The organism is Streptomyces sp. NPDC058619 (assembly GCF_042717785.1).
Taxonomy (GTDB): domain Bacteria; phylum Actinomycetota; class Actinomycetes; order Streptomycetales; family Streptomycetaceae; genus Streptomyces.
On sequence record NZ_JBHXQN010000017.1, the window covers coordinates 1 to 55,316 of the forward strand.

At 72.4% G+C, this 55,316-nt stretch carries 52 protein-coding genes and 4 pseudogenes (1 of these 56 running past the window's edge); 27 read left to right on the forward strand and 29 right to left on the reverse strand.

Annotated features, from left to right (window positions below; translation table 11 throughout):
• Positions 1 to 324: 324 nt before the first annotated feature.
• Positions 325 to 2,040: a methionine--tRNA ligase gene (metG, locus tag ACFWTC_RS18535; RefSeq protein WP_383918867.1), complete on the forward strand. Its 1,716-nt coding sequence runs from the start codon at positions 325 to 327 to the stop codon at positions 2,038 to 2,040.
• 105 nt (positions 2,041 to 2,145) lie between these two features.
• On the opposite strand, the gene ACFWTC_RS18540 is transcribed toward metG, so the two are convergent.
• Both ACFWTC_RS18540 and ACFWTC_RS18545 read right to left on the reverse strand, forming a co-directional pair.
• Positions 2,146 to 2,271, reverse strand: coding sequence for a hypothetical protein (locus ACFWTC_RS18540; RefSeq protein ID WP_383918865.1), 126 nt, complete (start codon positions 2,269 to 2,271; stop codon positions 2,146 to 2,148).
• 4 nt (positions 2,272 to 2,275) lie between these two features.
• Positions 2,276 to 3,664, reverse strand: coding sequence for a M20/M25/M40 family metallo-hydrolase (locus ACFWTC_RS18545; protein WP_383918863.1), 1,389 nt, complete (start codon positions 3,662 to 3,664; stop codon positions 2,276 to 2,278).
• A gap of 304 nt (positions 3,665 to 3,968) precedes the next feature.
• Between ACFWTC_RS18545 and ACFWTC_RS18550 the strand changes: the two genes are divergently transcribed.
• On the forward strand, positions 3,969 to 4,931 hold the full coding sequence (locus ACFWTC_RS18550) for a helix-turn-helix transcriptional regulator (RefSeq protein ID WP_383918860.1): 963 nt from the start codon (positions 3,969 to 3,971) through the stop codon (positions 4,929 to 4,931).
• Positions 4,932 to 4,977: 46 nt separating this feature from the next.
• On the opposite strand, the gene ACFWTC_RS18555 is transcribed toward ACFWTC_RS18550, so the two are convergent.
• The 3 genes from ACFWTC_RS18555 to ACFWTC_RS18565 all read right to left on the reverse strand — a co-directional run bounded on the left by ACFWTC_RS18555 (position 4,978) and on the right by ACFWTC_RS18565 (position 6,379).
• A complete protein-coding gene (locus ACFWTC_RS18555; RefSeq protein WP_383918857.1) occupies positions 4,978 to 5,400 on the reverse strand; it encodes a DUF6003 family protein in 423 nt (140 codons plus the stop codon).
• A 109-nt stretch (positions 5,401 to 5,509) separates the two neighbouring features.
• Positions 5,510 to 5,965: an ATP-binding protein gene (locus ACFWTC_RS18560; protein ID WP_384029830.1), complete on the reverse strand. Its 456-nt coding sequence runs from the start codon at positions 5,963 to 5,965 to the stop codon at positions 5,510 to 5,512.
• 66 nt (positions 5,966 to 6,031) lie between these two features.
• Complete coding sequence (locus ACFWTC_RS18565; protein ID WP_384029828.1) at positions 6,032 to 6,379, reverse strand: STAS domain-containing protein; 348 nt, start codon at positions 6,377 to 6,379, stop codon at positions 6,032 to 6,034.
• 438 nt (positions 6,380 to 6,817) lie between these two features.
• Between ACFWTC_RS18565 and ACFWTC_RS18570 the strand changes: the two genes are divergently transcribed.
• Positions 6,818 to 7,423: a hypothetical protein gene (locus ACFWTC_RS18570; RefSeq protein WP_383918848.1), complete on the forward strand. Its 606-nt coding sequence runs from the start codon at positions 6,818 to 6,820 to the stop codon at positions 7,421 to 7,423.
• Positions 7,424 to 7,552: 129 nt separating this feature from the next.
• Complete coding sequence (locus ACFWTC_RS18575; protein WP_383918845.1) at positions 7,553 to 8,329, forward strand: hypothetical protein; 777 nt, start codon at positions 7,553 to 7,555, stop codon at positions 8,327 to 8,329.
• Between the two features lie 80 nt (positions 8,330 to 8,409).
• Here ACFWTC_RS18575 and ACFWTC_RS18580 read toward each other — a convergent pair whose 3' ends face one another.
• The 3 genes from ACFWTC_RS18580 to ACFWTC_RS18590 all read right to left on the reverse strand — a co-directional run bounded on the left by ACFWTC_RS18580 (position 8,410) and on the right by ACFWTC_RS18590 (position 10,887).
• Complete coding sequence (locus ACFWTC_RS18580) at positions 8,410 to 9,600, reverse strand: MAB_1171c family putative transporter (RefSeq protein WP_384029826.1); 1,191 nt, start codon at positions 9,598 to 9,600, stop codon at positions 8,410 to 8,412.
• Complete coding sequence (locus ACFWTC_RS18585; RefSeq protein WP_383918839.1) at positions 9,597 to 10,154, reverse strand: toxin-antitoxin system, toxin component; 558 nt, start codon at positions 10,152 to 10,154, stop codon at positions 9,597 to 9,599. The genes ACFWTC_RS18580 and ACFWTC_RS18585 overlap by 4 nt, the downstream gene beginning before the upstream one ends.
• A gap of 64 nt (positions 10,155 to 10,218) precedes the next feature.
• Positions 10,219 to 10,887 carry a helix-turn-helix domain-containing protein gene (locus ACFWTC_RS18590; RefSeq protein WP_383918836.1) on the reverse strand — a complete coding sequence of 223 codons (669 nt, stop codon included), beginning with the start codon at positions 10,885 to 10,887 and terminating at the stop codon, positions 10,219 to 10,221.
• Positions 10,888 to 11,105: 218 nt separating this feature from the next.
• Between ACFWTC_RS18590 and ACFWTC_RS18595 the strand changes: the two genes are divergently transcribed.
• The 3 genes from ACFWTC_RS18595 (at position 11,106) to ACFWTC_RS18605 (ending at position 15,726) form a co-directional block, all read left to right on the forward strand.
• Positions 11,106 to 12,092: a helix-turn-helix domain-containing protein gene (locus ACFWTC_RS18595; RefSeq protein WP_383918833.1), complete on the forward strand. Its 987-nt coding sequence runs from the start codon at positions 11,106 to 11,108 to the stop codon at positions 12,090 to 12,092.
• A 120-nt stretch (positions 12,093 to 12,212) separates the two neighbouring features.
• The gene (locus ACFWTC_RS18600; protein ID WP_383918831.1) at positions 12,213 to 13,568 is read left to right on the forward strand and encodes a 6-phospho-beta-glucosidase; all 1,356 of its coding nucleotides are present in this window, start codon (positions 12,213 to 12,215) and stop codon (positions 13,566 to 13,568) included.
• A 175-nt stretch (positions 13,569 to 13,743) separates the two neighbouring features.
• Positions 13,744 to 15,726, forward strand: coding sequence for an MDR family MFS transporter (locus ACFWTC_RS18605; RefSeq protein WP_383918905.1), 1,983 nt, complete (start codon positions 13,744 to 13,746; stop codon positions 15,724 to 15,726).
• Positions 15,727 to 15,788: 62 nt separating this feature from the next.
• Here ACFWTC_RS18605 and ACFWTC_RS18610 read toward each other — a convergent pair whose 3' ends face one another.
• Positions 15,789 to 16,352 carry an NUDIX hydrolase gene (locus ACFWTC_RS18610; RefSeq protein ID WP_383918828.1) on the reverse strand — a complete coding sequence of 188 codons (564 nt, stop codon included), beginning with the start codon at positions 16,350 to 16,352 and terminating at the stop codon, positions 15,789 to 15,791.
• Positions 16,349 to 16,651, reverse strand: a pseudogene (locus tag ACFWTC_RS18615) (cupin domain-containing protein); the annotation flags it as partial. The pseudogene ACFWTC_RS18615 and the gene ACFWTC_RS18610, both read right to left, overlap by 4 nt.
• Positions 16,652 to 16,749: 98 nt before the next feature.
• Between ACFWTC_RS18615 and ACFWTC_RS18620 the strand changes: the two are divergent.
• Both ACFWTC_RS18620 and ACFWTC_RS18625 read left to right on the forward strand, forming a co-directional pair.
• The gene (locus tag ACFWTC_RS18620) at positions 16,750 to 17,835 is read left to right on the forward strand and encodes an NAD(P)/FAD-dependent oxidoreductase (protein ID WP_384029824.1); all 1,086 of its coding nucleotides are present in this window, start codon (positions 16,750 to 16,752) and stop codon (positions 17,833 to 17,835) included.
• Between the two features lie 134 nt (positions 17,836 to 17,969).
• On the forward strand, positions 17,970 to 19,397 hold the full coding sequence (locus ACFWTC_RS18625; RefSeq protein WP_384029822.1) for an NAD(P)-binding protein: 1,428 nt from the start codon (positions 17,970 to 17,972) through the stop codon (positions 19,395 to 19,397).
• A 40-nt stretch (positions 19,398 to 19,437) separates the two neighbouring features.
• On the opposite strand, the gene ACFWTC_RS18630 is transcribed toward ACFWTC_RS18625, so the two are convergent.
• Positions 19,438 to 20,517: an ATP-dependent DNA ligase gene (locus tag ACFWTC_RS18630; protein WP_383918903.1), complete on the reverse strand. Its 1,080-nt coding sequence runs from the start codon at positions 20,515 to 20,517 to the stop codon at positions 19,438 to 19,440.
• A 75-nt stretch (positions 20,518 to 20,592) separates the two neighbouring features.
• Between ACFWTC_RS18630 and ligD the strand changes: the two genes are divergently transcribed.
• Positions 20,593 to 21,612: a non-homologous end-joining DNA ligase gene (gene ligD, locus ACFWTC_RS18635; protein WP_383918900.1), complete on the forward strand. Its 1,020-nt coding sequence runs from the start codon at positions 20,593 to 20,595 to the stop codon at positions 21,610 to 21,612.
• 211 nt (positions 21,613 to 21,823) lie between these two features.
• Positions 21,824 to 21,988: pseudogene (locus tag ACFWTC_RS18640) on the forward strand (MFS transporter); the annotation flags it as partial.
• A gap of 32 nt (positions 21,989 to 22,020) precedes the next feature.
• Here the strand turns inward: ACFWTC_RS18640 and ACFWTC_RS18645 are convergent.
• A pseudogene (locus tag ACFWTC_RS18645) lies at positions 22,021 to 22,640 on the reverse strand (TetR/AcrR family transcriptional regulator); the annotation flags it as partial.
• A gap of 191 nt (positions 22,641 to 22,831) precedes the next feature.
• Here ACFWTC_RS18645 and ACFWTC_RS18650 point away from each other — a divergent pair.
• Complete coding sequence (locus tag ACFWTC_RS18650) at positions 22,832 to 23,092, forward strand: WhiB family transcriptional regulator (protein ID WP_383918822.1); 261 nt, start codon at positions 22,832 to 22,834, stop codon at positions 23,090 to 23,092.
• On the opposite strand, the gene ACFWTC_RS18655 is transcribed toward ACFWTC_RS18650, so the two are convergent.
• The 5 genes from ACFWTC_RS18655 to ACFWTC_RS18675 all read right to left on the reverse strand — a co-directional run bounded on the left by ACFWTC_RS18655 (position 23,093) and on the right by ACFWTC_RS18675 (position 26,769).
• Positions 23,093 to 23,569, reverse strand: coding sequence for a hypothetical protein (locus tag ACFWTC_RS18655; RefSeq protein WP_384029820.1), 477 nt, complete (start codon positions 23,567 to 23,569; stop codon positions 23,093 to 23,095).
• Positions 23,570 to 23,676: 107 nt separating this feature from the next.
• Complete coding sequence (locus ACFWTC_RS18660; protein WP_384029818.1) at positions 23,677 to 24,153, reverse strand: hypothetical protein; 477 nt, start codon at positions 24,151 to 24,153, stop codon at positions 23,677 to 23,679.
• Between the two features lie 140 nt (positions 24,154 to 24,293).
• A complete protein-coding gene (locus tag ACFWTC_RS18665; protein WP_384029816.1) occupies positions 24,294 to 25,427 on the reverse strand; it encodes a hypothetical protein in 1,134 nt (377 codons plus the stop codon).
• Positions 25,420 to 25,725, reverse strand: coding sequence for a hypothetical protein (locus tag ACFWTC_RS18670; protein ID WP_383918812.1), 306 nt, complete (start codon positions 25,723 to 25,725; stop codon positions 25,420 to 25,422). The genes ACFWTC_RS18665 and ACFWTC_RS18670 overlap by 8 nt, the downstream gene beginning before the upstream one ends.
• Before the next feature lie 72 nt (positions 25,726 to 25,797).
• On the reverse strand, positions 25,798 to 26,769 hold the full coding sequence (locus ACFWTC_RS18675; protein WP_383918809.1) for an acyl-ACP desaturase: 972 nt from the start codon (positions 26,767 to 26,769) through the stop codon (positions 25,798 to 25,800).
• Between the two features lie 504 nt (positions 26,770 to 27,273).
• On the opposite strand from ACFWTC_RS18675, the gene ACFWTC_RS18680 reads away from it, so the two are divergent.
• Complete coding sequence (locus ACFWTC_RS18680; protein WP_383918806.1) at positions 27,274 to 27,744, forward strand: ATP-binding protein; 471 nt, start codon at positions 27,274 to 27,276, stop codon at positions 27,742 to 27,744.
• A 114-nt stretch (positions 27,745 to 27,858) separates the two neighbouring features.
• On the opposite strand, the gene ACFWTC_RS18685 is transcribed toward ACFWTC_RS18680, so the two are convergent.
• Both ACFWTC_RS18685 and ACFWTC_RS18690 read right to left on the reverse strand, forming a co-directional pair.
• Positions 27,859 to 29,499 carry an ABC-F family ATP-binding cassette domain-containing protein gene (locus ACFWTC_RS18685; protein ID WP_383918803.1) on the reverse strand — a complete coding sequence of 547 codons (1,641 nt, stop codon included), beginning with the start codon at positions 29,497 to 29,499 and terminating at the stop codon, positions 27,859 to 27,861.
• A gap of 301 nt (positions 29,500 to 29,800) precedes the next feature.
• Positions 29,801 to 30,217: an SsgA family sporulation/cell division regulator gene (locus tag ACFWTC_RS18690; RefSeq protein WP_383918800.1), complete on the reverse strand. Its 417-nt coding sequence runs from the start codon at positions 30,215 to 30,217 to the stop codon at positions 29,801 to 29,803.
• Positions 30,218 to 30,554: 337 nt separating this feature from the next.
• On the opposite strand from ACFWTC_RS18690, the gene ACFWTC_RS18695 reads away from it, so the two are divergent.
• Positions 30,555 to 31,739, forward strand: coding sequence for a WD40/YVTN/BNR-like repeat-containing protein (locus ACFWTC_RS18695; RefSeq protein ID WP_383918797.1), 1,185 nt, complete (start codon positions 30,555 to 30,557; stop codon positions 31,737 to 31,739).
• A gap of 497 nt (positions 31,740 to 32,236) precedes the next feature.
• On the opposite strand, the gene ACFWTC_RS18700 is transcribed toward ACFWTC_RS18695, so the two are convergent.
• On the reverse strand, positions 32,237 to 32,779 hold the full coding sequence (locus ACFWTC_RS18700; protein WP_383918794.1) for an MOSC domain-containing protein: 543 nt from the start codon (positions 32,777 to 32,779) through the stop codon (positions 32,237 to 32,239).
• A gap of 503 nt (positions 32,780 to 33,282) precedes the next feature.
• Positions 33,283 to 33,582, reverse strand: a complete 300-nt coding sequence (locus ACFWTC_RS18705) for a YciI family protein (protein WP_383918791.1) — start codon at positions 33,580 to 33,582, stop codon at positions 33,283 to 33,285.
• 26 nt (positions 33,583 to 33,608) lie between these two features.
• Between ACFWTC_RS18705 and ACFWTC_RS18710 the strand changes: the two genes are divergently transcribed.
• The gene (locus tag ACFWTC_RS18710; RefSeq protein WP_383918788.1) at positions 33,609 to 34,286 is read left to right on the forward strand and encodes an endonuclease V; all 678 of its coding nucleotides are present in this window, start codon (positions 33,609 to 33,611) and stop codon (positions 34,284 to 34,286) included.
• A gap of 94 nt (positions 34,287 to 34,380) precedes the next feature.
• On the opposite strand, the gene ACFWTC_RS18715 is transcribed toward ACFWTC_RS18710, so the two are convergent.
• Both ACFWTC_RS18715 and ACFWTC_RS18720 read right to left on the reverse strand, forming a co-directional pair.
• Positions 34,381 to 35,559 carry a saccharopine dehydrogenase family protein gene (locus ACFWTC_RS18715; protein ID WP_383918785.1) on the reverse strand — a complete coding sequence of 393 codons (1,179 nt, stop codon included), beginning with the start codon at positions 35,557 to 35,559 and terminating at the stop codon, positions 34,381 to 34,383.
• A gap of 158 nt (positions 35,560 to 35,717) precedes the next feature.
• Positions 35,718 to 37,391, reverse strand: coding sequence for a hypothetical protein (locus ACFWTC_RS18720; RefSeq protein WP_383918782.1), 1,674 nt, complete (start codon positions 37,389 to 37,391; stop codon positions 35,718 to 35,720).
• 264 nt (positions 37,392 to 37,655) lie between these two features.
• Between ACFWTC_RS18720 and ACFWTC_RS18725 the strand changes: the two genes are divergently transcribed.
• The 5 genes and pseudogenes from ACFWTC_RS18725 (at position 37,656) to ACFWTC_RS18745 (ending at position 43,679) form a co-directional block, all read left to right on the forward strand.
• Positions 37,656 to 38,837 (forward strand): CaiB/BaiF CoA transferase family protein, encoded by a 1,182-nt coding sequence (locus ACFWTC_RS18725; protein WP_383918779.1) that lies wholly within the window; start codon positions 37,656 to 37,658, stop codon positions 38,835 to 38,837.
• A gap of 11 nt (positions 38,838 to 38,848) precedes the next feature.
• Positions 38,849 to 38,980, forward strand: a pseudogene (locus ACFWTC_RS18730) (LLM class F420-dependent oxidoreductase); the annotation flags it as partial.
• Between the two features lie 11 nt (positions 38,981 to 38,991).
• On the forward strand, positions 38,992 to 40,134 hold the full coding sequence (locus tag ACFWTC_RS18735; RefSeq protein ID WP_383918777.1) for an acyl-CoA dehydrogenase family protein: 1,143 nt from the start codon (positions 38,992 to 38,994) through the stop codon (positions 40,132 to 40,134).
• A gap of 54 nt (positions 40,135 to 40,188) precedes the next feature.
• A complete protein-coding gene (locus ACFWTC_RS18740) occupies positions 40,189 to 41,403 on the forward strand; it encodes an acetyl-CoA C-acetyltransferase (RefSeq protein WP_383918774.1) in 1,215 nt (404 codons plus the stop codon).
• Between the two features lie 104 nt (positions 41,404 to 41,507).
• Positions 41,508 to 43,679 carry a 3-hydroxyacyl-CoA dehydrogenase NAD-binding domain-containing protein gene (locus ACFWTC_RS18745; RefSeq protein WP_383918771.1) on the forward strand — a complete coding sequence of 724 codons (2,172 nt, stop codon included), beginning with the start codon at positions 41,508 to 41,510 and terminating at the stop codon, positions 43,677 to 43,679.
• A gap of 51 nt (positions 43,680 to 43,730) precedes the next feature.
• On the opposite strand, the gene ACFWTC_RS18750 is transcribed toward ACFWTC_RS18745, so the two are convergent.
• Positions 43,731 to 44,447, reverse strand: coding sequence for a 1,4-alpha-glucan branching protein (locus ACFWTC_RS18750; RefSeq protein WP_384028123.1), 717 nt, complete (start codon positions 44,445 to 44,447; stop codon positions 43,731 to 43,733).
• Positions 44,448 to 44,506: 59 nt separating this feature from the next.
• Positions 44,507 to 45,235 (reverse strand): MerR family transcriptional regulator, encoded by a 729-nt coding sequence (locus ACFWTC_RS18755; protein ID WP_383918766.1) that lies wholly within the window; start codon positions 45,233 to 45,235, stop codon positions 44,507 to 44,509.
• An 85-nt stretch (positions 45,236 to 45,320) separates the two neighbouring features.
• On the opposite strand from ACFWTC_RS18755, the gene ACFWTC_RS18760 reads away from it, so the two are divergent.
• The 3 genes from ACFWTC_RS18760 (at position 45,321) to ACFWTC_RS18770 (ending at position 47,925) form a co-directional block, all read left to right on the forward strand.
• The gene (locus ACFWTC_RS18760; RefSeq protein WP_384028122.1) at positions 45,321 to 47,162 is read left to right on the forward strand and encodes an AMP-dependent synthetase/ligase; all 1,842 of its coding nucleotides are present in this window, start codon (positions 45,321 to 45,323) and stop codon (positions 47,160 to 47,162) included.
• Between the two features lie 115 nt (positions 47,163 to 47,277).
• A complete protein-coding gene (locus tag ACFWTC_RS18765; protein WP_384074266.1) occupies positions 47,278 to 47,550 on the forward strand; it encodes a hypothetical protein in 273 nt (90 codons plus the stop codon).
• Complete coding sequence (locus ACFWTC_RS18770) at positions 47,551 to 47,925, forward strand: hypothetical protein (RefSeq protein ID WP_383918760.1); 375 nt, start codon at positions 47,551 to 47,553, stop codon at positions 47,923 to 47,925.
• 453 nt (positions 47,926 to 48,378) lie between these two features.
• Here the strand turns inward: ACFWTC_RS18770 and ACFWTC_RS18775 are convergent, their stop codons facing one another.
• Positions 48,379 to 48,618 (reverse strand): hypothetical protein, encoded by a 240-nt coding sequence (locus ACFWTC_RS18775; protein WP_384028121.1) that lies wholly within the window; start codon positions 48,616 to 48,618, stop codon positions 48,379 to 48,381.
• A 447-nt stretch (positions 48,619 to 49,065) separates the two neighbouring features.
• Here ACFWTC_RS18775 and ACFWTC_RS18780 point away from each other — a divergent pair, with 447 nt between their 5' ends.
• Positions 49,066 to 50,025, forward strand: coding sequence for a Twin-arginine translocation pathway signal (locus ACFWTC_RS18780; protein ID WP_384028120.1), 960 nt, complete (start codon positions 49,066 to 49,068; stop codon positions 50,023 to 50,025).
• Position 50,026: 1 nt separating this feature from the next.
• The gene (locus tag ACFWTC_RS18785) at positions 50,027 to 50,341 is read left to right on the forward strand and encodes a 4a-hydroxytetrahydrobiopterin dehydratase (protein WP_383918748.1); all 315 of its coding nucleotides are present in this window, start codon (positions 50,027 to 50,029) and stop codon (positions 50,339 to 50,341) included.
• A 96-nt stretch (positions 50,342 to 50,437) separates the two neighbouring features.
• Here the strand turns inward: ACFWTC_RS18785 and sph are convergent, their stop codons facing one another.
• Entirely contained in the window at positions 50,438 to 51,427 is a 990-nt protein-coding gene (gene sph, locus ACFWTC_RS18790) for a sphingomyelin phosphodiesterase (RefSeq protein ID WP_384028119.1), read from the reverse strand.
• Positions 51,428 to 51,483: 56 nt separating this feature from the next.
• Positions 51,484 to 51,801, reverse strand: a complete 318-nt coding sequence (locus ACFWTC_RS18795) for a hypothetical protein (RefSeq protein WP_383918743.1) — start codon at positions 51,799 to 51,801, stop codon at positions 51,484 to 51,486.
• 112 nt (positions 51,802 to 51,913) lie between these two features.
• Between ACFWTC_RS18795 and ACFWTC_RS18800 the strand changes: the two genes are divergently transcribed.
• The gene (locus ACFWTC_RS18800; protein ID WP_383918740.1) at positions 51,914 to 52,819 is read left to right on the forward strand and encodes an oxygenase MpaB family protein; all 906 of its coding nucleotides are present in this window, start codon (positions 51,914 to 51,916) and stop codon (positions 52,817 to 52,819) included.
• A gap of 6 nt (positions 52,820 to 52,825) precedes the next feature.
• Here the strand turns inward: ACFWTC_RS18800 and ACFWTC_RS18805 are convergent, their stop codons facing one another.
• The gene (locus ACFWTC_RS18805; RefSeq protein ID WP_383918737.1) at positions 52,826 to 54,355 is read right to left on the reverse strand and encodes a M1 family metallopeptidase; all 1,530 of its coding nucleotides are present in this window, start codon (positions 54,353 to 54,355) and stop codon (positions 52,826 to 52,828) included.
• A 417-nt stretch (positions 54,356 to 54,772) separates the two neighbouring features.
• Here ACFWTC_RS18805 and ACFWTC_RS18810 point away from each other — a divergent pair, with 417 nt between their 5' ends.
• Positions 54,773 to 55,316, forward strand: partial view of a hypothetical protein gene (locus ACFWTC_RS18810; RefSeq protein WP_383918734.1) — the 5' portion only. The gene runs 329 nt beyond the window's last position; the window shows 544 of its 873 coding nt (coding positions 1-544); it begins with the start codon at positions 54,773 to 54,775; its stop codon lies off the right edge, out of view.

Sequence of the window (55,316 nt, forward strand, 5' to 3'; positions counted from 1 at the left end):
TCTGGCACAACGACAAAACCGATCAACCCATCAAACGGTCACTGACCGCCTACGATCACTGACCGCAACGACACCCCTTGGACTCATTCATCTAGCTTCGGGGAGGCCGGGACCGGGCTCCGCGACGGTCGGGGGCGCCGCCCCGCGGCTGTAGCATGGGCGCGATCGCGAGGGCCGTGACGGAGAGGTCACTGCCCTCGCTTTTGCGTTACGCCCACCCCGAACAAATGCGGCGCGTGGCCTTTCGGCGGTTCGATACGATGAACCGCCTTCACAGTCCGTGACGTCACGTCGTACCGCACAGAGGAAATGGAGCATCCGAGGATGGCTCGACACCTGATCACCAGCGCGCTTCCGTACATCAACGGGATCAAGCACCTGGGCAACATGGTCGGGTCGATGCTTCCGGCGGACGTGTACTCCCGGTACCTCCGCCAGCGCGGCCACGACGTCCTGTACATCTGCGCCACCGACGAGCACGGCACCCCCGCCGAGCTCGCCGCGAAGGAAGCCGGCGTCTCCGTCGCCGAGTTCTGCGCGCAGGCACACGACGCCCAGAAGGCGGTCTACGACGGCTTCGAGCTGTCCTTCGACTACTTCGGCCGCAGCTCCTCGCAGCAGAACGCCGAGATCACCCAGCACTTCGCGCGGCAGCTCCAGGCGAACGGCTTCATCGAGGAGCGCGCGATCCGGCAGGTGTACTCGCCCGCCGACGGCCGCTTCCTGCCGGACCGCTACGTCGAGGGCACCTGCCCGCACTGCGGCTACGACAAGGCCCGCGGCGACCAGTGCGAGAACTGCACCCGCGTCCTGGACCCCACGGACCTGATCGCGCCCCGTTCGGCGATCTCCGGCTCCACCGAGCTGGAAGTCCGCGAGACCACGCACCTCTTCCTCCTCCAGTCCAAGCTCCAGGTCGAGGTCGAGGCCTGGGTGGCGGAGCACGAGGAGGAGTGGCCGCAGCTGGCGTCCTCCATCGCCCGCAAGTGGCTGACCGAGGGCCTGCACGACCGCGCCATCACCCGCGACCTGGACTGGGGCGTCCCGGTCCCGGCCGACACGTGGCCCGAACTGGCCGCGGACGGCAAGGTCTTCTACGTCTGGTTCGACGCCCCGATCGAGTACATCGCCTCCACCAAGGAGTGGGCGGACGCCGACCCGGCGAACCGCGACTGGAAGTCCTGGTGGTACGAGGCCGAGGACGTCCGCTACACCCAGTTCATGGCCAAGGACAACGTCCCCTTCCACACCGTGATGTTCCCGGCCACCGAGCTGGGCACCCGCGAGCCCTGGAAGAAGGTCGACTACGTCAAGGCCTTCAACTGGCTGACGTACTACGGCGGCAAGTTCTCCACCTCGCAGAAGCGCGGCGTCTTCACCGACCACGCGCTGGAGATCCTCCCGGCCGACTACTGGCGCTACTTCCTCATCGCCAACGCCCCCGAGTCCGACGACTCGTCCTTCACGTGGGAGCACTTCACCGCCACGGTCAACAAGGACCTCGCCGACACCCTCGGCAACTTCGTCAACCGCGTCCTGTCCTTCTCCCGCAAGCGCTTCGGCGACGACGTCCCCGCGGGCAACGCGGCCGGCGAGGCCGAGACGAAGCTGGGCGGCCAGATCGCCGAGCTGCTGGCCGAGTACGAGGGCCACATGGAGACGCTCCAGTACCGCAAGGCCGCAGCCGCGCTGCGCGCCCTGTGGTCGGCCGGAAACTCCTACCTGGAGGAGAAGGCCCCCTGGCTGGAGATCAAGACCGACCCGGAGGGCGCGGCGCTGACCCTGCGCACCGCGATGAACCTCATCCACCTCTACTCGGTGGTCTCCGAGCCGTTCATCCCGGCCTCGGCGCGCGCCATGCGCTCGGCGTTCGCGCTCGCCGACGACACCGCGGCGTGGGTGACCCCGGAGCAGGCCCGGTCCCTGGACGCGGTCCCGGCCGGGACGCCGTTCACCGTACCGCCGGTGCTCTTCGCGAAGATCACCGAAGAGGACCTGGAGTCGTACCGGGAGCGCTTCGGCGGCTCCCCGGACGCCTGAGGCCCCACCCCGTGAGCCCGTGAGGGGCGCCGCGCCGGGAGTTCCCGGAGCGGCGCCCCTCCGGCGTACCCGGGCACGGCTGCCGGCCCGGCGGCGGGCCCGGCCTCAGAGGGTGGCGCCCGCCACCGGGAACCCGCAGATCAGCACGAACAGGATCGCCGGCAGCGGCCAGACGAACCGCAGGTACTTGTCGTAGCCGACCTTGGCCCGGGCGACGCCGCCGATGGTCACGTGGTCACCGGGCCCCTCCCGCGGAGCCGTGGCCCGCGGCGCGGTACTCCGCCGCGTACTCCCGGACGAAGGCGGCCAGCGCCACCACCGTGTTGCGCAGCTCGGACAGCAGCACCCGCTCGTTGGGGGCGTGCAGGTTGCACATGCTGTCCTGGGCCCCGAACAGCAGCACCTCGGCGTCCGGAGCCGCCCGCGCCAGGCCGTGCACCAGCGGGATGGAGCCCCCCGTGGCGACGTACGAGGCCGCCGTGCCCCAGGCCTCCTCGAGCGCGACGAGCGCGGCGCGGTAGGCCGCCCCGCCCCTACGGGCCTCGAAGCCGCGGCCGGTGTCGCCCGGGGTGACCGTGAGCGGGATGCCGAACGGCCGCTGCCGGCGTAGGTGGTCCACCAGCGCCGACCGCGCCTCGCGCGGGTCCTGCCGCGGGTGGAAGCGGAGGTTCAGCTTGGCCCGGGCGTACGGGACCACCGCCCAGGCGGCGCGGTCCACGCCCGGCGCGTCCAGGCCGATGACGGTGACGGCCGGACCGCTCCACAGCCGCTCGCCGAGCGAACCGGTCCCGAGGAGCGGCACGTGGTCCCGTACGGAGGCCAGCGCGCGGAACTCCGCCTCGGTGTACGTCGTCCCGTCCCACGGCTCGCGCCGCAGGCCGGGTACGGCCACGTCGCCGTCGGCGTCGTGCAGCGAGGCCAGGGCGCGCAGGAGGACCAGCAGCGCGTCGGGGGCGGCGCCGCCGAACTCGCCGCAGTGCCGCGGTTCGGTCAGGGTGCGCACCTCGACGGTGACCTCGCAGGCTCCGCGCAGGCCGGTGGTCAGGGTGGGGGTGCCGGGCCGCAGGTTGCCGAGGTCGGCGATGACCATGGCGTCGCAGGCGAAGCGGCCGGGGTCGGTGGGCGGGTAGTCGTCGAAGGGGCTGCCGTACTCCTCCTGCCCCTCGATCACGATCTTGATGCCGACCGGCGGGCGGCCCCCGTAGAGCCGGAGCATGCCCAGCTGGGCGATCACGTTCGACTTGTCGTCGGCGATGCCGCGGGCGCGCAGGCCGCCGGGGACGGGGGTCGGCTCGAAGGGCGGAGAGAGCCACAGGGCCGGGTTGCCGGCGGGCTGGACGTCGTAGTGCCCGTAGAGCAGGACGGTGGGGGCGTCCGGGTCCGGCGGCGGGATCTCGCCGTAGATCACCGGTGCGGTGTCGGGCAGGTCGATCCGCTCGATCGTGGGGACGCCCGCGTCGCGCAGCAGGGAGACGATCAGGTCGTGCGCCTCCAGGACGGGCTCGGGCGGGTAGCCGGGGAAGGCGACGGACGGGATCTCCGCCAGCCGCTCCAGATCGGCCCGCAGCCCGTCCATCAGCGCGTCGGCCCGGCCCGCCAGGCCGTCGCGACCGTCCGGTTCCATCCGCCACCGTCCCTCCGGCCGCCGGTCCCGGTCGCGGCCCTGGTCGATGGGGTCTCCGCCGGGTGCTCCCTCCGATCATGGGGCGGGCAGGGGAGGTGCGGCGTGACGGGCTGCGCCGGGCGAGTGAACCGGTATGAAAGGGGCATAACCCGAGGGTGGCTCCGCGAGCGGGGGTGGCCGCCCCTCGGCTGTCGCTACGGCCGCCCCTCCGGCCGCGTCCCCTCCGGCCGCGTCCGCCCGGCCGCTGCCGCCCGTGATCGCCTCTGATCGCCCGTGACCGGGGTCCGACCCTAGGATTGAAGGCATGAACCAGACAGGCCCCAAGGCAGAACTCGGCGACTTCCTGCGGTCCCGTCGCGGGCGGATCCGCCCCGAGGACGCGGGTCTGCGCTCCTTCGGGGGCCGCCGCCGGGTGCCGGGGCTGCGCCGGGAGGAGCTCGCCCAGCTGGCCGGCGTGAGCGTGGACTACTACACGCGCTTCGAACAGGGGCGCGCCGGCAACATCTCGGACACCGTGCTGGGCGCCGTCGCCTCCGCGCTGCGCCTGGACGCGGCGGAGACCGCGCACCTGACCCGCCTGGTCCGCACGGCGGGACGCAGGGACGGCACGGAGGCGGTCGCGGGGACGGCGGAGGAGCCGCAGGAGGTCCGGCCCGGTCTGCGCAGACTCCTGGAGTCGATGCCCGAGACCCCCGCCTTCGTCGTCGGCCGCCGCACCGACATCCTGGCCTGGAACCCGCTCTTCGCCACCCTCGTCAAGGACTTCGGCGCGCTGCCGCCCGAGCGCCGCAACAAGGCCTGGCTGCTCTTCCTGGACCCCGAGGTGCGCGGCCGGTTCGTGAACTGGGAGCGCAAGGCGCGCGACCTCGTGGCCTACCTCCGCTTCGACCTCGGACGGCACCCGCACGACCCGCGGTTCGCGGCGCTCATCGCGGAACTGGGCGAGCGCAGTCCGGAGTTCACCCGGCTGTGGGAGGAGCAGGAGGTCCGGGAGACGACCCACGGCGGCTACCACCTGCGCCACCCGCTGGTCGGCGAGTTCACCCTCGCCTACGAGAGCCTGAACCTCCCGGACGACCCCGACCAGAGCCTGATCACCTACACGGCGGAGGCCGGCTCGCCCTCCGAAGCGGCCCTGCGCATCCTCGCGCGCACCGCGGCCGGCGCGTCCGCCGAAGCAGCCGCGCACGGCGACTCCGCCCGGCATGCCCACTCCGCCGCGCCCGGCGCGGAGCATCCGCCCGTGCGCAGCGACAGCCGTACGTAGGCGCCTCACCGCCCGCGCGGCCCGCCGCCGCGCGGGCGGGTGGCGGTCACATGGTCAGGCGGCCGACGTCCTGCGGGTCCAGGCCGGTCAGCTGGACGATCCTCGATGCGGGGATGCCCGCCGTCACGGCCCGGTGGACGAGGCCCTCCCAGTCCTGGGTCGTGTCCCGGAACTGCAGGAGTTCCGTCTCCACGTCCGTGACGGCCCGGGGCGCGCACTCCTGCTCCACCCGCAGTGCCTCCTCCTCGCTCAGGGGCAGCGGCAGGCGCTCGGCGTCGCCGGGGACGAACGCCTCCGCTCCGGCGGGAAGGATCCGGACCTGCTCGGAGGAAGCGGCGACCCCGTGCGCCTGGAGCCAGCCCTGGACCGCCGGCGACTCGGCGCATTCCAGGGTGCCGACGGAGGCGAAGGCCGCCCCCAGTCGCGGATGCCGGTCGGGAAGGAGGAACAGGTATGCGTCATCGGCCATCGCGTGAGCCTTCCAAATCAGCCGTCAGAGGTGGCTGATGCTAGTGCCCGGGAAGCGGGGCGACCGCCACCCCCGGCCGGGTCCGGACGGGGCGGGCGTGCAGGTCAGGTCAGGTCAGGCGCAGCGTGGTGCCGATGGTCTTGCCGCCGGGGTGGCTGCTGATGTCGATGCGTTCGGTGAGCCGCTGGACCAGGGGCCACCCGTAGCCGCCCGGATGGTCGAGGCTGCCGGTGCGGGAGGCGGGGGCGCGGGGGTTCGCGTCGCTGACGGACAGGTGGAGGGCGTCGTCCGCGATCTCGGTGTGGAAGGCGGTGATGCCGCCGCCGTGGCGGATGGCGTTGGTGACGAGCTCCGACGTGACCAGCAGGGCGTCCGCGGCCATGATGCTGTCCAGGGCGATGCCCGCGCGGTGCAGCAGTTCACCCACCGTCGCGCGGGCCGCGGCAGCCGTGACCGGGGCCGCTGCCGTCGCCGGCGGGGCAGCCGTCACCGGGGCGGCCACGGACGGGTGGTCCCCGCCGCGGATGGATCCGCGGGTGTCGTCGGCTGCTGTGGGCGGGTTCATACCGTCATCGCCTGCCCCCGGTCATGAGGTCCATGCCGCCGGACCTCGGTTCGGAAGGGAAGCGGGTCACCATGTCATCGCGTCCTCCGGGGTGTCCGCGATGTGGAACGCGGCTCCGGTTCCGGTGACGTCGAACAGCCGGCGGACCGCCACCTGCAGCGGGCCGGCCAGGACGAGCGCCGTTCCCTTCGCGGTGTGGGCCCTGTGGGCGTCGAGCAGGGCGTGAAGGACAGAGGAGTCTGCGAAGCGCGTGCGGGACAGGTCGACCAGCGTGCGCGGGGCCCCGCTGGCCGCGGCCTCGGTGAGGACCTGGACGAGGAGGGGTGCGCTGTCCTGGTCGATGTCGCCCCGCAGGCGGACGACGGTCGTGCCTTCGTACGTGGTCGTGGTGACCACCGGTTCGTCTCCGATCACCCCGACATCTTCCTACACCGCGCACCGGGAGCCGTCCGGCGGGGCACGTCCCGGCAGGGGGCCGTGCCGGCCGGGCCGCCGTGCAGGGATCCCCGAACGACGAGCCCGCCCCCGAGCCCGCCCCCGAGCCCGCTCCGCCTGACGTACGTCGACACGGACGACACCGTGCACGTCGAGCTGCGCGGCGACCTCGACCACCACTGCGCCGACGGGCGCGGGCGGGTCCCCCCGGCGGGTTTCCCGCCGGGACGCCGCGGGACCGTCCGGACCCCGGTTGCGGGCCTTCCCGAGCCCCCTGTGGCGCGGTCCGCTGTCCGCCAGGCGGCGCATCCGGGCCTCGGAGACGGGATCTTGACCTGTCTGCCGCGTGTCGAACCGGGGCCGTGATCGTTTCTTCAGCCGTAACCCCTGCATCTGCTGCGGAATCGGGAGGACGCGGTGACCGCTTGGCAGTACCTCGCCGGGGCCGGCCTGGTGGCGGCCCTCTGCCCGCTGCACGGCCACGTGGCGGTCGCGGGCGACGGCCACGGCCGTGGCGCCCGCGTCGACCTGTGCGTGCCGGCCGGCCATCCGGAACGCCCCGAGCGGCCCGCCCAGACCGGCCGGCCCACCGTGCGGCCGTCCGGGACGCGGCCCGCCGCCCCGCCCCCGGTACGGGCCGCCGTGCCCGGCACCGGTCGGCCGACCGTGCACCACCCGGGGGAGGCCGCCCTCCCCGCGGCGCCGCCGGTGCCACCGGACCCGCCGGGCGCGCAGAGCCCACCGGAGCCGTACGCGGAGGCTGCGGCCGCGGATCCGAAGCCGCCGGAACCCGCACCGGGCGCCGCGCCCGCCTCCGTGCCGGTCCGGGCGGCGGCACCCGCTCCGCTCCGGGCGGGCGCCGTCGCACGGGTGAGCGCCTTCCACGTGCGCCCGTACCGCTCCGTGGCCCTGGAGCGGCGCGGCCCGGGCGGCCTCTCCCCCCTGATGCTCATGGTCGTCGTGACGACCCCGGCGGTCCTCGCGGCCGCCGCCCTGCGGCCGCGGTCCAAGGGCCGCGGCTGATCCGCCGCGCCCGGCGCGCCGCCGCCCCGTCCGCCGATCCGCCGATCCGCCGATCCGCCGGCCCACTGAACCACCGGTGTACTGAACCACCGGTCCACTGAACCACCGATCCACACCGGGAGAATCCACGTGTCCGAATGGCTGGTCCTGGCCATCGCCATGGCGCTCGTCTGCGCCGTCGTCCTCACCATCACCACGATCCGGCACCGCCGGGCCGCCGATGACGAGGACACCAGCGAAACCCCCGACGTCATCGAGTACATGACGATGATGGTGGGCGTGGTCTACGCGATCGTGCTCGGCCTCGCCATCGCGGGCGTCTGGGAGGCGCGCGGCGCCGCCGAGGACAGCGTCCGCCGCGAGGCCCAGTCGCTGTACGAGGTGACCCAGCGCGCCGACGTGTACCCGGCGCCGGTACGCGACCGGATCCGCGGCGAGGTGGGCGCGTACGTCTCCCACACCGTCGCGGTGGACTGGCCGCTGCTGGCGTCGGGCGAGGGCGCCTCCGCGGAGGGCGCCCGACTGCTCGGCAAGCTGCGCAGCGACGTGACCCACCAGAGCCCGGCCACCGAGCTCCAGGCACAGGCCTACCAGCCGCTGCTGGACCACATCGCGGCCGCCGACGACGCCCGGCACTCGCGGGCGCAGAGCGACGAGTCCACGCTCCCGGGCGTGGTGTGGTTCGGACTGCTGGTCGGCGGTGTGGTCACGGTGGGGCTGATCTTCACCCTGCAGATCCGCCGCTCGGGGCGGGAACTGCTGCTGGCCGGGCTGTTCAGCGCCCTGATCGTGTTCCTGCTGTTCATGGTGTGGAGCTTCGACGCCCCCTACGGCCGGGACGGGGTCGACTCCGCCGGGCCCTTCCAGGAGCTGTTCCCGACCCTGGCGGTGGCCGCCGCCCGCTGAACCGGCACGGGCTGAACCGCCGCCCGCCGCCCGCCGCCCGCCGGAGCGCCCGCTGCGCCCCGCCGGTCCGGCCGCTGCCGTCAGCCGAGTCCGGCGGCCGGCTGCGCCGTCCGCTGCCGCACCGCCTGGACCACCGGCGAGTGCCGCAGGGCGTGGGAGATCCGGAGCAGGTCGCGCGGCCCGTCGGAGGTGTCGAGCAGCGTCTCCTCGCCGGCCCCGGTGACCACGTTGCCCTCGGGGTCGGCGGACCGGGCCCGGACGGCCGCGGTGACCATGGCGGCGTCGGCGACCGCGCGGGCGGTCTCCTCGTCGGCGCCCTCCGCGGCGGCGCTCTCGTAGGCGCCGTCGCGCAGGTCCCGGTCGAAGTACGGTCCCAGGTTCAGGAAGCCGTCGTGGATGTCCGACTCGCGCTGGATGACCCGCAGTTCGGCCGCGGCCCACCAGGACATCTGGACGGAGGGGGTGCCGTCGGGTGCGGAGATCTGCACCTCGTGCCAGAGCGCGCCGAGCTCGCGGTACGTCGTCCAGGTCTGCCAGTTGTCCGACATCCGCTGGCAGACGAGCGGGACGACGAAGCCCAGCGCGCTGATCAGCGCGCCGATGGCGGCGAGCGGCGGGGCGACGTAGGTGCTCAGGTCGTCGAGGTTGTGGCCGAGCCAGCGGGCGACGACCGCGGACATCTTCGTGGCGTCGTAGGTGAGGTTGAAGATGTAGCCGGACACGATGATCATCAGACCGACCCGCAGCCAGCCGCGCACCTGGAGCGACCAGCGCCAGCACATGGCCACCATCACGACCGCGGCGACGTGGTGCGCCAGCAGGTACAGCCCGATCATCTGCCGCATGTACGGGGTGTTGGCGTAGTACGTGTCGAAGTCCCGAAGCCGCTCGACCGGGGCGTCCCCGAGGGCGAACAGCACGATCAGGGCCACGACGACGGTGCTGTAGCCGATGATCCAGCGCCGCGAGACCCGCCGGGTGCGCTCGGGCGGCCCGCCGCGCCAGTTGACGACCAGGACCAGGCAGGAGGCGCTGAAGGCGGTGATCAGGCAGTACACGAGAGGGGCCGAGACGTTGGTGATCCCGGTCCAACGGTTGACCGCCTCGATGGTCGGCGGGGCGGCGAAGGTGAAGACCGCGCCGGCGAGGGTCAGCAGGGCGCAGACCGAACGCAGCAGCGGATCGCGCCAGTTGTGCCGCAGGGCGGGCAGTTTGAAGGCGAGTGCGATCGCCATCGCGAATGCCGGTATGTAGTAGTCCTGGCCGTTCAACGGTCGTTCCTGTGCCCCCGGTATCCGAGCGAGGCCTCGATGCGGCCCGCCAACTGGTCACGCTGTGCCGGGGCCCGATGGCTGGCCGAACCGGCCAGCCAGGTCCGGCACCTGCTGCCCAACAGCAGGCCGAAGGTTTCCGCCTCGGTCTCCTCCTGGACATCGGCGCGCGTGCGCGCCGCGACGCGGCGAACGGTTTCGCCGATGTCGGCCTCGTCGGACAGCAGCCGGGCGGCGACGGCGGCGCCGTCGACGTGGTGGCTGCAATGGCCGGCCTTCATGTGCCACAACTCGTGGCCCAGGATGACCAGCTGGTGGTCGGGCGCGGTGCGTTCCTCGATGACCACGAGATCGCGGTCCGCCATGTCGAGCCACAGGCCGCTGGCCGTCCCCGGCGGGAACGAGGCCATCCGGAAGTCCACCCGGCGGCCGCGGTGTTTGCTCATGCCCTCGCAGAGGGCGGCGTAGAGGTCCACGGGTTCCACGGGGGCCGTGAGCCGGATGCCGGCCACCAGTTCCCCGCACAGCCGCCGCTGCTCTCTGCCTATGCTCACCGTTCTCCCCGTCGGCGCGGATCCGGATCAGGACTCAAGGATCAGACCCAGACTTTCGACTGGGTCACGATTCATTCGGTTTGACGCTTTCGAGGAGCATGTCCAGCCATTCGGTCACCTTGTCCCGGTGCTTGTCGCTGGGCAGTTGGGCGGCGCGCCAGGCGATGCCCCGCACGCCGTGGTTCTGGAGGAGTCTTGCCAGCGGATCGCCTGCCGAAGCGGCCGAGGCGGGTGATGTTTCCCGCGCGCGCCCCGCGAAGTCCTGGAGCAGCTGCTGTTCGGTGCGCTGGAGGGCGTCGGTGAGGGCGTCCGCGTCGTGCGCCGTGAGGAATCCGGCGTGCACCCCGAAGAAGCGCTGGATCGCGTCGCAGTGCTCCATCGTGGGGCGGCGGTCGCCGTTGATCAGGGCGCCGGCCTGCTGCCGGGACATGCCGGCGCCGTCGGCGATCTCCTGCTGCGTGTAGCGGCGGCCGTTGGGTTTGACCCGGGTGCGCCTCAGGAGGTCGAGGCGTTGGAGGAAGCGGGTCTGCAGGTCGGGTTCGCCGGCGGGCCTGCCGTCGAGCAGGATCCGGACCACGTCGGCGGGTACGCCGGACGCTTCGGAGAGTCGGCGCAGGTCGAATACCTGGTTCGCGTCGCGGCCCATTTTGCCCGCGAGTTCGGCAACGCGTGTGACGGTGGCGGCCAGGGGTGCGTGGGCCACCGCGACGGGAGCCGGGAAGCCGTCTGTCACCAGTGGTTCTCCTAGATCGCGCGAAGTCGGTTCGGGCACATGGTCGGCTTCTGGAATCTATCCGTTCTCGCCCCGAAGGGCTAGAACGTGCCACAGCTGTGGCGGGAATGAGCTGTCGCGAGGCTGGAATTGCCACGATAGTTGACACTCGAATGAAGTCGGTAGCAGGATCGCCACACGGAAATGAAGATCCAGACCGTGAGGAGGGGGAGCTCTCGGTGCTACGTCTCGCAGCGGTGGGCCCGTCCGATGGCCTCGCCCGAGCCGGTGAGGAGCGCCTGGCGGGCGAGGAGCCCGCACGCGGCGCCGTGCGGTCGGAGCGACGCAAGGAGATATTGCGCCAGCGTCGCGAGGAACTGGGCCTGAGCCAGGAGGACCTCGCCGCGCGGCTGCGCATCAGCGTTCGTGCGTACGGGAACTGGGAGCGCGGGCTGGTCAAGGAGTGGACGGACCGCAAACTGCTGGCCCTGGCCGAGGCGTTGGAGATGAGCGAGCGGCAGTGCTTCTGGCTCTTCCGCGTCATGGTCGACCGCGACCCGCCGCCCACGTGGCGCGCCGCGGAGGAGAACCGGCTGCCCGAGGATCCGGCGCAGCGCGACTACCTGTGCGACTACGCCGCACTCATGGAGTCCGTGCCCTACCCCAGCTTCCTGGTGGACCACCGCTGGGACGTCGCGCTCACCAACTCGGCCTTCGACCGGCTGTTCCAGACCGTACGGCCGCACCCGACGGCCCTGCCGGACGACAACTTCCTGCGCTTCGTGCTGTTCCACCCGGACGCCGCCGGGGTGCTGGAGGACCACGAACCGGCTTGGTGCGTGCCGCTGCTGGCCCGGTTCGCGACCGCGCTGGCCGCGACGCCGGACGACGAGGGGCTGCGCAGCATCCGCCAGGAAGTGGGCCGTGACCCGTTCATGGAGGCCGCCTACCGGTACGGCGTGCCGCACTGGCTGAGCACGCACGGGGCGGACGCCGCCGAACCGGACGGGGCGGTGCGCACCGTGCGCCACCCCGATCCCCGCCGGGGTCTCGTCCGCTGCCGGATGGTGGCCGAAACAAGCCGGATGCTCGACGCGATGGGGCTGACCCGGATCACGCTGATCCTGTCCGCCCCGCAGGGCGCGCCGGCCGGCCCGGTCCGGGCGAGCGGGCCCGCGCAGCAGCAGGGCGCGCGCCTGCGCGCCGTGCCGTCGCTCGGGCAGTAGCCGGCCCGGGCAGACTGGTGTCCCCGCGGCGCGTCCGCGCGGCGGGGATGCCACGGATCGTGGCACCGGCCGCTCCACGGCCGGCGCACGGTTCGGCCACGGGTGAAGGGCGGTTCGGACGTGCGGCTGACGATCCTCGGAGGAGGCGGGTTCCGGGTACCGCTCGTCTACGGCGCCCTGCTCGGCGACCACGCGGAGGGCCGGGTCACCCGCGTGACGCTCTACGACGACGACCCCGGGCGGCTCGCCGCCATGTCCCGCGTCCTCGCCGACCAGGCCGCGGCCGCCGGAGTACCGGACGCCCCGGCCGTCACCGCCACCCGCGACCTCGACGAGGCGCTGCGCGGCGCCGACTTCGTCTTCTCGGCCATCCGCGTCGGCGGCCTGGAGGGGCGCGCCGCGGACGAGCGGATCGCCCTGGCCGAGGGAGTGCTGGGCCAGGAGACGGTGGGCGCGGGCGGCATCGCGTACGGCCTGCGGACCGTGCCGGTGGCCCGGGAGATCGCGCGCAGGATCGCCCGCACCGCCCCCGAGGCGTGGGTCATCAACTTCACGAACCCGGCGGGGCTGGTCACCGAGGCCATGGCCGAGGAGCTCGGCGAGCGGGTCATCGGCATCTGCGACTCGCCCGTGGGCCTCGGCCGCCGGCTCGCCCGGCTGCTCGGCGCCGACCCGCAGGAGGCCTGGATCGACTACGTCGGCCTCAACCACCTCGGCTGGGTGCGCGGGCTGCGGGTCGCCGGCCGCGACGAACTGCCGCGGCTGCTGGCCGACACCGGGGCACTGGAGTCCTTCGAGGAGGGCCGGCTCTTCGGCGCCGAATGGCTGCGCTCCCTCGGCGCCGTCCCCAACGAGTACCTGCACTACTACTACTTCAACCGCGACACCGTACGGGCCTACCAGGAGGCCAAGCAGACCCGCGGCGCCTTCCTGCGCGACCAGCAGCACGGCTTCTACGCCGAGGCCGGCCGGACCGGGCAGCCCGCAGGAGCGGCGCTCGCCGCCTGGGACCGCACCAGGGCCGAGCGCGAGGCCACGTACATGGCCGAGAACCGCGAGGCGGCCGGCGTCGGCGAGCGCGACGAGGGCGACCTGGAGTCCGGCGGCTACGAGAAGGTCGCCCTCGCCCTCATGCGCGCCATCGCCCGCGACGAGCGCGCCACGCTCATCCTCAACGTCCGCAACGGCTCCACGCTCTGCGTCCTGGACGCCGAGGCCGTCATCGAGGTCCCCTGCCTGGTCGACGCGAACGGCGCCCACCCGGTCGGCGTCACCCCGCTGCCGCTCCACGGGGTCGGCCTGGTGACCGCGGTCAAGGCCGTCGAGCGGGAGGTCCTCGCGGCCGCGGCGAGCGGTTCGCGGGCGGCCGCCGTGAAGGCCTTCGCCCTGCACCCCCTCGTGGACTCCGTCGGGGTGGCCCGGCGGCTCGTGGACGGGTACGCCGCCGTCCACCCGGGCCTGGCCTACCTGCGCTGAGGCCCGCCGCGGGGGCGCGGCACCGGGCACCGCGGGACCTCACCCGTACGGCGGCTTGCCGCATGCGGGGCGCCGGGGCCGCTGTGAGAGTGCGAGAGTGACCACTGCCCCCGCCGCAGCCGCGGCGCCACCCGTGCCGGACCGGCGGCGGCGCAACGTCATCTTCGGCACGATCATGCTCGGCGTGCTGCTGGCGGCCCTCGACCAGACGATCGTCGGCACCGCCCTGCCCACGATCGTGGCGGACCTCGGCGGCGCGGCCCACATGTCGTGGGTGGTGACCGCCTACCTCCTCGCGGAGACCGTCGCGACGGTGCTGGTCGGCAAGTTCGGCGACCTCTTCGGCCGGAAACTGATCTTCCAGGTCTCCGCGGTCATCTTCATCACCGGCTCCTTCCTGTGCGGACTCGCCGGCAACATGACCCTGCTCATCCTGTGGCGGGGCCTGCAGGGCATCGGCGCCGGCGGGCTGATGGTCACCTCCATGGCGCTGATCGCCGACGTGGTCCCGCTGCGCGAACGCGGCAAGTACCAGGGCGCGATCGGCGCCGTCTTCGGCGTCGCGACCGTGATCGGACCGCTCCTCGGCGGGCTCTTCACCGACCACCTCAGCTGGCGCTGGTGCTTCTACGTCAACGTCCCCATCGCGATCCTCGTCGTGGTGGCGGCCGCCAAGACCATCCCGTCCGTGCGCGCGGCCGGACGGCCGGTGATCGACTACCTGGGCATCGCGCTCGTCGCGATCGGCTCCAGCGCCCTGATCCTGGCCACCAGTTGGGGCGGCAACGAGTACGCCTGGAGCTCGCCCGTCATCATCGGGCTGTTCGCGGGCGGCGCCCTCGCCCTCGCGCTGTTCTGCCTGGTCGAGACCCGCGCGGCCGAACCGATGCTGCCCATGCGGCTGTTCCGCAACCCCGTCTTCTCGGTCTGCTCGGTGCTCAGCTTCATCGTCGGCTTCGCGATGCTGGGCGCGATGATCTTCCTCCCCACATACCTCCAGTACGTGGACGGCGACTCGGCCACCGTCTCCGGCGTACGGACCCTGCCGCTGGTCATCGGCCTGCTGATCGCGTCCGTCTTCAGCGGTAACGTCGTGAGCAAGACCGGCCGGTACCGGATCTTCCCGATCGTGGGCAGCCTCGTCATGGGCGCCGGCCTCTACCTGTTGTCCCTGATGGGCCCGCAGACCGGCGTCTGGCTGGAATCGACGTACATGTTCGTCCTCGGCGTCGGGATCGGCCTGTCGATGCAGGTCCTCACGATCGCCGTGCAGAACACCGTCGACTACGCCGACCTCGGCACCGCCACCTCGGGCGTCACCTTCTTCCGCACCCTCGGCAGCGCCTTCGGGACCGCGGTGTTCGGCACGATCTACGCCAACACCCTGGAACCCGCGCTGGAGAAGGCCGTCGCGGAGGCGGCCCGCGCCACCGGGGCCGACCCCGCGCCGCTCGGCGCCGCCGCGCAGAGCCCGGAGGGCGTGCACGGCCTGGACCCGGCGGCCGCCGCCCCGGTCATCGGCGCGTACACGGAGGCCCTGCAGACGGTGTTCCTGTGGACGGTGCCGGTGGCGGCGATCGGATTCGTCGTGGCCCTCTTCCTCAAGCAGGTGCACCTGCGCGACAGCGCGCGGGCCGGATCCACCGACATGGGCGACGGCTTCGGATCGCCGGCCACGGCCTCCGGGGACTCCGCGAAGCTGCTGGAGCTGGCGGTCGGCAAGCTCGTACGGACCATGGGGCCGGACACGGCGCGCGGGATCGTCCACGCCTCCGACACCCGGCTCGACATGGCGGGCGCGTGGGCGGTCATGCAGGTCGACCTGATGACCCGGACGGTCGGGTACGCCAGTCTCGGCCTGATGGCGGGACGCCGGTCGCTGCCGCCGGAGGTGCTGCTCCCGGTCTTCGACCGGATGACGGAGGAGGGCTTCCTCAGCCGCGAGGGATCCTTCTTCACGCTCACGCCGGCCGGCCGGCGTGAGGCCGACGTCATCTCCGCGGCGTGGGCCGGCTGGCTCGGCGACCGGTTGGAGAAGGACCGGGGCCGGCCGCGGAGCGCGGAGCTGCGGGTGGCGGCGGACGCGATCGCGAAGCGGCTGCTGGCGGAGGACCTGGGGGACGGGAACTTCGCGCCGAGGGCGGCGCTGCGGGGGTAGCGGGGGCCGGGGCTCAGAGTTCGGGGTTCAGGGTTCCGGGTTCGGGCTTTCCGGGCCCGGGTTCAGGCCTGACCCGGGGTCTGCGCCCGGAGCGGGTAGTCGTACGCGGGTACGAGCGGCAGCGCCGTCAGCTCCGGCCGCCAGGTGCGCAGGACGGCCGCCGAGGGGGCGTAGAGGGCGGTGGGGATCGCGGCGGGGGCGAACCACCGCCAACGGACGATCTTGTCGGGCTCGGTGACGGCCGGGACGCCCCGGGCCGTCGTGGTCACGGCGGCGGCCGTCAGCCGGGTCGTGCCGGCCGCGTCGTCGATCCGGACCGCGAGCAGGCGCACCCCCTCGGGGGCCACGCGCAGGTCCGTCTCCTCGGCGAGCTCCCGGGCGGCCGCCTGCTCGAAGCCCTCTCCGGGGTCGACCTTGCCGCCCGGCAGCTCCCAGCGTCCGTCGTGCGCCTGGCCTAGCAGCACCCGGCCGTCCGCGGCGATCACGACCAGCCCGACGCCGACGACGGCGTTGGGCCGCGGGGCGGCACGCTCGGGGCGCGGCTGCCCGGGGCCCGGGGGGCCCGCGGGGGGCTCGGCGTGCTCGGCCGGCCCGGGGCGTGCGGGGTGCTCGTCGGCGGTGCTCATGGGCGTCCTTCCGTCGGGGTGGTGGGCCTGGCCCGGACGGGCATCCGCTCGCCCTGCGGACCGAAGAGGCTCAGGAACTCGGCGGGCTGCGGACCCGCGTTGAGGAACGCGTGCGGGGTGCGGGTGTCGAACTCGGCGGCCTCGGCGGGACCGAGGACGAGGTCGTGCTCGCCCAGCAGCAGCCGCAGGCGCCCGGACAGTACGTACAGCCACTCGTAGCCCTCGTGGACACCGAACTCGGGCTCCGGCGGCGGACCCCCGGTGGCCGGCAGGATCTGCTTGAACGCGTGCAACCCGCCCGCGAGCTCCCGGTCCTGCCCTTCGGTGGCCATGGCTCCATTTGCTGCATCGGCAACATCATTTGTCAAGTGGGCGCGTGTCGGCGCACGCTCACGTTATGGACGAAGAACACGTCGAGCCGACGGGCCGGGCCTTCGGCGCCAAGCAGGCCGGGCAGTACGGGCGGTCCGAGCAGTCTTGGCAGGCCGGGCAGTACGGGCAGTCCGGGCAGGCCGATCAGGCCGAGCCGTACGAAGTGGTCGTCGTGGGCGGTGGGGCCGCCGGCCTCGCCGGGGCGCTCACGATCGTCCGGGCGCGCCGCTCGGTGCTCGTCCTCGACTCGGGCAGCCCTCGCAATCGGCGCGCCGCCCACCTGCACGGTTACCTCGGGCACGACGGCGCGAGCCCCGCCGGGCTGCTCGCCCGGGGGCGGGCGGAGGTGGCGGGCTACGGCGGCCGGATCCGGGAGGCCACGGCCGTCGCCGCCGACCGGCTGCCCGACGGGGGCTTCCTGGTCCGCTGCGGGGACGGCTCCACAGTCCGCGCCGGGCGGCTGCTGGTCGCCACGGGCCTGGTGGACGAGCTTCCGGCCGTACCGGGCCTCGGGGCGCGCTGGGGGCGGGACGTGCTGCATTGCCCGTACTGCCACGGCTGGGAGGTCCGCGACCAGCCGCTCGCGGTGCTGGCGGACGGTCCGTCGGCGGTACGCCAGGCGCTGCTCTGGCGGCAGTGGAGCGAGCGGATCACCCTGCTCGGGCACACCTGGGCGCCGACCGCCGAGGACCGGGAGGTGCTGGCCGCCCGGGGCGTCGAGGCCGTCGGGGGCGAGGTGACCGGCCTCGTCGTCGACGACGACCGGCTGACGGGGGTGACGCTGGCCGGCGGGGGATCGGCCGCGTGCCGCGCGCTCGTCGTGGCGCCGCGGTTCGCCGTACGGTCCGGTGTCCTGAGCAGCCTGGGGCTGCCCGCCCACCCGGTGGAGCGGGACGGACGGGTCGTCGGAACCGGCGTCGACTCCGATCCGGCCACGGGGGCCACCGCGCTCGCGGGGGTCTGGCTGGCGGGCAACGTCGCCGCTCCGCTGGAGAAGCTCGCGGGCGCGGCCGCCCAGGGCGTGCGCGCCGCGGTGGCCATCAACACCGACCTGGTCGAGGCGGAGGCCCGCCGGGCGCTGGAGGGGCGCCGGGCCGGCGGAATCGGGTAGGCGGGAGCGGTGGACCAGGACAGGGCCGGACGTACGAACTGATGTCGGACAAGCGTGCGGGTTTCGGTCGCCTCCGGCTCGCGCAGGCTCAGGGCGGTGTGATCGTCGTACGTTCATCGGCTCAGGAGGGCGCAATGGCACACGTGCTGGTCATCGGCGGAGGAGTCGGCGGTCTGGCCACGGCTCTGCTCGTCGCCCGGCAGGGGCACACCGCCGAGCTCTTCGAACGGGACACCCGAGCGCCGGGCACCGCCCTCGACCGCGACTTCTTCGGCTGGCGGCGGCCGACCGTACCCCAGGCGAACCAGCCGCACGCCCTGCTGGGCGCCGCGCGCAACGTCCTGCGGGACGAGCTGCCCGACGTGTACGCGGAGATGCTCCGGCTCGGCGCCCGCGAACGCCACGAGCTGGACTGGTTCGAGGAGCATCCGCCCGCGCGCCCCGGGGACGAGGACCTCGTCATGCTCCAGGCCCGCCGGATCGTGCTCGAAAGCGCGCTGAGCACCTCGCTGCGCGCCGAACCGGGCGTCGTCGTGCGGTACGGCGAGCCCGTCACCGGGCTGACGACGGTGCCCGGAGCCGCGGAGCGGGGTGCGGGCGGGGACCCGGGCCCAAGTGCGTGCGTCCGCGTGACGGGTGTGACCACCGAGGCCGGGAGATACGCCGGGGACCTTGTCGTGGACGCCGGCGGACGGCGCGGCGGTACCGAGCGCCGGCTCGCCGCGGCGGGCTGCCGGCCGCCGTTGGTGGAACGGCACCGCACCGGACTCGCCTACTTCTGCCGCTGGTACCGCCTGCCCGAGGGCACGTCCGAGGGGCCGCGCCGGCCCTGGGCGGTGACCGGCGGATCCTTCGCCGGATGCGCCGTCTTCCCGGCGGACAACGGGGTCTTCGCCGTCACGCTGTTCGTGCACACGGCCGACGCGACGCGCTCGGCGCTGCGCGATCCCGCCGTGTTCGAGGCCGCCGCCCGTGCCTTCCCGCCGGGGGAGGCCTGGCTGGGGCTGGGCGCCGCACCCCTGTCGGAGGTACTGGCCACCGCGAGCCTGGACAACCGGTGGAGCGCGCTCGCCGACGAGCTGGGCCCCGTGGTCAGCGGGCTGGTGCCGATCGGGGACGCCATCACGCACACCAACCCCACCCTCGGGCAGGGCACCTCGCTCGCCCTGTGGGCCGCCCGCAGGGTGGCCCGTACGGCGCACCGCGATCCGGGGTCGGAGCGGTTCGCCGCCGAGCACCACGACTGGGCGGTCCGCACGCTGAAGCCGTGGTTCGACTTCCAGGTGGTCGCCGACTCGGCCCTCGGGGAGCGCTTCGCGACCCGCGCCGGGCGTACGGGGACGGCGCGCGAGGTGGCCGCCCTGTTCGACTGCGCCCTGGAGGACCCGGAGGTGATGCGGGCGCGGGCCAGGGTCCGCCACCTGGCCGACCCCCCGGAGCGGGCGTACGCGAACCCGGAGGTCCGGGCCCGGGTGGGGCGCTGGCTGGCGGTGCGGCCGCAGTACGCGCCGAACGAGGTGGGGCCGGACCGGGCGGCGTGGGAGAAGCTCACGTCTGGGTGAGGCGGGGCGGGGGACCGTGGGGACGTCCGACGTCTCGGCGTCACCCGGTGGGGGAGGGCGGTGGGCCGAGCACCTCGGCGAGGTCGTACCGGACGACCTCCTCCAGCTGCGCGTAGGTACAGCTCTCCGGCAGCCGGTCGGGCCGCCACCGGCGGAACTGGGCCGTGTGCCGGAAGCGGTCGCCCTCCATGTGGTCGTACTTGACCTCGATCACCCGCTCGGGGCGCAACGGCACCCACGACAGGTCCTTCTTGCCGGTCCAGCGGCTCTGCGCGCCGGGCAACCGGGCGCTCTCGTGGGCGGATTCCTCGGCCCAGGCGGCCCACGGGTGGTCCTCGGGGTCGGGCATCCGCAGCGGCGCGAGCTCCTCGACCAGCTCGGCGCGCCGCTTCATGGGGAAGGCGGCGCAGACGCCGACGTGCTGGAGGGCGCCGTGGCCGTCGTGCAGGCCGAGCAGCAGCGATCCGACAATCGGACCGCTCTTGTGGAAACGGAAACCCGCGAGGACGACGTCGGCCGTACGCTCGTGTTTGATCTTGAACATGAGCCTGGCGTCGGGCCGGTAGGGGAGATCGAGGGGTTTGGCGATCACCCCGTCGAGCCCGGCGCCTTCGAACCGCTCGAACCACTCCTGCGCCAGCGCGGGGTCGGTGGTCGCGGGCGCGAGGTGAACGGGGGGCCGAGAGGTGGAGAGTGCCCGGGCGAGCGCGGTACGGCGTTCGGTGAGGGGGGTGTCGAGGAACGCCTCGTCGCCGAGCGCGAGCAGATCGAAGGCGACGAAGGACGCGGGCGTCGTCCCGGCGAGGAGCTTCACGCGCGAGGCGGCGGGGTGGATCCGCTCGGTCAGCCGGTCGAAGTCGAGCCGCCCGCCCTGAACGATCACGATCTCGCCGTCCACGACACAACGGGCGGGCAGGTTCTCCTTCAGGGCCGCCACCAGCTCGGGAAAGTACCGGTTCAGCGTCTTGCCCGTCCGGCTGCCGATCTCGACCTCGTCGCCGTCGCGGTGGACGATGGCGCGGAAGCCGTCCCATTTGGCCTCGTACTGCATGCCGGGCGGAATCCTGGCCACGGACTTGGCGAGCATCGGCTTCACGGGCGGCATCACCGGCAGATCCATGCCTCCGATTGTGCGTCGGCCCGTCCGGGCCCGCCCGGTGTGCGCACCCGCCCGGGCCCGCCTACCGTGGCGCTCATGGGTGCTGCGGGTAGTGCGATCGAGCTGGACGCGGGCGGGCGGACGGTACGGCTGTCCAGTCCGGACAAGGTGTACTTCCCGGAGCGCGGCCTCACCAAGCGGGACGTGGCCGAGTACTACCTCGCGGTCGCCGACGGCATCACGCGCGCCCTGCGCAACCGGCCCACGACGCTGGAGCGGTTCCCGGACGGGGTGGAGGGCGAGTCCTTCTTCCAGAAGCGGGCACCGAAGAACCTCCCCGACTGGATCCCGACCGCCCACATCGCCTTCCCGAGCGGTCGCTCGGCCGACGAGATCTGCCCGACGGAGCCGGCCGCCGTGCTGTGGGCGGCGAACCTGGGCTGCCTCACCTTCCACCCCTGGCCGGTGCGCCGCGAGGACACCGACCGCCCCGACGAACTGCGCATCGACCTGGACCCGCAGCCGGGCACCGACTACCACCACGCGGTGGCGGCCGCCCATGAACTTCGGGTGTTGCTGGAGGAGCTGGGCTTGCGCGGGTGGCCCAAGACCTCGGGCGGCCGCGGCCTGCACGTCTTCGTGCCGATCGCACCGCGCTGGACGTTCACCGAGGTCCGGCGGTGTGCGATCGCCCTGGGGCGGGAGTTGGAGCACCGGATGCCGGGCAAGGTCACGACGGCGTGGTGGAAGGAGGAGCGCGGCGAGCGGATCTTCGTCGACTACAACCAGACGGCGCGCGACCGCACGATCGCCTCCGCCTACTCCGTCCGCCCCCGCCCGCACGCCCCGGTGTCGGCGCCCCTGCGCTGGGACGAGGTGGACGACGCGGAGCCCCGGGACTTCGACATCGTGACGATGCCGGCCCGCTTCGCCGAACTGGGCGACCTCCACGCGGACATGGACGAGCACGCCTTCGTCCTGGACGCGGTACTGGAACTGGCGGAACGCCACGAACGCGATCACGGCCTGGGGGACATGCCCTACCCGCCGGACTACCCGAAGATGCCGGGCGAGCCGAAGCGGGTACAGCCGAGCCGGGCGAAACGCGACTCCTGACGGCCCGCCCGCTCCCTGACGCGCCGGGGGTGCCGGTGGCGGGGTCGGGCGCCCGGCCGCGTGCGATCTTCTCGCCGGAGACCGCGTCGAAGAGCCCGTGTCCGTGTGCCTTCCCCGACCTGCGCCGCGCCTTCCCGGACGTGTCCGCGGCCCACCTGACCCGGGTGTCAGCGCGCACGCCGTGCAGTTCGCCGCGCTCCTGGCCGCCGCCGTGCAGTTCGCCGCGCTCCTGGCCGCCGCCGGGCGGCTCGCCGACGTCCTCGGCCGCCGCGCCCTCTTCCTCGGCTCCACCCTCGCCTTCACGCTCACCTCCCCCGTCGCGAGCGCCGCCCCCTCCGCCGAGCTGCTCATCCTCGCCCGCGCCCTCCAGGGGGCGGCGGCCACCGGAATGACCCCGGCCACGCTCGGCCTCGCAGCCGCCGCCGCCCACAGCCGGTCGAGGATGCCGCGGCCGACCCGCTCGTACGCCATCGGGTCCTCGTACAGGACGGAACGCGAGTTGGCCATCTCCATCAGCGCGATGATCTCGAAGGCGAGCTGCGGGACGTTCTCCGCGCCGAACCCGTCGCGGAATCCGCCCGCCGGCCTCGCCCCGTCCACAACCCCGTCCACGTTTACCGGGTCCAGTCGGCACCCGCCTGGGTGACCTCGTCGCGTACCGGGCCCGGGCGCGCGTCGAACTCCGCGGAGACGGCGTAGAAGCAGCAGCCGCCGGGGAAGGCCCGGCGCCCCGAGTAGCCGAGCCAGTGCTCGCAGAGGCGCCACACCTTGGCGACACCGGCAGGGTTCTCGCGCACGGGCCGGACGACCTGCTTCACGAACACGCTCGTGGCGGCGCGGACGGCAGCGCGCTGCAGGTCCTCCTTGGAGCCGAACAGGGCGAAGACGCCGCTCTTGCTCAGGCCCAGTTCCGTTGCGATCTCCCCGAGGGACAGGCCTTCCAGCCCGTCCACGGAGGCGGTGCGCATCGTCCGGTCGAGCACGGTCCGTCGCGTCTGGTTACCGCGTTCCACGCATCCGTCTGCCATGGCTCGGTCTTACCGAACGCACGGTCGTCCGCTCTGTGGCGGACGTCGGAAGTCGGACGGCGGACGGCCGCCCGCGGGGCAGTTGTCAGCGCCGGATGCGATGCTGGCCGAGGCCGCTGGATTCGGGCCCGTGACCAGTGGTTGATCGGTCGTTGATCAGACGTCCATCCGCGCGGGTCAGTATCTCCGGCATGTCGATGAACACCACCACCGCCGCTGCCACCACCGCCACATCCACCGCTTGGTACGAGCTCGCGCTGTGCGCCCAGACGGGCCCGGGCTTCTTCTTTCCCGAGCCCGGCTCGTCGCTGCGCGACGCGAAGCGGCTGTGCGGGGCGTGCGAGGGGCGGGCGGCATGCCTGGAGTACGCCCTGGACAACGACGAGCGCTTCGGCGTCTGGGGTGGCCTCTCCGAGTCGGAACGCCTCACGCTGCGCCCGCGCCGCCGCTGATCAGGTCCGGGTGCCCTTCCCGCTGCGCCGCATCAGCCCCACCCGCAGCGCAAGCCCGTCATCCCCACCGCTCCACCCCTCCGCAGGCACCTCGTCGGGCACGACCCGCACGGGATAGTGCCCCCCGACGGGAGAAACGACCCCACCGAACCGGGGATCTCCCGCGAACCAGATCCTGTCCGGGTGATCGTTCTCCCGCTCCGCGAGCGCGATGGGGAACGGGACGATCCGATAGGTCGGCGCGAAGTCCTCCCGAAACGGGATGCCGATGGTCGCGGGACTTCCCGTCGCGCGGGGCGGGTGCAGGCACGGCAGCTCGCACCAGGGGTACGCCTGAAGGACCGCCGCTACACGGCGGCGACGCCAGAAGGCGATGGCCACCCAGGGAACCCACGTGATGAAACCGATCGTGGACATGATGAAGAGGAATGCGCCTTGCCTCATGAAGTCGAACCACAGGCAAGCCAGGGTGAACACCAACGGGAGGACAAGGCCCAGCAGTCCGACGGCTCGCCGATGGACCAGTCTCTTGTAACCGAGAGCCGTTGGCGGGTGGTCCCAAGCCACTTTGGTGAACTGGAGCGTCACTGGAGGACATCCAGGATGCGTGACGTCATCGGGACGCGAGGGGGCGCGGGGTGTGGGTCGGTGAAGACGAGCGTGTGGGCGACTGCCTCAAGAATGTCGGTGTATGCCTCGTGATGTTGTGTTGACGCGCTGGTGATATCCAGGACGAGCACGTGCCGGCCGCCTGGATGGCTGGTTGCGATCCTGGCCTGGAACACCTCCCGCTCCGCGTTCGGTGGCGTCATGGTCCCCGCAACGAGGTAGCAGGGGAGCGACGAAGGCAGATCGATGCACCGCCGAGCCGACGCATTCCACACAGTGGCACGGGCGACGCCAAGGGCGGTCCTCGCAACGGCGACTCGGGGGGCGGGGTCATCGGCGAGCCGTGCGGTCAAGGAGAACAGTGAGGTGCAGACACCGACTGGTTCCTCCGGGTGCATCCCGATCGCGGTGTGCACGACATCAAGCCCGTGGAGTCGGTCGAAGCCGTCCATGAGCTGAGCCAGCTCCCATTGGGCGGCAGAACTGTCCATGGCCTGAGCGATCGTGTCCAAGGCCGCTCGGTCTTCGGGTCCCAGATCATGGAATCCCGGAGGCAGACTGAACCACAGGGGCGGCACCTCGTTCCCACACATCAAGGCCTCATCACCGTCCAGAAGTGGCTGGATTTCGCAACAGCCGAGGGCCCCTCGTCCAAGACGCCGCGGGCACCGTCGACTGCTGTGGAGCCCTGTTCGACCGCATCGTTGTCACTGGTGTAGTCAAGGGTTGCGGTGATGGCGCCCGCGCCGGCCACGCCCACGCCCACCCGATCCCTGGTGCTTTGCGGTGATGCCCGCAACGCCCATGCGGCGAGCGGGTTCTCCACCTCGCGCAGCGTGTTGGCCGTCGACCAGGTGGTGCTTCGGAAGGCCGAGGCGCCCGGGGAGAGGGCCGTCAGGGCGCTCGCTTCCGGGGCTGCCGTCATGGCCGCCCGGGCCGCCGCCGTGCCGGCCTTGGCGCCTGAGGCGACCGCCGCGACGCCCGGGACCGAGCCCGCCGTGTCGCCGAGGAGGGTCACCGCGCTCTTCCAGAAGTCCGCGTCGAACTCACCCTTCGTCGCCCCGTCCACCAGCGGTTTGCGGAACTTCGGATCGGCCAGGTGGGTCGTGAGCGCCGCCAGGGACAGGCCCCCGGCGACCAGCATCACCGCCAGGCCCGCCGGCGGGCAGAAGAGGGCCACCCCGGCCCCGATCGCGCCCAGGATCGCCGAGGCGTTCGACAGCGCGTCCCCCGGGTCCTCCGTGATCTTGCGCCAGAGCGACGCCAGCGCGCCCGGTTCCTTCGGCGCCAGCCGGTCCGCAGCCGCGTCCAGGGTCTGGGCGACCCGGCGGGCCGCCGCGCCGTGTTCCGAGGCGAGCTCCCGGGCCAGGCGGCGGGCGTCCGCCAGGGACTGCTCCGTCGTCGCGGCGGCGGCCTGGGCTTCGTACCGGACGGCCAGCGCGCGGTGTGCCACCAGGGTGTCGTGCCACGCGGTGAGCCGCTTGGCGGCCTCCGCGAGGGAGGTGTGGGCCGAGCCGAGGTAGCGGGGGAGGTCCTTCGAGAGGGAGGCGCGGAACGCCGTGGCGGCCTCGCCCTGCCAGGCCGCGCTGTGGGCGACGAGCGACTTCATGATCCGGGACGCCTCGCCGAGCGAGGCCGCCGAGGCGGAGAGCTTCTTCGCCAGGGCGAGCACCGCCGCCGGGTTTCCCGGAGCCGGGTCGAAGCCCAGCGCGGCGTGCTCAGCCACGGGAGGCCCCGGCCGCCTCGCGGAAGGCCGCGCGGATCGCCTTCTCCAGCTCCGCGTACTCCGCGGCGCTGCGGTCCACGCCCTCGCGTACCGCCTTGACGCGCTTGGTCAGCTCACGGGCGCCGTAGGACCATCTCTCCTGGAAGCCGTCGCAGGCCTTGTCCAGGTCCGCGGTCCCCAACTGGTCGGCCCGTACGTGGTCCAGGGCGCGCCGGGCCTCCCGGAGGGAGACCAGGGAGGAATCCAGGGCACGGGTCAAGCGGGTCAGCTGGTCGATGTCCACCTGGAGCGAGGTCATGACGCGAAACCCTGGCAGAGCACGGCCCTGCCAGGGCAATCGACATCACTCGGGCGAGCGAGCGGAAACCGGTCAGGCCTTGCGGGCCGCGATGCGCGCCGCACGGGCGGCCAGACGCTCGTCGAACTTGCGGGCCTCGGAGTCCAGGCCGTTCATGAACAGGCCGAGCTCCTCCTGGGCCTTCTGGCCGTCGGGGCCCAGGCCGTCAACGTCCATGATCTTCAGGAAGCGGATCACGGGGCTCAGCACGTCGTCGTGGTGGATCCGCAGGTTGTAGACCCCGCCGATCGCCATCTGCGCGGCCATCCGCTCGAAGCCGGGCATCCCGTGTCCGGGCATCCGGAAGCCGACGACGACGTCCCGCACAGCCTGCATGGTGAGGTCCGGGGCGATCTCGAAGGCCGCGCCCAGCAGGTTGCGGTAGAAGATCATGTGCAGGTTCTCGTCCTGCGCGATGCGGGCCAGCATCCGGTCGCAGACCGGGTCACCGGACTGGTGGCCGGTGTTGCGGTGCGAGATGCGGGTCGCGAGCTCCTGAAAGGCCACGTACGCGACCGAGTGCAGCATCGAGTGGCGGTTGTCGGACTCGAAGCCCTCCGACATGTGCTGCATCCGGAACGCTTCCAGCTTGTCCGGGTCCACCGCGCGCGACGCCAGCAGGTAGTCGCGCATCACGATGCCGTGGCGGCCCTCCTCGGCCGTCCAGCGGTGCACCCAGGTGCCCCACGCGCCGTTGCGCCCGAAGAGGGACGCGATCTCGTGGTGGTAGCTGGGGAGGTTGTCCTCGGTCAGCAGGTTGACGACCAGCGCGATCTTGCCGATCTCGGTGACCTTGGACTGCTTCGGGTCCCAGGCCTCGCCGTCCTCGAAGAAGGCGGGGAAGTTCCGGCCGTCGGCCCACGGGACGTAGTCGTGCGGCATCCAGTCCTTGGTGACCGCCATATGCCGGTTGAGTTCCTTTTCGACCACTTCTTCCAATGCGAACAGCAGCTTGGCGTCCGTCCATGCCTCCGAGCTGCTGAGGTGGGGAGAGGTGATCGTCACGGGTACTCCTGGGTGCAAAGCGAATTACCTACGGTTCCGTAGCTTACGGACTCGTAGGTTAAGCGCGACATCAAGCCGAGCCAAGCCCCACGGAAGGATATGTCCGGTTACATCCAGTTATTTATACAGTTTGAGAGCGTCTGGATGGGGCTATCGGGGGCAAAGTCATGCCGGAATGTGATCCTCCGCGTCCGCTTCGGGTCTGGTTTTCGCGGCTTGGGCTCTCGATTGGGTCGGTGCGGCCGCCGCGGGGCCGTGTCATCGATCCGGTGCGCCGGCCCGCCTCCGCCGAGTGCTCCGCGCCGGTGGACTCGAAGCTGCCTGGAAATACCGTGAGAAGTCACGAAGTAGGGGCACAAGTAGTAGAACTGCCAACGAGGTTGGGCTACGGTCGGTAGCGCAAGTCTCACACGGGGCGACGCCGTGGCCTTGCGTGAGCACTCCGGGACCGCACCGGTCTTCGATCACACTGCCGTCGATCACACCCATACTTGGAGCAGCACGATGACGGGCACTCTCCGTGGCCTGAGGCCGGTCCGCGAGGTCCTGCAGATACCGCCCGAGGCGGAGAAGCTGAACTACTCGATAGGCCTGCACGGCAGCGCCTACTGCGCGGGCACCGCGCGATCCGTGGTCCGTCCCCTGATCACCCGGCACGGACTGTCCGACCTGCGCGATGCCGCAGCCCTCGCGGCGTCCGAACTCGTCGCGTGCGCGCACCGGTTCACACCCGACACGGATATGGTACTCACCGTTCGCTGGCAGTTCGACGCACTGCGGATCGTCGTTTACGACCAGCACCCGGCGCACTCCTCGCCCGAAGCGCGCGAGGAGTGCCGGAGCCGGCGCAACCGCGGGATGTGGCTGCTGGCCGCAACCGTCGAGACCTGCGGCGGGGACTGGGGGCTCACCCCTGTCCTCACCGCCACCGGCGGCACCAAGTCCTGGGCCTTACTGCCCCGCCAGGTCAGGTGAGGTCGAGCCGTCCGGTTCGCCGTCCGGCGGATGTCTCGGATGTCCCCGCCGCGGTCCCGCCGGCAGCAGTCACCTCTGCGGCAGTCACCCCTGTCGTGGTCGTCCGTGCCGCGGTCATCCGTGCCACAGCTCCTCCCGGACTTCCTCCGCCGTGGTCGCGCGCACCTCGCCGTCCAGCAGCAGCCACCGGGTGATCCCGATCGACTCCAGGAACGGCACGTCGTGGCTCGCCACGACGAGCGACCCCTCGTACGAATCCAGCGCGTCCGTCAGCTGTCGCACGCTCGCCAGGTCCAGGTTGTTCGTGGGCTCGTCCAGCATCAGCAGCTGCGGAGCGGGCTCCGCCAGCAGGAGCGCCGCCAGTGCCGCGCGGAAACGCTCGCCGCCCGACAGGGTGCCGGCGGGCCGGTCCGCGCGGACGCCCCGGAAGAGGAAGTGCGCGAGCCGCGCCCGGATCACGTTGTTCGTGGCGTGCGGGGCGAACCGCGCCACGTTCTCCACCACCGAACGGCTTTCGTCCAGCACGTCCAGACGCTGCGGCAGGAACCGCGTCGACACGTGCGTCACCGCCTCGCCGGACACCGGTTCCAGCTGCCCCGCGATCGTGCGCAACAGCGTGGTCTTGCCCGAACCGTTGCGGCCCACCAGCGCGATCCGCTCCGGACCGCGCAGCTCCCACTCGCCCCGTACGGCTGCCCCGTGGGCCAACCGCAGGTCGCTCAGGGTCAGGACGCGCCGTCCCGGCGGCACCCGGGTCGCGGGGAGTTCGATCCTGATCTCGTCGTCCTCGCGCACCGCCTCCACCGCCTGGTCCAGGCGCTCCCGCGCCTGAGTCAGCTTCTCGGCGTGCATGATGCGGTGCTTTCCGGCCGACTCCTGCGCCGCCCGCTTCCGGGCGCCCATGACGATCTTCGGTTCGCGCTTGTTCTCGTACATCTTCTGGCCGTACCGCTTGCGCCGCGCCAGTTTGACCTGGGCGTCGGCCAGTTCGCGCTTCTGCCGCTGTACGTCGGCCTCGGCTACCCGGACCATGCGCTCGGCAGACTCCTGCTCAGCGGCGAGCATCTCTTCGTAGTTCGTGAAGTTCCCTCCGTACCAGCGGACTTGGCCCTCGCGCAGGTCGGCGATCTGGTCGACCCGCTCCAACAGCTCCCGGTCGTGGCTGACCAGGACCATCACCCCGGTCCATGACTCGACCGCCGCGTAGAGGCGGCCGCGGGCGCGCAGGTCCAGGTTGTTGGTGGGCTCGTCCAGCAGCAACACGTCGGGCCGGGCGAGCAGCAGGGCGGCCAGCCGCAGCAGGACGCACTCGCCGCCCGACAGTTCGCCGACCGTACGGTCCAGGCCGATCCGGGCGAGCCCGAGCTGGTCGAGGGTGGCCACGGCTCGTTCCTCCACGTCCCAGTCGTCGCCGACCGCCGTGAAGTTCGCCTCGGTGGCCTCGCCCGCCTCGATGGCGTGCAGGGCCGCGCGGGCGGTGTGGATGCCGAGCGCCTCGTCGACGCGCAGCGCGGTGTCGAGGGTGACGTTCTGCGGGAGGTAGCCGACCGAACCCGCTACGGACAACTGCCCTTCGAAGGGCCTGAGTTCACCGGCGACGAGCTTCAGCAGGGTGGACTTGCCGCAGCCGTTGAGCCCGATCAGGCCAGTGCGTCCGGGGCCGACGGAGAGGTGCAGTCCGTCGAAGACGGGAGTGCCGTCGGGCCAGTCGAAGGAGAGGGCGGAGCAGGTGATGAAGGTAGGGGCATGACTCATGGAGGCCTCCAGGTTGCGTGAGTGGTGCGTGCAACGCGGGGAGACAGCCGACGGACGGACGATGGCGGCGAACGCCAGGGCGGGTCGGTGTCTCGAACCTCAGACGAGCAATGTCCTGCTCCGTTTCGGCGGCAATGGGGCGCCTGCGAAGCTACGGGCGGCCGGGGGCGCCCGCAAATGAATTACCGCGGGGGTGGGGTGGGAGGGGGCGTTCCGGGGGCTGGGGGAGGGGTGGGCGTGCGGGTGACGTGGTCGGCGGGGCCGGTGGTCAGCAGGTGCCCCGCATCAGCAGGTGTCCGCGTCAGCACGTGCCCCGCATCAGCTCGGCCAGGCTGTGGTCCATGTCGAGGTAGAGGTGCTCCAGGCCGGGAGGGACCACGGTCGAGGCCCGCTCGAGGAAGCGGTGCAGTTCGGCGGTCACCACCAGGACGATCGCCACCCCCTCGGGCGCGTGGAACTCGATCGACGTCCGGTCGGCGTCGTACGGGCGCACGCGCACGTCGCCGCTGCCCGACGGGCGGTCCAGCCCGGACTCCAGCAGCTCGCGGGCGAAGGTCCAGGAGATCTCGATGCCCTCCAGCGTGGCCGGGGCGGGAAAGGCCATACGGACGGCGAACGGATCCGCCCGGTCGTAGCAGAGGGTGACGGGCACGGTCTCGACCTTTGGCGCGGTGGCGACCAGACGGGCCTGCACGGCCTGCTCGATGACAGTGATCAAGGCACACTCCCTTGCGGCGGATCTGCTGCCGGGCTGTGGGTGGAACCCGGCAACCCGATAGACGCCGGAATCGGCAGTTCCGTGCATGGAGGGTGACGTGACCTGTGTCACCGATTGGCCGGAAGCTTTCTGTGGGATCGCACAGAGTGACCAGGTGGGTGAGGTGGCGGAAGGATGCCGTACGCCGTCTCGGGCCGCGGAGTGGTACGAAAAGGGCTGGTTACCGCTCACTCGACAGGCCCAAGCCCGGTCAGGGCCAGGTGCGGGAGGGTGTACGGGAGCAGTGGCGGGGACGCACCCTGGACGGCGCATCGGGGGTGCGTTAGCTTCCGGCGCCATGAGACTTCTGGGATTAGGGGTGGGCGTGGGAGCCGCGGCGCTGCTGGTGGGGGTGCTGGCGGCCCCCGCGCAGGCGGGTGCGGACCGGGCCGGTGGAGAGGCGCTGGGTGCCGAGCTGGCGGGTGCTGCGGCCGCCGAGGGCCCGGGCGGGGCCGGAGCGGCGGGAGGCGGGCCGGACGGGTACGGACGGCCCGGCGTGGGCTGGGCGCTGAAGGAGACCGGCGAGAGCGCCAAGGGATCCCGCTTCCGCGGGCTGGCCGCCGTCAGCCGGACCACTGCCTGGGTGGCCGGTTCCAAGGGAACGGTGCTCCGCACCGTGGACGGCGGCCGTAGCTGGCGGGACGTCTCGCCACCGCGCGCGGTCGCGGAGGGGCTGGAGCTCCGCGACGTGGAGGCCTTCGACTCCCGGCGGGCGGTGGCCCTGTCCATCGGCGAGGGCGAGGCGTCCAGGGTGCTGCGCACCGACGACGGCGGCGCCACCTGGGCCGAGACCTTCCGCAACTCCGACCCGCGCGCCTTCTACGACTGCCTGACCTTCTTCGACGCCCGGCACGGCCTGGCGATGAGCGACCCGGTGGACGGCAAGTTCCGCATCCTGTCGACCGACGACGGCGGGCGGAGCTGGCGGGTACTGCCGGACGCGGGCATGCCACAGGCGCTGCCGGGTGAGGCGGGCTTCGCCGCGAGCGGCCAGTGCCTGGTCGCCGCGGGCCCGCGGGACGTCTGGCTGGCCACCGGCGGCGGGGCGACCGCGCGGGTCCTGCACTCCGCCGACCGCGGCCTGACCTGGCGGGTCGCCGAATCCACCCTCCCGGCCGGCGACCCGGCGCGCGGCGTCTTCGCCCTGGCCTTCCGCGACCGTACGAGGGGACTCGCGGTCGGCGGTGACTACCGCACCGGCGAGGCTTCGCCGCAGGCCGCGGCCCGCTCCGCCGACGGCGGCCGCAGCTGGCGGCAGGCGTCGACCCCGCCTCCGGCGTACCGGTCGGGCGCGGCCTGGTACCCGTACGGGGCCGGCACCGCTCTGGCGGTGGGGCCGACGGGCACGGACGTCACCGCGGACGGGGGCCGCAGCTGGCGGCCGCTGGCGGCGGGATCGTTCGACACGGTCGCCTGCGCCCCCGACGGCGGCTGCTGGGCGGCGGGCGAGAAGGGCCGGGTGGCCCGCCTGGAACGGGGGTGAGGGGCGGGGCCTGGTGGCCGGGGGCGGCACCGCGTTGGGTGGGGCGGGGGCTCAGGGGGCGGTGCCTGTGCCGGGCGGGAGCGCGAGGTGTTGGGGGTTTCCCGTCAGTCTCATCGTCTCTCCGGGTCGGGCCGTCCCCTCAAGGGCGCTCCCTGCGGTCGCGTCGCTGCGCGATGGCCTGCGGCCACCCTTGACCGGCCGTCCCGCCCCGGACATACGAGACTGTCGGGAACCCCCCAAAAGAACGGCACCGGGCGACCCTTCCGGCCCGGGTCAGGCCAGAGACCCACGGGCCCGCTCCGCAGCGCAACAGATCGCTACACACGTCTCCCGGCTCAGCGACTGCGACCCGGTCCAGGGAGGGGCTTGAGCCACCTGTGGACCTGTATGGGCAGTTGCCGGAGCGTGAGGTTGATCGTGTCAACCTCGCGCTCCGGCAAGGGACTTCGCAGCTCCGGGTGGGACAGATCCTGTCGCCGTAGGCGCAGGGGAGACGATCAGACCCGCTCCAGCGGCCGGTGGGGCTCTGCGGGGAGTTCGACCCGTATGACGTCTCCGGGACGCACCACACCGCCGGCCTTCACGACGCTCATGATTCCGGCCTTGCGCACGATGTGGCCGGCCTCGTCACGGCCGACGACCTGCTTCAGCAGTCCGTCCTGGAACGCGTCGATCTGCACGCAGGGATTGCGGAGGCCGGTCACCTCCACCACAGCGTCCGCGCCCAGGTGCAGAAGCGTGCCCACGGGCAGGCCCAGGAGGTCGATGCCACGGACGGTGACGTTCTCGCCGAGCTCGCCGGCCGACACCTCGAACCCTTCCCGACCCACCTCGGTGAAGAGTTCCTCGTGGATCAGGTGTACCTGGCGCAGGTTCGGCTGTGTGGGATCCTGCGCGACGCGCGAGCGGTGCTTGACCGTGACACCGGCGTGTACGTCTCCCTCCACGCCGAGTCCGGCGAGGAGCGTGATGCTGTCCCGGTTCGGCTTGGTAAACGCGTAGTCGTCGTTGCTGCTGACTGCCGTCACTATCCCGCTCACGCGCGGAACCCCCGTTTCCTTGGCGATGATCAGACTGAGCCTAACCCCGACGCCCGAGGGTGGACGTGCCCTGCACTCCGGCCCTGGACCGGGTCGCAGTCGCTGAGCCGGGAGACGTGTGTGCCGGTCTGTTGTGGCTTGTGTCCAGGCCCTGCCGGGTCGCAGTCGCTATGCCGGGAGACGTGTGTAGCGATCTGTTGCGCTGCGGAGCGGGCCCGTGGGTCTCTGGCCTGACCCGGGCCGGAAGGGTCGCCCGGTGCCGTTCTTTTGGGGGGTTCCCGACAGTCTCGTATGTCCGGGGCGGGACGGCCGGTCAAGGGTGGCCGCAGGCCATCGCGCAGCGACGCGACCGCAGGGAGCGCCCTTGAGGGGACGGCCCGACCCGGAGAGACGATGAGACTGACGGGAAACCCCCAACACCTCGCGCTCCCGCCCGGCACAGGCACCGCCCCCTGAGCCCCCGCCCCACCCAACGCGGTGCCGCCCCCGGCCGCCAGGCCCCCCTACACCACCGGGTTCTCGCGGACCGTCGAGAGGTCCGCCGAGGTCTTCGTCGCGATGAACTCCGTGATGCGGTACGCGCAGACGCCCGCCACGGTGAAGGGGTCCTCGGCGGCGATCTTCTCGATCTCCCCGCGGGAGACCCCGCCGGCCAGGATGATGCCCCCGTCGCGCGGGACCTTGCGGCCCGACGCGAGGAAGATGCCGGCGGCGTAGTAGCCGTCCAGCCAGGCGATGTGGGCGTCCATCTCGTCCTCGACGGCTTCGACGGGCGCGGTGTAGGTGAGCTCCATGACGAACATGATCGCCAGGCTACTCTCGCACCATCATGACTAGTGTGAAGACCCCCGCCGACGAGGCCGAGGCCCGGGCGATACAGGACGAACTACGCCATCAGGTCGTGCTCACCGAGCCCGGTCCGCCGCCCGGGCTCGGACTGGTCGCCGGCGTGGACGTCGCCTACGACGACGCCCGGGACCTGGTCGCCGCCGCGGCCGTGGTGCTCGACGCCGCCACCCTGGAGGTGGTCGAGGAGACCACCGCCGTCGGGCGGGTCAGCTTCCCGTACGTGCCCGGGCTGCTCGCCTTCCGCGAGCTGCCGACCGTACTGGCCGCCCTCGACGCGCTCACCACCGCGCCCGGCCTCGTCGTCTGCGACGGCTACGGGCTGGCCCACCCCCGCGGCTTCGGCCTCGCCTGTCACCTCGGGGTGGTGACCGGGCTCCCGTCCATCGGGGTCGCGAAGAACCCGTTCACCTTCACGTACGAGGAACCGGGCGCCCGGCGGGGCGACGCGGCACCGCTGCTCACGGCCGACGGCGCGGAGGTCGGGCGGGCGCTGCGGACCCAGGACGGGATCAAGCCCGTCTACGTCTCCGTCGGGCACCGGGTCTCGTTGGACAACGCCTGCGCGCACGCCCTGGCGCTGAGCCCCCGCTTCCGGATCCCCGAGACCACCCGGCACGCCGACTCCCTGTGCCGCCGGGCGCTGAAGGAAGCCGTCTGAGACCGGCCGGTCAGACGGCCGGCCGGTCCCAGGCTGCCGCCCCGCCTCGCCCGGCCCCGCCTCGCCCGGACGCCCGCCCGACCGCCCCCCGGCCTCAGCGGGCGTCCGCCACCCGGAAGGTGATTCCGGCCTTCTGGAGGCGGGGGATGAGCGCGTCGCCCATCGCCACCGCCGTCGTCAGCTGTCCGGCGGCGTCCGGGAGGGCGTCGTACGCCAGGCAGAGCGCGGACTCGGCCAGCATCTTCGCGGTCTCGCCGTACCCCGGGTCGCCGCCCGAGACCTCGGTGAACACGCGCCGCCCGCCCCCCTCGCCCACGAACCGCACCGTGAACCAGCTGCGCGCCCGCCGCTCCGCGTCCGGTCCGCGGCCCGGCTCCCAGCGGTTCATGAGCCAGCGCCGGGCCGGCGGGACCTGGGCGAGGGCCACCGTGGCTCCGATCGCGGCCGTACCGCCCACGGCGACGGGGAGGTGCTTGACGGAGGCGTAGTGCCGGTAGCGGAAGTCCGGTCCGTACCGTTCCAGTGCGGCGGCCGAGCGGGCCACGATCGCGGGGTCCAGCGTGGGCAGCGGGAGCGCCCAGGTGCCGGTCTCCCTGCTGTACCGGGGTGTTCCGGCCGGTCCGCGGGCCCGGCGCTCGAACCGCCGGGGTTCGTGCAGTCGGCGGGCGCGGGCGGCCGCGAGGGTCTGGGGGCCGCGGCTCAGCGCGGTGAGCGCCGACGTGAGGGTGCCGCCGGAGAAGAGGGCGTTGGACCGGACGAACCCGTCGACGCGGAGCGGGACGCCTTCGGGCAGCTGTCCGACGGTGAAGTAGGCCCCCAGGTCGGCGGGGATCGAGTCGAAGCCGCAGGCGTGGACGAGCCGGGCGCCGGTCTCCCGGGCCCGTGCGTCGTGCTCGACGTACATCCGGTCCACGAACTCCGGCTCGCCGGTGAGGTCCACGTAGTCGGTCCCGGACTCGGCGCAGGCGGCGACGAGTTCGGCCCCGTACCAGATGTACGGGCCCACCGTCGTGGCCAGGACCCGTGTCGAGGCGGCCAGTTCGCGCAGGGCGTCGGTGTCGCTCGCGTCCGCCGCGAGGAGCGGCAGGTCCGCGCACGCCGGGTCGATCGCGGCGAGCCGCTCGCGCAGCAGCTCCAGCTTCGCCGTGTTCCGGCCGGCGAGGGCCCAGCGGCAGCCCGCGGGGGCGTGCGCGGCGAGGTACTCGGCGGTGAGCGCCCCCACGAAGCCCGTGGCGCCGTAGAGCACCACGTCGTACGTACGTTCCCGATTCATCTGGCGAACTCCCTTGTCCGTCACGCGCCGTTCAGCCGCTGTCGGTGGCCGAGGCTAGCGCCCGTGCGGGCCGTCCGGGCGGGCGGCCCGCACGGGCCGTGCCCCGATGGCGGCCGGAGGGGCCGCCGTCGGGGCACGGGTGCAGCACTGAGAAGCGGTCAGCTCTTGTCGTAGTAGCCGAAGATGTCGACGACCAGGTGGGTGCTGCCGTAGCTCTGGTTGAACAGGTCGACGATGCCGTCGGGGCCGCCGGTCGCCTGGACCAGGTTCGGGACGACCTTGCCCCGCGTCCAGTTCAGGGTGGACGAGGCGGGGGTCGGGGGCCAGACGGCGTACTGGTTCTTGTACGCGTCCAGCGAGTTCGGGTCCGGGGCGACACCGAGCCACCCGCTGTTGGTCGTGTTGGTGACCGTGGTGTTCAGGACCCAGCTGGTTTCGTTGGGCCGGCCGTATCCCAGGGGCATGTAGGCGTACTCGAAGTCCTCGAGCGGGCCGTAGTTCCAGTGTGCGTCGCCGCGGGTGTCGAGCAGACGCTCCGGCAGCACCGGCAGGTAGGCGCTCTGGCTGTCGGGGCTGTAGTAGCCGACGACATCGACGATCACGTCGGCGGGGTTCCAGGATCCGTTGCGCACGCTGATCTTGCCGTCGGAGCCGATGGGGACGATTACCGCGTTGGCGACGGTCTGTCCGGTGGTGAAGTTCAGGTTGGAGGTCGCCGAAGCCTGCTGGCCGCCCGGGAAGACACTCAGGAAGCCGTTGCTCCTGGGTTCGGTGACCGTGACGTTCAGGGCGACCGCCTTCGCGCTGGACGGGACGCCGCCGCGGCCATGGACCTGGACGCCGAAGGTTCCGAGGCCGGGTACCTGGCCCTGCCTCGCACCGAGTCCGGAGCGGGTGTCGACGAGGCGGTTGGGAGTCAGCGGCGTGTAGCCGCTGGACGAGGTCCGGGTGAAGTAGCCGGTGACGTCGGCGACCAGGTCGACCGAGCCGCCGTAGTTGAACAGGTTCACGTAGCCGTTCGACCCCACCGGCACGATGACCAGGTTCGGAACGGTCTGGCCGGCGTTGTAGTTCAGGTTCGACGAGTCGGGCTTGGCGTCGCCGTCGCCGAAGGCGGTGACGTAGCCGGTACCGGTGGCGTTGGTGACGGTGACGTTGAGAACCACGGCCGTGACGTTGGCCGGGATCCCGCTGTTGCCCTCGATCTGCACGCGGGCGGTGCCGGAGGCCGGGACCTTGCCCTTGGGAGCGCCCGTACCCTCGCGGGTGTCGAGGAGCCGCGTGGGCGTGTGCGGGGTGAAGTCGGAGCCCGGGGTCCAGACGTCCATCTCGTTGACCGCCCGGGTGCCCGAGCTGTCGACCAGACTGACGGTGATCTTGTAGTGGCCGACCTTCGCGTAGGTGTGGTCCAGCGTGACCGTCTCGGGGCCGTTGGCGCCGATCTGGTTGGTCGTGCCGTCGCCCCACTCGACGTACACGCCGAGCGGAGTCCCCGGGTCGCTCGTGACGGTGGCCGCGAGGCTGATGCCGTGCGCGCTGGTGCCGCGCCCCTTCAGCGAGACCGAGGGCTGCGAGCCCGCGAGGCCCTGGCCCTGCGGTGCGGCGGCCTTGGCCCCGGGCGAGGTCTGGACCGTGCGCTCGGCCGGGCTCTGGAAGGTGGCGAAGTTGTGCGCCGCGGCCTTGGTCAGGTCCGGCGCGATCTCCACCTCGTGGGTGTCCGGCTTGACGGACTTGGTGGGCTTGACCGGATCGGCCGCGTGGGCCATACCGGGAACGAGCCCCACACCGGCCGCGATGACAGCGGCGGTGGCTATGAGTCGGCGATTGCGCACCGGCCCCCCATTTTCTACTTTTTTGAACTTGATCAGGTTTGCAGAATGCGCTCAGAGTACATAGGAGCCGCGCCTCTTGATCAGGTTTTTCCCACCGGTTTTCCCGGGGCCGGCCGGGCTCCCCGCCCCTATCCACACCGATCGGGACAGACTGCTAAGCGCTTGCTCGCCCAAGGGCTTGTGCAGAGCGCGGCGCGTTCCTAGCATCGCTGGTGTTACATCAGTTGTGTCACACAGTCGCAGACCAGAAACGCTGGGGGCCCGATGGCAGTGACAGGGAACGGCCCGCTCGCCGGGGTGCGCGTCGTCGAGCTGGCGGGCATCGGCCCGGGCCCGTTCGCCGCCATGCTCCTCGCCGACCTGGGGGCGGACGTCGTACGGGTGGACCGGCCCGGTGGGGGCGGGCTCGCGGTCGACCCCGCGTACGACGTCACCAACCGCAACAAGCGCTCCGTCCTGCTCGACCTCAAGTCCGCCGGGGGCCCGGCCCGCGTCCTGGACCTCGTCGAGCGGGCCGACGTGCTCGTCGAGGGGTTCCGCCCCGGGGTCGCCGAGCGGCTCGGCGTCGGTCCGGCCGAGTGCCACGCGCGCAACCCGGGGCTGGTCTACGGCCGGATGACCGGCTGGGGCCAGGACGGCCCGCTGGCCCACACCGCCGGGCACGACATCGCGTACATCGCCGTGACCGGGGCGCTGGGCATGATCGGCGATCCGGACGGGCCCCCGGCCGTCCCCGCCAACCTGGTCGGGGACTACGCGGGCGGCTCGCTCTACCTGGTCATCGGTGTCCTCGCCGCCCTCCAGCACGCGCGAGCCACCGGAGCCGGCCAAGTCGTCGACGCGGCCATCGTGGACGGCACCGCCCACCTCACCGCGATGATCCACGGCATGATGGCGGCCGGCGGCTGGCAGGACCGGCGCGGGGTCAACCTCCTCGACGGCGGCTGCCCCTTCTACGGCACCTACGAGACCTCCGACGGTCAGTACATGGCGGTCGGCGCGCTGGAGCAGCAGTTCTACGACACGTTCACCGAACTGCTCGGCATCGCGGACCGGGCCCCCGCCCGCAAGGACCTCGCCCGGTGGGGGGAGCTCCGCGAGGCCGTCGCCGAGCGCTTCCGGACCCGTACGCGCGCCGAGTGGACGGCGGTCTTCGAGGGGACCGACGCCTGCGTCGCGCCCGTGCTCTCGCTGCGCGAGGCGCCGGACCACCCGCACCTCGCGGCCCGCGGCACCTTCACCGACTTCGGCGGGATCGTCCAGCCCGCACCGGCGCCGCGGTTCTCGGCGACCCCCTGCGCCGTGACGAGCGGCCCGGCCCGGCCGGGCGCGCACACGGAGTCGGTGGCCGCCGACTGGGACGTGCCAGCCCTGCTGGAGGCGGACCCTGTGGCGGTGCCCGCCGGGCAGCATCCCGCAGCGGAGGAATCCGGGGAGGAGGGCTGATGGAGCTGTCCATCTGCGGGCCCGAGGGGTACGTCCGCGAGCGCGTCGAGGCCTTCCGCGAGGCGGGCGTCACCCTGCTCAACGTCACGCCGGTCGGCCCCGAGCCGGCCCGGCTGATCGAAACCGTCAGGAACTGGCTTTAAGGAGCCGATCCATGCAGCGCCAGATCTTCGACGCCGACCACGAGGCGTTCCGCGAGACCGTCCGCACCTTCCTCGCCAAGGAGGTGCTGCCGCACTACGAGCAGTGGGAGAAGGACGGCATCGTCAGCCGGGCGGCGTGGCGCGCCGCCGGCCGCCAGGGGCTGCTGGGCCTGGCCGTCCCGGAGGAGTACGGGGGCGGCGGCAACCCCGACTTCCGGTACGCGGCCGTGATCGCCGAGGAGTTCACCCGGGCGGGCGCCCCCGGACTCGCCATCGGGCTGCACAACGACATCATCGGCCCGTACCTGACCTCGCTGGCCACCGAGGAGCAGAAGCGCCGCTGGCTGCCCGGCTTCTGCTCCGGCGAGACCATCACGGCCATCGCGATGACCGAGCCGGGCGCCGGTTCCGACCTGCAGGCGATCCGTACGACGGCCGAGGACCGCGGCGACCACTGGGTGCTGAACGGTTCGAAGACCTTCATCTCCAACGGCATCCTCGCCGACCTGGTCGTCGTGGTCGCGAAGACCACGCCCGAGGGCGGGGCGCACGGCCTGTCGCTGCTCGTCGTCGAGCGCGGCGCCGAGGGCTTCGAGCGCGGCCGCAACCTCGACAAGATCGGGCAGAAGGCCCAGGACACCGCCGAGTTGTTCTTCCACGACGTGCGCGTGCCCAAGGAGAACCTGCTCGGCGAGCTGAACGGCGCCTTCGTCCACCTGATGACCAACCTCGCGCAGGAGCGGATGGGCATCGCGATGGCCGCCATCGCCGCCTCCGAGCACCTGCTGGAGATCACCACGCGGTACGTGAAGGAGCGCGAGGCCTTCGGGCGTCCGCTGGCCAAGCTCCAGCACATCCGGTTCGAGATCGCGGAGATGGCCACCGAGTGCGCCGTCACCCGGACCTTCCTCGACCGGTGCATCGCCGACCACACCGCGGGCGAGCTCGACCACGTCCACGCCTCGATGGCCAAGTGGTGGGCGACCGAGCTCCAGAAGCGGGTCGCCGACCGCTGCCTGCAACTCCACGGCGGGTACGGCTACATGACCGAGTACCGGGTGGCGCGCGCCTTCGTCGACGGCCGCATCCAGACCATCTACGGCGGTACGACCGAGATCATGAAGGAGATCATCGGCCGTTCCCTCCTGGGCTGACCGCCCCCACCGACTTCCCCGGCCTCCCCCAGCACCCTGCGAAAGGCTTGACCAGTGAGCACCGAAGCTTACGTATACGACGCGATCCGCACCCCGCGCGGGCGCGGCAAGGCCAACGGCGCCCTGCACGGCACCAAGCCGATCGACCTGGTCGTCGGCCTCATCCACGCCCTGCGCGAGCGCAACCCCGGACTGGATCCCGCCACCATCGACGACATCGTGCTCGGCGTCGTCGGCCCGGTCGGCGACCAGGGCTCCGACATCGCCCGGATCGCGGCCATCGCCGCCGGGCTCCCGGACACCGTCGCGGGCGTCCAGGAGAACCGCTTCTGCGCCTCCGGCCTGGAAGCCGTCAACATGGCCGCCGCCAAGGTCCGCTCCGGCTGGGAGGACATGGTCCTCGCCGGCGGCGTGGAGTCCATGTCCCGCGTGCCGATGGCCTCCGACGGCGGCGCCTGGTTCGCCGACCCGATGACGAACTGGGACACCGGCTTCGTCCCCCAGGGCATCGGCGCCGACCTGATCGCCACCATCGAGGGCTTCTCCCGGCGCGACGTCGACGAGTACGCGGCCCTCTCCCAGGAGCGCGCCGCCGCGGCCGTCAAGGACGGCCGGTTCGCAGGGTCCGTCGTCCCGGTGACCGACCGCAACGGCCTGGTCGTCCTGGACCACGACGAGTTCATCCGCCCCGGCACCACCGCGGACACCCTCGCCCGGCTGAAGCCGTCCTTCGCGGACATCGGCGACCTCGGCGGGTTCGATGCCGTCGCCCTGCAGAAGTACCACTGGGTCGAGAAGATCGACCACGTCCACCACGCCGGCAACTCCTCCGGCATCGTCGACGGCGCCTCGCTCGTCGCTATCGGGTCCCGCGAGGCGGGGGAGCGGGGCGGCCTGCGGCCGCGCGCCCGGATCGTCTCGGCGGCGGTTTCCGGATCCGAGCCGACCATCATGCTCACCGGCCCCGCCCCGGCCACCCGCAAGGCCCTGGCGAAGGCCGGCCTGACCATCGACGACATCGACCTGATCGAGATCAACGAGGCCTTCGCGGGCGTCGTGCTCCGCTTCGTCAAGGACATGGGCGTCTCGCTGGACAAGGTCAACGTCAACGGCGGCGCCATCGCGCTCGGCCACCCGCTCGGCGCCACCGGCGCGATGATCCTCGGCACCGTCATCGACGAGCTGGAGCGCCAGGACAAGCGCTACGGGCTCGTCACCCTGTGCGTCGGCGGCGGCATGGGCGTCGCCACCATCGTCGAACGCCTGTAGCCGTGCGGCGCAGCGACCGCCCGACCCCCGCGTAGCGCCCGGGCCGACCCCCGGCCCCTTCCGCCCGGCCCCGCCGAACGAGACTTCCACGGAGAGACCCACCCATGACCGAGACCCGAACCATCCGCTGGGAACAGGACGAGACCGGCGTCGTCACCCTGATCCTCGACGACCCCGACCAGTCCGCCAACACGATGAACCAGGCCTTCAAGGACTCCATCGCCGCGATCGCCGACCGCGCCGAGGCGGAGAAGGACTCCATCCGCGGCATCATCTACACCTCCGCCAAGAAGACCTTCTTCGCGGGCGGCGACCTCAAGGACATGGTCCGGCTGGGCCCCGAGCACGCGCAGCTGGCCTTCGACACGGGCACCGCCATCAAGGCCTCGCTGCGCCGCATCGAGACCCTCGGCAAGCCCGTGGTCGCCGCCATCAACGGCGCCGCCCTGGGCGGCGGTTACGAGATCGCGCTGGCCTCCCACCACCGCGTCGCCCTCGACGCCCCCGGCTCCAAGATCGGCCTGCCCGAGGTCACCCTCGGCCTCCTCCCGGCCGGCGGCGGCGTCACCCGCACCGTGCGGCTGATGGGCATCGCCGACGCGCTGCTCAAGGTGCTGCTGCAGGGGACCCAGTACAACCCGAAGCGCGCCCTGGAGAACGGCCTGGTCCACGAACTGGCTGCCACGCGCGAGGAGATGCTCGACAAGGCCCGCGCCTTCATCGACGCGAACCCCGAGTCGAAGCAGCCGTGGGACGTGCCCGGCTACCGGATCCCGGGCGGCACGCCGTCCAGCCCGCGGTTCGCCGCGAACCTGCCGGCCTTCCCGGCCAACCTGAAGAAGCAGCTGAACGGAGCCCCGTACCCGGCCCCGCGCAACATCCTGGCCTGCGCCGTCGAGGGCTCCCAGGTCGACTTCGAGACCGCGCTGACCATCGAGGCCCGCTACTTCACCGAGCTGGTCACCGGGCAGACCGCCAAGAACATGATCCAGGCGTTCTTCTTCGACCTCCAGGCCGTCAACGCCGGCCGCAGCCGTCCGGGGGGCGTCGAACCGCGCACGGTCCGCAAGGTCGCCGTCCTGGGCGCGGGCATGATGGGCGCGGGCATCGCGTACTCCTGTGCCCGGGCGGGCATCGAGGTGGTTCTCAAGGACGTCACCGCCGAGGCGGCCGCCAAGGGCAGGGCGTACTCCGAGAAGCTGCTCGACAAGGCCGTCTCGCGCGGCCGTACGACCGAGGCCCAGCGCGCGGAGCTGCTCGGCCGGATCACCGCGACCGCCGACGCCGCCGATCTGGCGGGCTGCGACGCCGTGATCGAGGCGGTCTTCGAGGACACCTCCCTCAAGCACAAGGTGTTCCAGGAGATCCAGGACGTCATCGCGCCCGACGCGCTGCTGTGCTCCAACACCTCCACGCTGCCGATCTCCGGCCTCGCGGAGGGCGTGAAGCGGCCCGCCGACTTCATCGGGCTGCACTTCTTCTCGCCCGTGGACAAGATGCCGCTGGTCGAGATCATCAAGGGGGAGCAGACCGGCGACGAGGCCATCGCCCGCGCCTTCGACCTGGTCCGCCAGATCAACAAGACCCCGATCGTGGTCAACGACTCGCGCGGCTTCTTCACCTCGCGCGTCATCGGCCAGTTCATCAACGAGGGCGTGGCGATGGTCGGCGAGGGCATCGAGCCCGCCTCCGTCGAGCAGGCCGCCGCCCAGGCCGGCTACCCGGCCAAGGTGCTCTCCCTGATGGACGAGCTGACGCTCACCCTGCCGCGCAAGATCCGCAACGAGACCCGCAAGGCCTTCGAGGCCGAGGGACGCACCTGGGCCGAGCACCCGGCGGACACCGTCATCGACCGGATGGTCGACGAGTTCGGGCGGCCCGGCCGCAGCGGCGGCGGCGGCTTCTACGCGTACGACGAGGCGGGCAGGCGCGCCGGCATCTGGCCGGGTCTGCGCGAGCACTTCACCAAGCCCGGGTACGAGATCCCCTTCGAGGACATGAAGGAGCGGATGCTCTTCTCGGAGGCCCTGGACTCGGTCCGCTGCCTCGACGAGGGCGTGCTGACCTCGGTCGCCGACGCCAACATCGGCTCCATCATGGGCATCGGCTTCCCGGCGTGGACGGGCGGCGTGCTCCAGTACGTCAACGGCTACGAGGGCGGCCTGGCGGGCTTCGTGGCCCGCGCGCGCGAGCTGGAGGCGGCGTACGGCGAGCGGTTCGCCCCGCCCGCCTCGCTGGTGGCGAAGGCCGAGCGGGGAGAGACGTACGCGGACTGAGTGCGCCGGTCCCGGGCCCGCCCGCCCGCGCGGGCCCGGGACCACGGCCGGTCAGCGGCTGTCGTCACCCCCGACGGGGCCGTCCGCGTCCCGCAGCACGGCGACGGCCCCGCGCAGCTCGGCGCCGTCCGGGGCGGTCCACCGGGCCAGCACCTGCCCGCGCAGGCCGCCCCCGGCGGCGGGCCCGGGGCGCAGCACCCGGGTCAGGCTCAGGGCCAGGGGAGCGGTCTCCGGGTACCCGGCCGCGCCGACCGCGAGGACGCTGGCGTCGGCGGTGTCGGCCACGCTCCCGGGCCGCCATGTCAAGCCCGCCGGTACGCCCGGCCCCGCGGGGTGCGCCTCGACCGTCGGGTCGGGGACGTCGCTCTCCCGCTGGGCCTGGGCAGCCGTCTCGCCGGCCAGCAGGGCGAGCAACTGCCCGACCAGTGCCGGGTCGTGGGCTCCGTCGTAGATCCAGCGCGTGCCGAGGACGCCGTGCTCGCTGGTGCCGATCAGAGCGGCCTCGGCGCCGGGCAACGGGGCGCCCCGGTAGGCGAGCGGCACCAGGTAGGCGACCGGCGTCGCGCCGGAGCCGTCGGTGACGGCCATGAACTCTATTCCGACCTCGCCCGCGGGGTCGTCGAGCCGGAACCCGCCCGCCGCGGTGAGCTCCTCCGCGGTGAGCTCCGCCGGGCCACCGGTTTCCTGGTACCAGGTGCGCAACGGGAGCCAGGCGGCGAGGAGTTCGTGCTTGGTCGGGGTCATGGTGGTGCGGTGGATGACAGCCATGACGGTGAATCTACCCCGGCCCCGCCGGCCCCGGCGGGCGGCCGCCGCCGTACGGACGATCAGTCCTCGCCCGAGACGAACGCCGCCCGCAACTCCTCCCGCAGGGACCGCTGGAAGGCCGTGACCAGGGCCTGCACCACCATCGGCTGCATGTGCGCCGACAGCGCCTTCATCGACTCCACCCGCTCGGGGTCGCTCTCGCCCTCGGTGAACGGCCCCCACACCTCGTCGCGGAACAGCGCCGTCAACTCGTGCGCCGCCGACCGGGTGTGCTCCATCAGCACCCGCCGGGCCGCCAGGATCGTCTCGTGCGCGATCGGCACGTCGAGCAGGGCCACGCCCAGCCGCAGCAGTCCCACGTCCACCCGGAACCCGTCCCCCGAGACGGCGAGCACGTTCATCGCCGTCAGCCGCCGCAGATCGGCGTCCGACAGGCTGCGTCCGGCCCGCTTCTCCAGCTCCGCGCGCGAGGCCTCCTGGGCCGCGTCCGGGGCCCAACTCGCCACCATCGCCCGGTGGATGGCCAGGTCGTGCGCGCTCAGGTCGTCGGGCAGGGCGTCGAGGTACCGCTCGATGGCCGACAGGGTCATGCCCTGGTGCTGCAACTCCTCGATCAACGCGAGCCGCGAGAGGTGCTCCGGCCCGTAGTGGCCGACCCGACGAGGGCCGATCACGGGAGGGGGCAAAAGCCCGCGGGTGCTGTAGAACCGTACGGTGCGGACGGTGACGCCCGCCCGGGCCGCCAGCTCGTCCACGGTGAGCATCGGCTCGGGTGCCCGGTCGGCCATCGTCTGCGCCTCGCTCTCTGCTCCACAGCTTGGGTTCAACAGTATTGCTGTCGCACCAATGATGTGAAACGGCCAGGAGCTGCCCATGACCACGAACCTGCGACTGCCCGGACGACCCGAAGAGATCACCGTTCCCGCCCTGCTCGCCCGCAACGCCGCCGCGCACGGCTCCCTCCCCGCGCTCTCGTGGCGCACGGGCCCCGACGCCGCCGAGTGGACGACCCTGACCTGGTCCGAGGTCCGCCTCAAGGTGGCCGTCCTCGCCGCCGGATACGCCGCACTCGGAGTCGGACGCGGCGAGCACGTCCTGCTGATGATGGGCAACCGCCCCGAGCACTGGCTCAGCGACCTCGCCCTCGTCCACCTCGGCGCCGTGCCCGTCACCGTGTACGGGACCTCCGCGCCCGAGCAGATCGCCCACATCGCCCGCCACAGCGGGGCCAGGGTCGCGGTCGTGGAGGGCGCCCGCGAGCTAGCCCGGGGGGAGCCGCTGCTCTCCGACGCCGACGTGCCCCTGGAGCGGCTGGTGGTGGCCGAGGCCGCCGAGGCGGGTCCGCACGGCACGTACGCCTCCCTGTACGCGGGCGGCGTCCGGCTGCACCGCGCCGACGCCTTCGACAAGGCCTGGCGCGAGACGCGCCCCGAGGACCCGCTGACCGTCGTCTACACCTCCGGGACCACCGGCGACCCCAAGGGCGTCCGGCTGACCCACCGCAACCTGATGCTCCAGGCGATCCGCCTAGACCGCCACGTGGACCTGCCGGAGCACGCCGAGCACATCTGCTACCTGCCCTTCGCGCACATAGCCGAGCGGGTCCTCGGCATCTACCTGCCGCTGCTGCGCGCCGCGCACGTACGGCTGTGCGCCGACCCGACCGCCGTGGCCGGCGCGGTCCGCGAGCTGCGGCCGGTGCAGTTCTTCGGGGTGCCCCGGGTGTGGGAGAAGCTGGCCGCCTCCGTACGGGCCGTGCTCGCCCGGCTCCCCGAGGACCAGCGGGCGGCCATCGAGGCCGCGAACGACCTGGCCCGCGCCCGCGCCGCCCACCGGGAGCGCGGCGAACGGGTCCCGGCCGCGCTCGAAGCCTCGTACGCGGCGGCGAAGGAGCGGGTGCTGGACCCCCTGCTGGGCCTGGCGGGGATGGACCGGCTCGTCTGGACGGCCAGCGCGACGGCGCCGATGCCCATCGACGTGGTCCGGTTCTGGGCGGGCTGGGGCATCACGATCATGGACGCCTGGGGGCTCACCGAGACCTCCGGCGTGTGTACGGTCAACAGCCCGGACGCGTTCCGCCTCGGCTCGGTGGGCCGGCCGATCGAGGGACTGGAGCTGAGGCTCGCCGGGGACGGGGAGATCCTCACGCGCGGTGCGACCGTCTTCGGCGGCTACCTGCGGCCCGACGGCTCGCTGGAGGACGCGGCCGACGCGGAGGGCTGGTTCCCGACGGGGGACATCGGCCGGCTCGACGAGGACGGGTTCCTCTGGCTGACCGACCGCAAGAAGGAACTGATCATCACCTCGAACGGCAAGAACGTCTCGCCGGCGCTGGTGGAGAACACCGTCAAGGAGCACCCGCTGATCGGGCAGGCCCTGGTCCACGGCGACGGCCGCTCCTACCTCGTCGCCCTGCTGGTCCTGGACCCGGACCTGGCCCCCGCCTGGGCCGCCGCCCGGGGCATCGAGGCGGCCTCGCCCGCGGACCTGGCCGCGCACCCGGCCGTACGGGAGGAGGTCGACCGCGCGGTGGCCGCGGCCAACGCCCGGCTCAACCGGACCGAGCAGATCAAGCGCTACCGCCTGCTGACGGGGGAGTGGGGGCCGGAGAGCGGTGAGCTCACCCCCTCGCTCAAGCTCCGCCGGCGGGTGATCCGCGAGAAGTACGGCGCGCTGATCGACGGGCTGTACGAGGAACCCGCCCCGGCGCCGTAACCCGAACGGCCCCGGTCCGGTGGGCGGCCGCCCGCCCGCCCGCCGGACCGGGGTGGTGGAATGTCGACATGCATCGCTACCCACCCGCCCGACGGGTCCGGCCGGGTGACGGCCGATGGGCGTACTGCGTGACAATCCGAAGTTCGCCCTCTTTCTCTGCCTGGCCGTCGGGTACCTCGTCGGCAAGCTGCGCGTCGGCCCCATCACGCACGGCGGTATCTGCGGAACGCTGATGAAGATCTCCGAGGACGACAAGCGGGTCGGCTACTACATCGAGCTGGACCTGCTGGCCGAGGCCGAGCGGGTGCACGGCCAGGACTTCGCGGACTTCCTGGAGAAGAACTACGAGCCGGTCGACCCGCGCTTCCGGCTCGCCGAACAGACCTAGGTGGTCCTGCTCAACGGCGGCGGCTTCGACGGCCCGCAGTGGTCCGTCCGCGTCTCCCTGGCCGACCTCGACGACCTGGACCACCTGAAGATCGGCCACCACCTGCGGCGGATCTTCAACGGCTACGCGGCGGAACGGGAGCGCGCCACGGCCCTCCGGCTGACCCACCCCCGAACACCCCCGGCCGACCCGCCGAGAGCCCGCCGGGCCGGCCGCGGTGGTGTCGGTGGAGGTCGGCTTTCCTGCCCGGTCCGCGAACCCGAACGCGGGCAGGCCCCGACCGGTACGTACCAGTTCAGGCGGCCGGCGGTGGCTTACAGGCCCCGCACTGGACGTTGCGAGGTACGCCCGTCGCAGGGTCCACCATCAGGGTGACGCCGGCTCCGTGCGGGCAGGTGCGGCGGGGCCGCTTCCCGGGTCGGCGGTCCACCCGGAGTGCGTCCCAACGCGTTGCCAGATCGCGGTATCGCGGATCGACCCACACGCGGGCCTCGCCTGCTCCTTCGCTCACTGCAATCCCTCCCTCACGACTCTTTGTCGACGACTGTAAGGGACTGGGCGCGTCAGGTGGCCGGTGCAGCGCTGCATGCCGATCCGCCCTCCGTGCACTCGCTGTGCATGCAGTCACAAACACGGCGGCGACGATCAGGGGCTGCTTCTGCCAGTCGGTCATCGTTCGACCGGCTCGTCCGGCCGACGCCACGGACAGCGCGCCCCGTGCAGCATCGCCCCGCCTCTCGGGTCCGCCGATGGGGAGCGCCTCGGCGCCGCAGCCACGGCATCGGCGGGGTGGAGCAGTCCACCGGCCGGTCGGGTACGTAGGCGTCGTCATGCCGTGCCGCCGTCCGGCGGGCAGGAGTAGACGTCGTAGTCCAGGGCGTACGGGCCGTCGTGTACCAAGGCGATGCCGCGGAGCGGGCGGTCAGCGGACAGCTGCCCCCCGCAGGCGACGCACGCGACGCCCTTGAGCTGCTCCGTCGAAAGCCGGCTGGTGACCGGTACGGGAACGTCCCGGCACGCGGCCCCCGTGCGGCGGCCGACTTCCAAATCGGCACGTGAGCTGGTCATTTCGGGTCTCCTGCCGCAGTTCTTCAGCGCGTCATGTGCTCGTAGGTGGATGATGGCCGGACACGCAGATGGGCAGATAGGCCATCGCGTGGCCATCGGCGGCCACGTGGCGGCCACGGGCCGGAGACAGAAGCGATGACACTTCACACCGGAGCGGTTGGCCACCGAAACGACGCGCTTCGGGCAGCCCGGCTCAGAGCCGGGTGGCGCTCAATGCAGGGCGCAGCAGAAGCCGTCAGTCTCTATGGACAGCAGCTTTTGGACGACCCACATTTTCACGTGGCGGCCAGAACCTGGCGGCGCTGGGAGGGTGACGTGAGTCAGCGCGGCTGGCCGCCGGAGGCCACCGCGATCGTCCTTCACGATGCCCTCGGCCGCTGGCCTGAGGAGCTCGGGTTCCAGCCGCCAGCCGGCTGGATCCGACCGGAGGCACACCAAGAGGCAGACGTGAACCGCCGGACCTTCGTCAACGTCACTGCGGCCGCGCTCATGCCCGGCCCCACGGCCACGCAACACGTCGATCCCGCGCTGATCAGCTGCTTCCAGGAGCAGTTGGAGGGGCACTACCGGGCCGACATGCTGCTCGGGCCGCACGACCTCATCGGTACCGTATCCGCGCAGTATCAGCTCATCGACAAGCTTGTCCGCTCCGCGCAAGGCGAGACCCGCCGCGGGCTGCTCCGCGTCGGCGCCGCGTATGCCGCGCTCGTCGGCTGGCTCTACCAAGACGCCGGCGACCTCGGCGCGGCCAGCTTCTGGCGGGGGATAACGCAGGAGATCGCGGCCCGGTCCCGGGACCCGCACCTCTTCGGCTACAGCCTCGTCAACCTCGCGCAGGTCCGCACCGACCTCGGCGACGGGTACGGAGTCATCGACCTGTGCGAGGCTGCTCTCGTAGACGACCGTCTGTTCCCCAAGGTGAGGCTGATGGCCATGCAGCAGCAGGCTCACGGCGCCAGCCTCACCGGCGACCGCACCGCTGTCGACCGGCTCATCGACGCGGCCGACGGCCTGATCTCCCGAGTCGACGACGACCTGCCCTGGGGCAACGCCTGCCGGCGGACACCCGGCTACCTCGAAGTGCAGCGCGCCACCTGCTATGGCCGGCTTGGCCTGGGGCGCGAGGCGGAGTCCCTGTGGTCGCAGGTCCTTGACGGGGTTCCCGCGATCGCCCGCCGGGATCGCGGCGTGTACCTCGCCCGGCACGCTACCGCCGCTGCCGGTGCCCGGGAACCGGAGCAGGCCGTCGACATCGCGCGGGCGGCCGCCGAGATCGCCGTGGAGACCGGGTCCGCGCGGATGCGCCGTGAACTCGTCACCCTGGAACGGGCCATGCGGCCGTGGCACGATGCCCCGGTAGGCCGGGACCTTGCCGAGGTCCTGGCGCCTGTGAACGAGGGGAGTTGACGTGGGCGTACCGAGGTTGCTGTCGGACGAGGAGATAGCGCAGGGTCTGGCCGGGCTGCCGGGGTGGGAACGGAGGGGCGACGAGATCACCTGTACCTATCCGATCCGATATCACGCGGCGGTGGCTGCGATCGTGACGATCGCCGATCGGTCCCGGCGGGTCCAGCATCACGCCGACCTCGACCTCCGCATCGACAGCCTCCGCGCGTCGATCACGACCCACGACGCCGGCCACCGCCTCACCGCTGCGGACTTCGACCTCGCGCACCGCATCGACGCGATCGTCGCCGCACACCAGGCGCTCCCGCTCGACTGACCTCGGAACCCGTGAGCCCCTTCCTGCCGCGAAGGGCCGGAAGGGGCATCGGAAGGATGCGCCGGGCGTTGCGGGGGAGGGGACGGCGCGTGGTCGTCAGCGGCCGATCACTGGGTAGTGGTCGGAGAGGTTGGTGTACGTGTAGGACGTGCCCCAGCTGGAGACGGTCCAGGGCGCGGACTGCTCCTTGACCACGTTGTTCTCCCAGCCCGCCGGGCGCGCGTTGCCCTTGCGGTACAGGACGTAGTCCAGGTCCTCGCGCGGGTCCGTCGGGTAGCGGTAGGACGCGATCGAGTTCAGCGCGGTGTCGAAGGAGTACGGGTGCCCGGTGCGGCTGTCGGTGCCGGCCAGGTCGGCGTTGGCGAGCATGGACGCGTACTCGGGGGTGTGCGAGTCGACGTTCAGGTCGCCGGCGACGATGACCTGCTCGTTCGCCGGGATGTTCTTCCCGTCCAGGAACGCGTCGATCGACCGGAACTGGCGGGCGCGCATGTCCGCCGCCTCGCCCGCGCCGCAGCCGGGGTCCGTGGACTGCGCGTGGGTGCCCACCACGTGCACCCTGGCGCCGTTGACGTTCAGCACGGCGTACGCGAAGCCCTTGTTCGACCACCAGTCGGCGCCGCAGGCGTCCTTGTAGACCACCTGCTCCTTGCGCACGATGGGCCACTTGCTCAGGACCGCGACGCCGCCGTCCTCCGGGGTGGTGGAGGAGTACGCGCCGCCGGTGGCGTCCCAGCCGCTCTTGCTGCGGCCGACGACGGGGGTCTGGTACGGGTAGCGCGAGGCCGAGTTGGCCTTGATCGCGTCCGAGGCGCCGTTGTCGAAGGCCTCCTGGAGGACGACGACGTCGTGGCCCTGGTAGAAGGCCGCCTTGGGGATCTCCGCAGCCCGGTGGTCCTGGCCCCAGTTCGGGTAGAGGTTCTTGCTCATCAGGAACACGTTGTACGACAGGACGCTGAGCCGCGGGGCAGCGGCGCTCTCCGCGGCCGAGGCGGCCGGCGCGGTGGTGGCGGCCAGCGCACCGGCGGCTATCGCCGCGACGGCCGCGGCGGCGGCCCGGTGGCGGCGGTGGGAGGTGAGCAGCATGAGGTCTCCATCATTCCTGCTGGGGAAGATCGGCTCCGTCATCCAAGCAGCCACGGTTACTTCGGGGTAACACCCGTGACAAGACTTTCTGTCCGCAGCGCGACGACGTGGGGGCGCCGCTGGGACCGGAGCCGATCACTCCTCCGCAGAGGTCCACGTGAACGCCGCGAGGCCCCCGTCCCGGGGGTACGGGCGGCCCCGGAGCCGCGGTCCCGCCGAAGCCGCCCCAGCCGCCGCTGTCGCCGCCGCAGCGCGAGGTGCAGTACGGCGAACAGCGCCACGGCGACCGCGGCGACGGCGGCCAGCGTGATCGCCGCGACCGCCAGCACGTACGGGGCGGCGGCCTCCAGCAACGCGGCGGGGGACAGGTCCACCCCCGCAGGATGCACCGGCGGCGGCCCCGGCAGAAGCCCCGCGACCCCCGTCATACTGGGAAGAAGGGGGTCCGGAAGACACGCCCCGGGTCCAGATCTGGGGGACGCGATCATGAGCACGACGGAACACTCCGCCAAGGGATCGCCGGGCCGGACGGCCGCCGGCCGCCGCGCCGACCCCGAGCCGCCGCCGCCCGGCGGCGTGCTGTGGACCATCGCCGGCGACGTGCGCGCCCTGCTGATGCTCCCCGCCGCCTTCACCATGCAGGTCGCCCACCCCGCCATCGGCGCCGGCGTCGACCAGCACTCCGTCTTCCGCACCGACCCCTGGGGCCGCGGCGAGCGCTCGCTGCGCTCGGTCCAGCTGTGGGTGTACGGCGGGGAGGACGCCGCCGAGGAGGGGCGCCGGGTGCGCCGCCTGCACAAGGAGATCCAGGGCACCGACACCCGGGGCCGGCGCTACCACTCCCTCGACCCCGCCTGCTACGCCTGGGTGCACGCCAGCGGCTTCCCGGTCTACCTGTACGCGGGCCGCTACCTGCTGCGCCGTTTCACCCCCGCCCAGGAGCAACAGCTCTACCGCGAGTGGCTCCAGGTGGGCCGCATCCTCGGGCTGCACGACCGGGACATGCCGCAGAGCATCGAGGAGTACTGGGTCTACTACCGCCGCATGCTGGCCGAGGAGATCGAGCCGACGAAGGTCGCCCGGGAGCTCGTCGCCACCGACGTGCCGCTGCCCCGCCCCGAGGGCGGCCCGCTGCCCGTACGGCTGCTGCTGCGCCTCACGTGGCCGGTGCTGCGGGCGGCGTTCCTGCGCCTGCGGGCCTTCGTCACCGTCGGGTACATGCCGCCCGACGCGCGCGCCGCGATCGGCCTGGAGTGGACCCCGGCCCAGGAACGCCGCCTGCGGCGGTTCAGCACCGCCGTGCGGATCCTCGTACCGCTCCTGCCCGAGCGGCTGCGCTACCTGCCCGTCGCGCGGGCGGCGCGGGCCCGATGGCACGCCGCCGCCCGCTGACGGACCTCAGTGGCCGTGGTCGTGGACCGTGTTCGTCTCCGCGATCTTCTTCCAGGACTTCGGCTCCACCTGCTGGGCCGGGGCGGCCGGGAGCGAGCGGGCCGAGGGGGACTGCGCGGCCTTGGCGGCGGCCGGGTTCAGGGCCGAGACGTCCGGCTTGCCCGGGGTGTAGAGCCAGGTCTCGAACAGCTGGGCCAGCGGCTTCTTCGAGATCTTCTCGGCGTACCGCACGAAGTCGCCGACCCTGGCGTTGCCGTGCGCCCGCTCGGTCGGCCAGCCCTTCAGGATCTGGAAGAACTTCTCGTCGCCGACCTCGTTGCGCAGCGCCTGCACGGCGATGGCGCCACGGTCGTACACGGCGCCGTGGAACTGGTTCTCCGGACCCGGGTCACCCGGCTTGACCTGCCAGAACGGGTCCTCGGCCGGGCGGGTTGCGTACGCCCAGTCGGCGAGTTCCTGCGCGGTGCCCTCGCCCTCCTTCTCCGACCACAGCCACTGGCTGTAGCGGGCGAAGCCCTCGTTGATCCAGATGTCCTTCCAGCCCTCGACGGACACGCTGTCGCCGTACCACTGGTGGGCCAGCTCGTGCACGACCACGGAGACGTTCGCGCCGTTCTGGAACTGGCGCGGGCCGTAGAACGGCCGGGTCTGGGTCTCCAGGGCGAAGCCGGCGGTCACGTTCGGGACGTAGCCGCCCAGCGCGTTGAAGGGGTACGGCCCGAAGACGCCCTCCAGCCACTCCGCGACCTCGCCGGTGCGCTCCACGCTGGCGCGCGCGGCGCCCGCGTTGTCGCCGAGGTCCTTGCTGTAGGCGTTGAGGATCGGCAGTCCGCTCGCCGTCTTGTCGGTGGTGATGTCGAACTTGCCGACCGCGAGGGTGGCGAGGTACGTGGCCTGCGGCTTGTTGGAGCGCCAGTTGTACCGGGTCCAGCCGAGCCGCGAGGTCTGCGACTGGAGGACGCCGTTGCTGATGGCCTGGGTGCCGTCGGGGACGTTGACGGAGACGTCGAAGGTGGCCTTGTCGGTGGGGTGGTCGTTGCTCGGGAACCACCAGACCGCCGAGTCCGGCTCCTGCGCGGCCACACCGCCATCCGGCGTGCGCTGCCACGCCGACCAGCCGTCCACCTTGAACTCGGAGGGCTTTCCGGCGTACTTGACGACGACGCTGATCGAGGTGTTGCGCGCCAGCGGCTTCGCCGGGGTGACCTCCAGCTCGTGGTCGCCGGACGTGGCGAACTTCGCCTTCGCGCCGTTGACCCGGATCTCGCTGACCTTGAGGCCGAAGTCGAGGTTGAAGCGGGAGAGGTCCTGCCTGGTGGTGGCCAGGAGGGTGGCCGTGCCCTCCAGGAGGTCCGTCTTCGGCTGGTACTGCAGGCGCAGGTCGTAGTGCGACACGTCGTATCCGCCGTTGCCGCTGGCCGGGTAGTAGGGATCGCCGATACCCGGGGCACCCGGACCGGAACTCGCCGCCGACGCCGGGATCACCAGCAGAAGCGAAGCGGCGAGCACGCTCGGGGCGATGACTTTGCGGTGCACGAAGGGCTCCAAGTGGTAGGGGAGACAGTGCGGTTCAAGGTCTCGTCGTTCGACCGTATTCACCCCTGGCGTCCCACGTCATGTCCATGGCCCCTGCATTCACACGATCGCCATTCGGCCGTCACGCCGCGGGTCCCGCGAGCCGGTGGCACGGGGCCTGCGGCCTGACGGCGGGGGCGCGGCGGGCCCGGGGGATTGGTGGCCGGGACGGGGGACCGGGCCGGCTCCGGGCCGCACCGGCTCCGGCTGCGGGCCCCACCGAGGCCGGCTCGGGCCGCTCCGAGGCCGGTTCCGGGCCGGAGAACGACCGGAAACGACCGCCCGCGCGGGGCGTCCCGGGCCTCCGCGGCCTCCCCGGACCCGTCGTGGCCGACAGCGGGCTACCCGACATACTGAGCAGTCGGTAACCTGGCCGCCATGACCGCCTCGACGCTTCCCCCGCTCGCCGCCCGGCACGCCTGGCACGGCGCGATCAACCCGCTCCACTCCACCGTGTACTTCTCCCCGGACATCACCAGGGAGTTCGCCGCCCTCGGGGTCAAGGACCCGGTCGCCGTCAACCTCGCCCACCGGTCCGCCGCCCTGGGAGCCGTCGGGGCGGGCGCCGTGACCGCCGCGTTCTACAACTACCGCCACGACCTCGTCGCCCGGCATCTCCCGGACGTGTGGGACACCGTCACCCCCGCCGAGGCCCTCGCCGCCCGCGTGCGCGCCGCCGACGCCACCCTGCGCCGCCTCCTCGGCGCCGAGACCGTCGAGTCGCCCGAACTCGCCGAGGCCGCCGACCTGGCCCTGCGCGCCTCCGAGGCCTGTACCCGGCACGGCCGCATCCTCTACTCCGCCCACGCCGACCTCCCGGTGCCCACCGAGCCGCACCTGCGCCTGTGGCACGCCGCCACCCTGCTGCGCGAGCACCGCGGCGACGGCCACCTCACCGCCCTGCTCACCGCCGGCCTGGACC

What these genes read in the sequence shown, in the direction of transcription:
- metG (WP_383918867.1), top strand. Translation starts at nt 325, where the DNA reads ATGGCTCGACACCTGATCACCAGCGCGCTTCCGTACATCAACGGGATC.
- ACFWTC_RS18545 (WP_383918863.1), bottom strand. Translation starts at nt 3,664, where the DNA reads ATGGAACCGGACGGTCGCGACGGCCTGGCGGGCCGGGCCGACGCGCTG.
- ACFWTC_RS18550 (WP_383918860.1), top strand. Translation starts at nt 3,969, where the DNA reads ATGAACCAGACAGGCCCCAAGGCAGAACTCGGCGACTTCCTGCGGTCC.
- ACFWTC_RS18555 (WP_383918857.1), bottom strand. Translation starts at nt 5,400, where the DNA reads ATGGCCGATGACGCATACCTGTTCCTCCTTCCCGACCGGCATCCGCGA.
- ACFWTC_RS18560 (WP_384029830.1), bottom strand. Translation starts at nt 5,965, where the DNA reads ATGAACCCGCCCACAGCAGCCGACGACACCCGCGGATCCATCCGCGGC.
- ACFWTC_RS18605 (WP_383918905.1), top strand. Translation starts at nt 13,744, where the DNA reads ATGCTCGGCGTGCTGCTGGCGGCCCTCGACCAGACGATCGTCGGCACC.
- ACFWTC_RS18610 (WP_383918828.1), bottom strand. Translation starts at nt 16,352, where the DNA reads ATGAGCACCGCCGACGAGCACCCCGCACGCCCCGGGCCGGCCGAGCAC.
- ACFWTC_RS18620 (WP_384029824.1), top strand. Translation starts at nt 16,750, where the DNA reads ATGGACGAAGAACACGTCGAGCCGACGGGCCGGGCCTTCGGCGCCAAG.
- ACFWTC_RS18625 (WP_384029822.1), top strand. Translation starts at nt 17,970, where the DNA reads ATGGCACACGTGCTGGTCATCGGCGGAGGAGTCGGCGGTCTGGCCACG.
- ACFWTC_RS18630 (WP_383918903.1), bottom strand. Translation starts at nt 20,517, where the DNA reads ATGGATCTGCCGGTGATGCCGCCCGTGAAGCCGATGCTCGCCAAGTCC.
- ligD (WP_383918900.1), top strand. Translation starts at nt 20,593, where the DNA reads ATGGGTGCTGCGGGTAGTGCGATCGAGCTGGACGCGGGCGGGCGGACG.
- ACFWTC_RS18650 (WP_383918822.1), top strand. Translation starts at nt 22,832, where the DNA reads ATGTCGATGAACACCACCACCGCCGCTGCCACCACCGCCACATCCACC.
- ACFWTC_RS18660 (WP_384029818.1), bottom strand. Translation starts at nt 24,153, where the DNA reads ATGGACGGCTTCGACCGACTCCACGGGCTTGATGTCGTGCACACCGCG.
- ACFWTC_RS18670 (WP_383918812.1), bottom strand. Translation starts at nt 25,725, where the DNA reads ATGACCTCGCTCCAGGTGGACATCGACCAGCTGACCCGCTTGACCCGT.
- ACFWTC_RS18680 (WP_383918806.1), top strand. Translation starts at nt 27,274, where the DNA reads ATGACGGGCACTCTCCGTGGCCTGAGGCCGGTCCGCGAGGTCCTGCAG.
- ACFWTC_RS18685 (WP_383918803.1), bottom strand. Translation starts at nt 29,499, where the DNA reads ATGAGTCATGCCCCTACCTTCATCACCTGCTCCGCCCTCTCCTTCGAC.
- ACFWTC_RS18695 (WP_383918797.1), top strand. Translation starts at nt 30,555, where the DNA reads ATGAGACTTCTGGGATTAGGGGTGGGCGTGGGAGCCGCGGCGCTGCTG.
- ACFWTC_RS18705 (WP_383918791.1), bottom strand. Translation starts at nt 33,582, where the DNA reads ATGTTCGTCATGGAGCTCACCTACACCGCGCCCGTCGAAGCCGTCGAG.
- ACFWTC_RS18710 (WP_383918788.1), top strand. Translation starts at nt 33,609, where the DNA reads ATGACTAGTGTGAAGACCCCCGCCGACGAGGCCGAGGCCCGGGCGATA.
- ACFWTC_RS18715 (WP_383918785.1), bottom strand. Translation starts at nt 35,559, where the DNA reads ATGAATCGGGAACGTACGTACGACGTGGTGCTCTACGGCGCCACGGGC.
- ACFWTC_RS18725 (WP_383918779.1), top strand. Translation starts at nt 37,656, where the DNA reads ATGGCAGTGACAGGGAACGGCCCGCTCGCCGGGGTGCGCGTCGTCGAG.
- ACFWTC_RS18735 (WP_383918777.1), top strand. Translation starts at nt 38,992, where the DNA reads ATGCAGCGCCAGATCTTCGACGCCGACCACGAGGCGTTCCGCGAGACC.
- ACFWTC_RS18745 (WP_383918771.1), top strand. Translation starts at nt 41,508, where the DNA reads ATGACCGAGACCCGAACCATCCGCTGGGAACAGGACGAGACCGGCGTC.
- ACFWTC_RS18750 (WP_384028123.1), bottom strand. Translation starts at nt 44,447, where the DNA reads ATGGCTGTCATCCACCGCACCACCATGACCCCGACCAAGCACGAACTC.
- ACFWTC_RS18755 (WP_383918766.1), bottom strand. Translation starts at nt 45,235, where the DNA reads ATGGCCGACCGGGCACCCGAGCCGATGCTCACCGTGGACGAGCTGGCG.
- ACFWTC_RS18760 (WP_384028122.1), top strand. Translation starts at nt 45,321, where the DNA reads ATGACCACGAACCTGCGACTGCCCGGACGACCCGAAGAGATCACCGTT.
- ACFWTC_RS18765 (WP_384074266.1), top strand. Translation starts at nt 47,278, where the DNA reads ATGGGCGTACTGCGTGACAATCCGAAGTTCGCCCTCTTTCTCTGCCTG.
- ACFWTC_RS18775 (WP_384028121.1), bottom strand. Translation starts at nt 48,618, where the DNA reads ATGACCAGCTCACGTGCCGATTTGGAAGTCGGCCGCCGCACGGGGGCC.
- sph (WP_384028119.1), bottom strand. Translation starts at nt 51,427, where the DNA reads ATGCTGCTCACCTCCCACCGCCGCCACCGGGCCGCCGCCGCGGCCGTC.
- ACFWTC_RS18800 (WP_383918740.1), top strand. Translation starts at nt 51,914, where the DNA reads ATGAGCACGACGGAACACTCCGCCAAGGGATCGCCGGGCCGGACGGCC.